This window comes from Kribbella sp. NPDC023855 (genome assembly GCF_040639475.1).
Taxonomy (GTDB): Bacteria; Actinomycetota; Actinomycetes; order Propionibacteriales; family Kribbellaceae; genus Kribbella.
Genome location: NZ_JBFAAA010000008.1, coordinates 114638 through 169836, shown reverse-complemented (window position 1 = coordinate 169836; position 55199 = coordinate 114638). Strand labels below are relative to the sequence as shown.

At 68.1% G+C, this 55199-nt stretch carries 56 protein-coding genes and 1 riboswitch (2 of these 57 running past the window's edge); of the genes, 26 read left to right on the top strand and 30 right to left on the bottom strand.

Annotation, left to right across the window (positions count from 1 at the left end):
* The 5 genes in view from AB0F51_RS26400 to AB0F51_RS26380 are tightly spaced (at most 6 nt apart) and all read right to left on the bottom strand, a layout consistent with a single transcriptional unit that may run on beyond the window.
* A protein-coding gene (locus tag AB0F51_RS26400; RefSeq protein WP_360284265.1) for a hypothetical protein crosses the window boundary here: on the bottom strand, positions 1-288 show its 5' portion. Its footprint begins 45 nt before the window's first position; the window shows 288 of its 333 coding nt (coding positions 1-288); its start codon is at positions 286-288; its stop codon lies off the left edge, out of view.
* Complete coding sequence (locus AB0F51_RS26395; RefSeq protein WP_360284264.1) at positions 285-1718, bottom strand: FGGY family carbohydrate kinase; 1434 nt, start codon at positions 1716-1718, stop codon at positions 285-287. The genes AB0F51_RS26400 and AB0F51_RS26395 overlap by 4 nt, the downstream gene beginning before the upstream one ends.
* Positions 1705-3102 (bottom strand): trehalose-6-phosphate synthase, encoded by a 1398-nt coding sequence (locus AB0F51_RS26390; protein ID WP_360284263.1) that lies wholly within the window; start codon positions 3100-3102, stop codon positions 1705-1707. Before AB0F51_RS26390 ends, AB0F51_RS26395 begins: the two co-directional genes overlap by 14 nt.
* A gap of 6 nt (positions 3103-3108) precedes the next feature.
* A complete protein-coding gene (locus AB0F51_RS26385; RefSeq protein ID WP_360284262.1) occupies positions 3109-4146 on the bottom strand; it encodes a Gfo/Idh/MocA family oxidoreductase in 1038 nt (345 codons plus the stop codon).
* Entirely contained in the window at positions 4137-5573 is a 1437-nt protein-coding gene (locus AB0F51_RS26380) for an amidase (protein WP_360284261.1), read from the bottom strand. The genes AB0F51_RS26385 and AB0F51_RS26380 overlap by 10 nt, the downstream gene beginning before the upstream one ends.
* Before the next feature lie 169 nt (positions 5574-5742).
* On the opposite strand from AB0F51_RS26380, the gene AB0F51_RS26375 reads away from it, so the two are divergent.
* From AB0F51_RS26375 to otsB, 3 genes are read left to right on the top strand one after another with little or no spacing between them, the layout of a single operon-like run.
* A complete protein-coding gene (locus AB0F51_RS26375; protein WP_026162776.1) occupies positions 5743-6051 on the top strand; it encodes a DUF3263 domain-containing protein in 309 nt (102 codons plus the stop codon).
* A 3-nt stretch (positions 6052-6054) separates the two neighbouring features.
* A complete protein-coding gene (locus tag AB0F51_RS26370) occupies positions 6055-6696 on the top strand; it encodes a LytR C-terminal domain-containing protein (protein WP_360284260.1) in 642 nt (213 codons plus the stop codon).
* Positions 6693-7526: a trehalose-phosphatase gene (gene otsB / locus AB0F51_RS26365; protein ID WP_360284259.1), complete on the top strand. Its 834-nt coding sequence runs from the start codon at positions 6693-6695 to the stop codon at positions 7524-7526. Before AB0F51_RS26370 ends, otsB begins: the two co-directional genes overlap by 4 nt.
* On the opposite strand, the gene AB0F51_RS26360 is transcribed toward otsB, so the two are convergent.
* Positions 7492-7962, bottom strand: a complete 471-nt coding sequence (locus AB0F51_RS26360) for a hypothetical protein (protein WP_360284258.1) — start codon at positions 7960-7962, stop codon at positions 7492-7494. The genes otsB and AB0F51_RS26360 overlap by 35 nt on opposite strands.
* Before the next feature lie 92 nt (positions 7963-8054).
* Here AB0F51_RS26360 and AB0F51_RS26355 point away from each other — a divergent pair, with 92 nt between their 5' ends.
* The 6 genes from AB0F51_RS26355 (at position 8055) to AB0F51_RS26330 (ending at position 13829) form a co-directional block, all read left to right on the top strand.
* Positions 8055-9008: a DNA-3-methyladenine glycosylase 2 family protein gene (locus tag AB0F51_RS26355; protein ID WP_360284257.1), complete on the top strand. Its 954-nt coding sequence runs from the start codon at positions 8055-8057 to the stop codon at positions 9006-9008.
* A gap of 76 nt (positions 9009-9084) precedes the next feature.
* Complete coding sequence (locus AB0F51_RS26350; RefSeq protein WP_360284256.1) at positions 9085-9579, top strand: VOC family protein; 495 nt, start codon at positions 9085-9087, stop codon at positions 9577-9579.
* A 55-nt stretch (positions 9580-9634) separates the two neighbouring features.
* Positions 9635-10876, top strand: a complete 1242-nt coding sequence (locus AB0F51_RS26345; RefSeq protein ID WP_360284255.1) for a cation:proton antiporter — start codon at positions 9635-9637, stop codon at positions 10874-10876.
* Between the two features lie 157 nt (positions 10877-11033).
* Entirely contained in the window at positions 11034-12068 is a 1035-nt protein-coding gene (locus tag AB0F51_RS26340) for a helix-turn-helix domain-containing protein (protein WP_360284254.1), read from the top strand.
* Between the two features lie 65 nt (positions 12069-12133).
* Positions 12134-12274, top strand: a riboswitch (SAM riboswitch).
* Between the two features lie 14 nt (positions 12275-12288).
* Positions 12289-13557 (top strand): threonine synthase, encoded by a 1269-nt coding sequence (thrC, locus tag AB0F51_RS26335; RefSeq protein WP_360284253.1) that lies wholly within the window; start codon positions 12289-12291, stop codon positions 13555-13557.
* Positions 13554-13829 (top strand): ubiquitin-like small modifier protein 1, encoded by a 276-nt coding sequence (locus tag AB0F51_RS26330; protein WP_360284252.1) that lies wholly within the window; start codon positions 13554-13556, stop codon positions 13827-13829. Before thrC ends, AB0F51_RS26330 begins: the two co-directional genes overlap by 4 nt.
* Positions 13830-14111: 282 nt before the next feature.
* Here AB0F51_RS26330 and argG read toward each other — a convergent pair whose 3' ends face one another.
* Entirely contained in the window at positions 14112-15548 is a 1437-nt protein-coding gene (gene argG / locus AB0F51_RS26325; RefSeq protein WP_360284251.1) for an argininosuccinate synthase, read from the bottom strand.
* Between the two features lie 58 nt (positions 15549-15606).
* Between argG and AB0F51_RS26320 the strand changes: the two genes are divergently transcribed.
* A complete protein-coding gene (locus tag AB0F51_RS26320; protein ID WP_360284250.1) occupies positions 15607-16629 on the top strand; it encodes a zinc-dependent alcohol dehydrogenase family protein in 1023 nt (340 codons plus the stop codon).
* A gap of 36 nt (positions 16630-16665) precedes the next feature.
* Here AB0F51_RS26320 and AB0F51_RS26315 read toward each other — a convergent pair whose 3' ends face one another.
* Positions 16666-17895, bottom strand: a complete 1230-nt coding sequence (locus AB0F51_RS26315; protein ID WP_360284249.1) for a helix-turn-helix domain-containing protein — start codon at positions 17893-17895, stop codon at positions 16666-16668.
* Positions 17896-18089: 194 nt separating this feature from the next.
* Here AB0F51_RS26315 and AB0F51_RS26310 point away from each other — a divergent pair, with 194 nt between their 5' ends.
* From AB0F51_RS26310 to AB0F51_RS26300, 3 genes are read left to right on the top strand one after another with little or no spacing between them, the layout of a single operon-like run.
* Positions 18090-19256: a DegT/DnrJ/EryC1/StrS family aminotransferase gene (locus tag AB0F51_RS26310; protein WP_360284248.1), complete on the top strand. Its 1167-nt coding sequence runs from the start codon at positions 18090-18092 to the stop codon at positions 19254-19256.
* On the top strand, positions 19249-19989 hold the full coding sequence (locus tag AB0F51_RS26305; protein WP_360284247.1) for a hypothetical protein: 741 nt from the start codon (positions 19249-19251) through the stop codon (positions 19987-19989). The genes AB0F51_RS26310 and AB0F51_RS26305 overlap by 8 nt, the downstream gene beginning before the upstream one ends.
* Positions 19989-20732 carry an amidohydrolase family protein gene (locus tag AB0F51_RS26300; protein ID WP_360284246.1) on the top strand — a complete coding sequence of 248 codons (744 nt, stop codon included), beginning with the start codon at positions 19989-19991 and terminating at the stop codon, positions 20730-20732. The genes AB0F51_RS26305 and AB0F51_RS26300 overlap by 1 nt, the downstream gene beginning before the upstream one ends.
* Here the strand turns inward: AB0F51_RS26300 and AB0F51_RS26295 are convergent.
* Positions 20707-21651 (bottom strand): dihydrodipicolinate synthase family protein, encoded by a 945-nt coding sequence (locus AB0F51_RS26295; protein ID WP_360284245.1) that lies wholly within the window; start codon positions 21649-21651, stop codon positions 20707-20709. The two genes, AB0F51_RS26300 and AB0F51_RS26295, sit on opposite strands and share 26 nt — an antisense overlap.
* Positions 21651-22769 (bottom strand): dipeptide epimerase, encoded by a 1119-nt coding sequence (locus AB0F51_RS26290; RefSeq protein WP_360284244.1) that lies wholly within the window; start codon positions 22767-22769, stop codon positions 21651-21653. Before AB0F51_RS26290 ends, AB0F51_RS26295 begins: the two co-directional genes overlap by 1 nt.
* Before the next feature lie 99 nt (positions 22770-22868).
* On the opposite strand from AB0F51_RS26290, the gene AB0F51_RS26285 reads away from it, so the two are divergent.
* A complete protein-coding gene (locus AB0F51_RS26285) occupies positions 22869-23831 on the top strand; it encodes an LLM class flavin-dependent oxidoreductase (protein WP_360284243.1) in 963 nt (320 codons plus the stop codon).
* On the opposite strand, the gene AB0F51_RS26280 is transcribed toward AB0F51_RS26285, so the two are convergent.
* The 10 genes from AB0F51_RS26280 to AB0F51_RS26235 form a co-directional block, all read right to left on the bottom strand.
* Positions 23828-24697 carry a carbohydrate ABC transporter permease gene (locus AB0F51_RS26280; RefSeq protein WP_360284242.1) on the bottom strand — a complete coding sequence of 290 codons (870 nt, stop codon included), beginning with the start codon at positions 24695-24697 and terminating at the stop codon, positions 23828-23830. The genes AB0F51_RS26285 and AB0F51_RS26280 overlap by 4 nt on opposite strands.
* Positions 24697-25512 carry a sugar ABC transporter permease gene (locus tag AB0F51_RS26275; protein ID WP_360284459.1) on the bottom strand — a complete coding sequence of 272 codons (816 nt, stop codon included), beginning with the start codon at positions 25510-25512 and terminating at the stop codon, positions 24697-24699. Before AB0F51_RS26275 ends, AB0F51_RS26280 begins: the two co-directional genes overlap by 1 nt.
* 203 nt (positions 25513-25715) lie before the next feature.
* Positions 25716-26978 (bottom strand): sugar ABC transporter substrate-binding protein, encoded by a 1263-nt coding sequence (locus AB0F51_RS26270; protein WP_360284241.1) that lies wholly within the window; start codon positions 26976-26978, stop codon positions 25716-25718.
* A gap of 89 nt (positions 26979-27067) precedes the next feature.
* Complete coding sequence (locus AB0F51_RS26265) at positions 27068-29116, bottom strand: hypothetical protein (RefSeq protein WP_360284240.1); 2049 nt, start codon at positions 29114-29116, stop codon at positions 27068-27070.
* Positions 29117-29256: 140 nt separating this feature from the next.
* Positions 29257-29925 (bottom strand): hypothetical protein, encoded by a 669-nt coding sequence (locus AB0F51_RS26260; protein WP_360284239.1) that lies wholly within the window; start codon positions 29923-29925, stop codon positions 29257-29259.
* Complete coding sequence (locus AB0F51_RS26255) at positions 29922-31076, bottom strand: L-histidine N(alpha)-methyltransferase (RefSeq protein ID WP_360284238.1); 1155 nt, start codon at positions 31074-31076, stop codon at positions 29922-29924. Before AB0F51_RS26255 ends, AB0F51_RS26260 begins: the two co-directional genes overlap by 4 nt.
* Positions 31077-31246: 170 nt before the next feature.
* Positions 31247-31447 (bottom strand): cold shock domain-containing protein, encoded by a 201-nt coding sequence (locus AB0F51_RS26250; protein WP_360284237.1) that lies wholly within the window; start codon positions 31445-31447, stop codon positions 31247-31249.
* A 21-nt stretch (positions 31448-31468) separates the two neighbouring features.
* Positions 31469-32644, bottom strand: coding sequence for a Cmx/CmrA family chloramphenicol efflux MFS transporter (locus AB0F51_RS26245; RefSeq protein WP_360284236.1), 1176 nt, complete (start codon positions 32642-32644; stop codon positions 31469-31471).
* A gap of 270 nt (positions 32645-32914) precedes the next feature.
* A complete protein-coding gene (locus AB0F51_RS26240) occupies positions 32915-33094 on the bottom strand; it encodes a hypothetical protein (RefSeq protein WP_360284235.1) in 180 nt (59 codons plus the stop codon).
* On the bottom strand, positions 33091-34383 hold the full coding sequence (locus AB0F51_RS26235; RefSeq protein WP_360284234.1) for a PspC domain-containing protein: 1293 nt from the start codon (positions 34381-34383) through the stop codon (positions 33091-33093). Before AB0F51_RS26235 ends, AB0F51_RS26240 begins: the two co-directional genes overlap by 4 nt.
* Before the next feature lie 193 nt (positions 34384-34576).
* Here AB0F51_RS26235 and AB0F51_RS26230 point away from each other — a divergent pair, with 193 nt between their 5' ends.
* The 3 genes from AB0F51_RS26230 (at position 34577) to AB0F51_RS26220 (ending at position 37223) form a co-directional block, all read left to right on the top strand.
* Positions 34577-36049 (top strand): PspC domain-containing protein, encoded by a 1473-nt coding sequence (locus tag AB0F51_RS26230; RefSeq protein WP_360284233.1) that lies wholly within the window; start codon positions 34577-34579, stop codon positions 36047-36049.
* Positions 36046-36687, top strand: a complete 642-nt coding sequence (locus tag AB0F51_RS26225; RefSeq protein WP_360284232.1) for a response regulator transcription factor — start codon at positions 36046-36048, stop codon at positions 36685-36687. The genes AB0F51_RS26230 and AB0F51_RS26225 overlap by 4 nt, the downstream gene beginning before the upstream one ends.
* A 182-nt stretch (positions 36688-36869) precedes the next feature.
* Complete coding sequence (locus AB0F51_RS26220) at positions 36870-37223, top strand: hypothetical protein (protein WP_360284231.1); 354 nt, start codon at positions 36870-36872, stop codon at positions 37221-37223.
* A 6-nt stretch (positions 37224-37229) separates the two neighbouring features.
* Here the strand turns inward: AB0F51_RS26220 and rpsR are convergent, their stop codons facing one another.
* Positions 37230-37478, bottom strand: coding sequence for a 30S ribosomal protein S18 (gene rpsR, locus AB0F51_RS26215; protein ID WP_360284230.1), 249 nt, complete (start codon positions 37476-37478; stop codon positions 37230-37232).
* Between the two features lie 77 nt (positions 37479-37555).
* Between rpsR and rpmF the strand changes: the two genes are divergently transcribed.
* Together rpmF and AB0F51_RS26205 are read left to right on the top strand one after the other, a co-directional pair.
* A complete protein-coding gene (gene rpmF / locus AB0F51_RS26210; protein ID WP_360284229.1) occupies positions 37556-37717 on the top strand; it encodes a 50S ribosomal protein L32 in 162 nt (53 codons plus the stop codon).
* Between the two features lie 122 nt (positions 37718-37839).
* Positions 37840-39162, top strand: a complete 1323-nt coding sequence (locus AB0F51_RS26205; RefSeq protein WP_360284228.1) for a C1 family peptidase — start codon at positions 37840-37842, stop codon at positions 39160-39162.
* 84 nt (positions 39163-39246) lie between these two features.
* Here AB0F51_RS26205 and AB0F51_RS26200 read toward each other — a convergent pair whose 3' ends face one another.
* The 5 genes from AB0F51_RS26200 to AB0F51_RS26180 form a co-directional block, all read right to left on the bottom strand.
* Positions 39247-39993 carry an alpha/beta hydrolase gene (locus AB0F51_RS26200; protein ID WP_360284227.1) on the bottom strand — a complete coding sequence of 249 codons (747 nt, stop codon included), beginning with the start codon at positions 39991-39993 and terminating at the stop codon, positions 39247-39249.
* 38 nt (positions 39994-40031) lie between these two features.
* Positions 40032-40763, bottom strand: a complete 732-nt coding sequence (locus AB0F51_RS26195; RefSeq protein WP_360284226.1) for a PIG-L deacetylase family protein — start codon at positions 40761-40763, stop codon at positions 40032-40034.
* Between the two features lie 27 nt (positions 40764-40790).
* A complete protein-coding gene (locus tag AB0F51_RS26190) occupies positions 40791-41420 on the bottom strand; it encodes an ATP-dependent Clp protease proteolytic subunit (RefSeq protein WP_360284225.1) in 630 nt (209 codons plus the stop codon).
* On the bottom strand, positions 41417-42025 hold the full coding sequence (locus tag AB0F51_RS26185) for an ATP-dependent Clp protease proteolytic subunit (RefSeq protein WP_360284224.1): 609 nt from the start codon (positions 42023-42025) through the stop codon (positions 41417-41419). Before AB0F51_RS26185 ends, AB0F51_RS26190 begins: the two co-directional genes overlap by 4 nt.
* 89 nt (positions 42026-42114) lie before the next feature.
* Positions 42115-43086 (bottom strand): hypothetical protein, encoded by a 972-nt coding sequence (locus AB0F51_RS26180; protein WP_360284223.1) that lies wholly within the window; start codon positions 43084-43086, stop codon positions 42115-42117.
* 154 nt (positions 43087-43240) lie between these two features.
* On the opposite strand from AB0F51_RS26180, the gene pcrA reads away from it, so the two are divergent.
* Positions 43241-45568: a DNA helicase PcrA gene (gene pcrA, locus AB0F51_RS26175; protein ID WP_360284222.1), complete on the top strand. Its 2328-nt coding sequence runs from the start codon at positions 43241-43243 to the stop codon at positions 45566-45568.
* Between the two features lie 74 nt (positions 45569-45642).
* On the top strand, positions 45643-46206 hold the full coding sequence (locus AB0F51_RS26170) for a hypothetical protein (protein WP_360284221.1): 564 nt from the start codon (positions 45643-45645) through the stop codon (positions 46204-46206).
* Here the strand turns inward: AB0F51_RS26170 and AB0F51_RS26165 are convergent.
* The 3 genes from AB0F51_RS26165 to AB0F51_RS26155 form a co-directional block, all read right to left on the bottom strand.
* A complete protein-coding gene (locus AB0F51_RS26165) occupies positions 46203-46343 on the bottom strand; it encodes a DUF6886 family protein (RefSeq protein WP_360284220.1) in 141 nt (46 codons plus the stop codon). The genes AB0F51_RS26170 and AB0F51_RS26165 overlap by 4 nt on opposite strands.
* A gap of 54 nt (positions 46344-46397) precedes the next feature.
* Positions 46398-47156 carry a M23 family metallopeptidase gene (locus AB0F51_RS26160; protein ID WP_360284219.1) on the bottom strand — a complete coding sequence of 253 codons (759 nt, stop codon included), beginning with the start codon at positions 47154-47156 and terminating at the stop codon, positions 46398-46400.
* A gap of 337 nt (positions 47157-47493) precedes the next feature.
* Positions 47494-48339 carry an alpha/beta fold hydrolase gene (locus tag AB0F51_RS26155; RefSeq protein WP_360284218.1) on the bottom strand — a complete coding sequence of 282 codons (846 nt, stop codon included), beginning with the start codon at positions 48337-48339 and terminating at the stop codon, positions 47494-47496.
* Between the two features lie 130 nt (positions 48340-48469).
* Here AB0F51_RS26155 and AB0F51_RS26150 point away from each other — a divergent pair, with 130 nt between their 5' ends.
* The 4 genes from AB0F51_RS26150 to AB0F51_RS26135 all read left to right on the top strand — a co-directional run bounded on the left by AB0F51_RS26150 (position 48470) and on the right by AB0F51_RS26135 (position 52499).
* Positions 48470-48886, top strand: coding sequence for a cobalamin B12-binding domain-containing protein (locus tag AB0F51_RS26150; RefSeq protein ID WP_360284217.1), 417 nt, complete (start codon positions 48470-48472; stop codon positions 48884-48886).
* A gap of 292 nt (positions 48887-49178) precedes the next feature.
* Complete coding sequence (locus AB0F51_RS26145) at positions 49179-50492, top strand: ABC transporter substrate-binding protein (RefSeq protein ID WP_360284216.1); 1314 nt, start codon at positions 49179-49181, stop codon at positions 50490-50492.
* A 175-nt stretch (positions 50493-50667) separates the two neighbouring features.
* Positions 50668-51636: a sugar ABC transporter permease gene (locus AB0F51_RS26140; RefSeq protein ID WP_360284457.1), complete on the top strand. Its 969-nt coding sequence runs from the start codon at positions 50668-50670 to the stop codon at positions 51634-51636.
* Between the two features lie 116 nt (positions 51637-51752).
* Entirely contained in the window at positions 51753-52499 is a 747-nt protein-coding gene (locus tag AB0F51_RS26135) for a carbohydrate ABC transporter permease (protein WP_360284456.1), read from the top strand.
* 242 nt (positions 52500-52741) lie between these two features.
* Here the strand turns inward: AB0F51_RS26135 and AB0F51_RS26130 are convergent, their stop codons facing one another.
* Complete coding sequence (locus AB0F51_RS26130) at positions 52742-54382, bottom strand: glycoside hydrolase family 13 protein (RefSeq protein WP_360284215.1); 1641 nt, start codon at positions 54380-54382, stop codon at positions 52742-52744.
* Positions 54383-54564: 182 nt separating this feature from the next.
* On the opposite strand from AB0F51_RS26130, the gene sucC reads away from it, so the two are divergent.
* Positions 54565-55199: the 5' portion of an ADP-forming succinate--CoA ligase subunit beta gene (gene sucC, locus AB0F51_RS26125; RefSeq protein WP_360284214.1), read on the top strand. 538 nt of this gene lie beyond the right edge of the window; only the first 635 of its 1173 coding nucleotides appear in the window; it begins with the start codon at positions 54565-54567; the stop codon falls past the right edge of the window.

Below are 55199 nucleotides of genomic sequence, written 5' to 3'. Positions count from 1 at the left end.
CAGCTGGGCTCCGCGCGATAGCAGCACCAGTTGGCCGCTGTTGTTGCGGGAGGCGACGCGGGCCTGTTCGTAGAGCAACTCGACCTCGAGAGCCACCGCCTTCACGGCGTACTCCGCGGGGTTGTTCCAGCGGAAACCGAACTGCTGGCGGATGGACTTGACCACCCGCATCGACTGGGCCTGCCCGCCGAGCCCGGTGCTCTCGAAGGTCGGTCCGAAAGCCTCGGCGGCAATCACGACGATGTCCGCGGCGAGCAGCTTCTCGACGTCCTCGGGCGTGCTTTTCAAGAGTCTGCTCCGGTGGCTTGGACGGCGAGTGCGCGGAGTGCTTCGTAGCGGGGGCGGAGGAGGGTGATGCGCTCGACCTCGGCGGGGACCGGCTCAAGATGTTCTCCGCCGGGCACTGGCGACAGGTTCAGGGCGACCGCGGCGGCACCGCGCGCGCCGACCTCGGCTTCCGAGCAGACGTCGGTCGGGCGGTCGAAGGTCGCGGTCAGGCAGCGGCGCCACCACGCGGACGCGTCGATGCCGCCACCACCCAGGACGACCTGCAGCGGCCGCCCGAAGAGCGCGTCGAGCATCCGCAGGCCGCGGTCGATCTCCAGCGAGGCGCCTTGCAGCGAAGCGGCCAACAGGTCGGCGGCGGTGTCGTCGAACGACAGTCCGAAGTACACACCGGAACCACTCGGTACGACGTGTGGCGGCCGCGTCCCGGCCTGGAACGGGATCGCGATCACGCGCGAAGAGCCGATCTCCACACCGGTGGGCTCGGGGGCGTCGAGCCGCAGTACGCCGGTCAGCCACGCATGCAGGTTTCCCGCCGCCGAGAAGGCCATCCCGGTCACGGCGTGCCGATCGTCGACGCGGTAACGCCACAGCTCCCACGGCAACTCCGGCGCGCCCTCGATCGGGTGGACGACGCGCACGGCGGCCGACGTACCGACTGTGACGGCTGCCGTGGTCTCGTCGTACGCGCCGGTGCCGACGTTGGACGCGGCGCCGTCACCGGTGGGCGGATGAACCGGTACGCCGACCAGCCCCGGCCAGCGTCTCGCGTACTCGGCCGACAGCTTGCCGGTCCAGCCGGTCGGCACGATCGGAGGTAGTTGGGCGGCCGAAACACCTGCCACGGTCAGTGCTTCCTCGTCGTACACGCCTTTGGCGAGGTCGAGTGTGCCGGTGCCCGACGCGATGGACACCGAGGTGACCCGCTCGCCGGTCAGCCGCTCGAGGACGAGATCGGGGAGTCCGGCGTACGACGAAGGTGTGGTGATCGACCGGAGCCAGGGGATGCGCCGGGTCCAGTACAAGCGGTGCAACCAGGATCCGGTCCGGGCGTGGAAGGCGTGCTCGTCGAAGGCCGGGTCGAGCGTCGGGGCGACCGAGCGGGTGTCGACCCACGGGACCACCGGGGTGAGCGGAACGCCTCTGTTGTCCAGGGCAACAATCGAGTGCCACTGCGAGGAGATCACGATCGCGGTGAGGCCGACCAGGTGGCCGTTCTGCTCGAGCTCGTCGAGACAGCCGAGCAGCCCCTCGACGTACCCGTGCAGGTCGAGCGTCGCCTCACCCGCAGCCCCGTAAAGCGGCAACACCTTGTGCCGAGCCAACGCCCCGGCTACCGGCGAAGCATCCGCCGAAAGCACCAGCGCACGAGCAGAAGACGTCCCAAGGTCAAGGGCAAGAATCCGCCCGCCAACGGCATCAATCCTCTGCATGCAACGCCTTCAGGAAAGAGGCTGCCCACACATTCACGTCGTGGGCGGCCAGGTGCTTGCGCATCGCCTTCATCCGGCGGCCGAGCTGGCGGTCGTCGGTGTTCATCGCGTCGACGATGGTGTCCTTCATGCCGTTGATGTCGTGCGGGTTCACCAGGAACGCCTGCCGGAACTCGTCGGCCGCGCCGGCGAACTCGCTCAGCACCAGCGCGCCGGTGTCGTCGTACCGGCAGGCGACGTACTCCTTCGCGACCAGGTTCATCCCGTCCCGCAGCGGCGTCACCACCGCGACGTCGGCGGCCCGGAACAGCGCGGCCATCTCGGTGCGCGAGTACGACGTGTGCAGGTAGTTGATCGCGGGCGTGCCGATCCGGCCGTGCTCACCGTTGATCCGGCCGACCAGCAGCTCGATCTCGTCACGCAGGACCCGGTACTGCTCGACCCGCTCGCGCGACGGCGTGGCCACCTGGATGAAGACGGCGTCGTCCACCGAGACGCGCTTCTCGTCCAGGAGTTCACCGAAGGCGCGCAGCCGCTGCCGGATGCCCTTGGTGTAGTCGAGCCGGTCGACGCCGAGCAGGATGTGCGCGGGGTTGCCGACCTCCTCGCGCATCTCGGCGGCGCGGGCCAGCGTCTCCGGCTGGCGGGCGATCTGCTCCAGCTCGCCGACGTCGATCGAGATCGGGAACGCCTTGGCGCGCACGATCCGGTCGTCGGGCAGGTGGATCCGGTCGCCCCGGGTGCGCAGTCCCATCCGGTTGCGCGCGAGCCGGGCGAAGTTCGAGGCGGCTCCCGGCCGCTGGAAGCCGACCAGGTCGGCGCCCATCAGCCCGTCGAGGATCTGCCGGCGCCACGGCATCTGCGCGAACAGCTCGGTGGGCGGGAACGGGATGTGCAGGAAGAAGCCGATCCGTACGTCGGGACGCAGCCGGCGCAGCATCGCCGGGACCAACTGCAACTGGTAGTCGTGCACCCAGACCACCGCGTTGTCGTCAGCCGCTTCGGCGGCCGCCTCGGCGAACCGCCGGTTCACCGCGACGTAGGACTCCCACCACTCGCGGTGGAACTCCGGCGCCACGATCACGTCGTGGTAGAGCGGCCAGAGCGTCGCGTTGGAGAAGCCCTCGTAGTACAGCTTGATGTCCTCGGTGGACAGCGTCACCGGGACCAGGTGCATGCCGCCCTCGTCGAACGGGTCCAGCTTCTCGTCGGCGCCACCGGTCCAGCCGATCCAGGCGCCCTGGTGCCGCTGCATGACGGGCGCCAGGGCGGTCACCAGACCACCGGGGCTGCGCCGCCAGGCCGTCGTACCGTCGGGCATCTCGATTCGATCGACCGGCAACCGGTTGGCCACCACTACGAAGGAACTGCGTCCGCTCGGCATCAGTTGTTATCCACCCAGGTCTTCGTCGTCGCCGGGGTAGCTGACCCCGATCTGTCTACGCGTCTCGTCGAGCAGTTCGAGGATCTCGATCGTGGCGGCATGCGGGAGGGCGGGGCATTCCACCAGCCCGGCGCGCAGCGCCTGCATCACCTCGGCTGCTTCGTAGTGGTACCCAAGCCCATGCGCCGTGGCCTGACCGGGGTGGTGGGGCGGGGAAGGAATCGGCACTGCGATCCGCTCCTGGCCGGACGCCGTACTGCGCACGTAGTACTCGGGGTGGTGAAAGCGGGACGGGAGCAACAAACTGCCCTCGGGCCCGCTGACGGAAGCGGTGAACGGGTTCTGCGAGCGGAGCCCACAGGTGAGGGCCGCGACGGCGCCGGAGTCGTACCGCCAGGCCATCGCGACGTTGAGATCGACGCCGTCGTCATTGAGCGAGCCGACGGCCTTCACCTCGGCGGGCTTGCCCAGGGCCATGTGCACGAACGTCATCGGGTAGATGCCGCCGTCCATCAGTGAGCCGCCGCCCAGCGCGTGGTCGAGCAGGCGGGCCGGCGGGTTGGGCTTGTAGAAGCCGAAGTCCGCGAGCGCCTCCATCGGCTCCCCGATGACGCCGGTCTCCAGATCGGCGAAGAACGCCTTCACGACGGGGTTCGTGCGCATCCACATCGCTTCGGCGAAGAGCGTGTTGTTCTCGACCGCCACGGCGACCAGGTCGCGCGCCTGTTTCGCGGTCAGCGTGACCGGCTTCTCGCAGAGCACCGCGATCTTGGCCTGCAGAGCGGCTCGCGCGACCGCGTAGTGCTGCGGGTGCGGAGTACCGATGTAGAGGACGTCGACCACGCCGTCGTCGAGCAGCCGGCGATAGTCGTCGTAGCGGTGCTCGATGCCGAACTCGTCGGCGAACTTGTGCGCGTTCTCCAGCGACCGCGAGGCGACAGCCGTCACCACGGCCTCGTCGCCAAGCAGGGCGAGGTCCTTGGTGAAGGAGGTGGAGATGTTGCCAGTAGCAACGATTCCCCAGCGGACGCGATCTATACCCACTGTCTGAACTCCGGGGTCGGGAACGGGCCGTGAGCCTTGATTCTCGCCGTTTCGAACGCGTGCGCCAAGCGAATGAGGGTGGCATCACTGCGACCGGTGCCGCTGAAGGTGATCCCGACCGGCAATCCCTCGACCAGACCCGACGGTACGGCGATCAGCGGGTAGCCGGCCAGCGCGGCATGCGTCGACGAGCTGCCGAGCACGTGATCGCCGTTGACCAGGTCGATCGCCCAGGCCGGTGAGTACGCCGGCGTGACCAGGGCGTCGAGCTGGTGGTCGCGGAGCAGGTTGTCGATACCGTCGCGACCGGCCCGCAACGCGGACAGCCGGGCGGCCACGTAGACCGCCGAGTCGAGTCCGTCGGTCCGCTCGGAGCGCTCGAAGAGCTCCTGGCCGAAGTACCGGAGCTCGACGTCGGCATGGGCCTTGTTGAAGGCAATCACGTCCGCAAGGCTGCGCGGGCCGCCCGGGCGCCGGGTCGCCAGGTATGCGGCGAGATCGACCTTCATCTCGTACTCGAGGACTGCCAACTGGTCCTCTTCACTACCCGGCGACGGCAGCGACAGCGGGTCGACGATGGTCGCCCCCGCCCTGGACAACAACGCCAGCGCCTCTTCGGTCACCTGGTCGAGGGGCTTCGAATACCCCCACAAAGGCCCCCGCGGTACTCCGATGCGAACGCCGGTGAGGTCGTCCCCCTCGCAGCTTGCCTCGTAGTCCGTGCCCCCGCCGGTCATCACGGCGAGCAGCGCGGCGGCCTGCCGAACCGTCTTGGTCATCGGCCCGGCGGTGTCCTGCGAATGACTGAGCGGGACGATGCCCTGCTGGGGAATCAGGCCGACGGTCGGTTTGAGCCCGACGATGCCGTTGAGTGCGGCCGGGCAGACGATCGAGCCGTTGGTTTCCGTCCCGATCGAAAGGTCGGCGAGTCCGGCGGCGACGGCCGCGCCCGACCCGCTGGACGAGCCGCCGGCGGAACGATTGAGGGCGTACGGGTTGCGGGTGAGCCCGCCGTACGCGCTCCAGCCGGACGACGAGGAGGAGCCGCGGAAGTTGGCCCACTCGCTCAGGTTGGTCTTGCCCAGGATGATGCAGCCCGCCTCCCGCAGGCGGCGTACGAGTGGGGCGTCGTGCGGTGGAGGCGGCTGGTCCGCCAGCGCCAGTGAGCCGGCCGTGGTCGGCAGGTCGAAGGTGTCGATGTTGTCCTTCACCAGCACCGGCAGGCCGTGCAGTGGACCGCGCACCCGGCCGTCGTCACGCTCCGTGTCGAGGCGGGCGGCTTCGGTCAGAGCGGCCGGATTCGGGGTGCAGACAGCGTTCACCAGAGGGTTCAGCTCGGCGTACCGGTTCTGCAGCTCCTCGACCGTCGCGACGGCGGTTCGCGGGCCGGGCGACACGTCGCCGGGGCCCTGTCGAGTTGAGCTCACACCGTCGATCCTGCCAGAGTTGAGCCCGCCCGGCCGTCTGCCTGGTGTCTCGTGGGACGCTACCCACGACACACGCTGGGTACCTGCGCGGTGAATGACATTGCTGTGTTTCACCGCGTAGGGTGGAACGCGGACGGACGATCACCGACCGCACGGGAGTCACCAGCAGATGGACAGCGCCAACGCCAGCTCTTCCGGCCCCGCCGAAGCAGCCCAGCCGGCCGTCGCTGGGTTGTCCGACCGGGACGGTGCCATCCTCGGCTTCGAGCGGCACTGGTGGAAGTACGCCGGTGCCAAGGAGCAGGCGATCCGGGACCAGTTCCAGATGTCGGCCACCCGCTACTACCAGGTGCTCAACGCCCTGATCGACCGGCCCGAGGCTCTCGCCCACGACCCTCTCCTGGTGAAGCGGCTGCGCCGGCTGCGCGCCGCCCGCCAGCGAGCCCGATCCGCCCGCCGCCTGGGCATCGAGGTCTGAACCTTGAACCGCTCTCAGGACGAAAAGGGCCAGGTCCTCTCGTCCCTCGTTGCCGTGCTCGCCGTCGTCGCGATCGTCGGCGGCCTGCTGGTGCTGTTCGGCACCCGCGGTAACGACAGCGTGGCCGACCAGACCAAGCCCACCGAGAAGTCGTCACCGAAGGCCACGCCGCCGACCAGTGCGGGGAAGCCGTCGGCGACAGCGCCGACCAACGGGCCGACGCCTGGGCCGAGCAGTGCGCCGACGTCGCCCGCGCCGACGCCTGAGGCACCGACCAGCGCACCGAGCAGTGCGCCGACTGCCGAGCCGTCCGGTGAGCCTTCGGGTAAGCCGACCGCACCGCCGACCGCACCGGCATCGATCCCAGCCTCCGAGCGCCCGGCAGTCGAGGTGTACAACAACACCGCCCGCAAGGGCCTGGCCGAGGAAGTCGCGATCCGGGCCCGGCAGAGCGGCTGGATCGTCACCGGCAAGGACAACTGGCACGGCAAGATCGTCACCAGCACGGTGTACTTCCCGGCCGGTATGCAGGCCGAGGCCAACCAGCTGGCCAGGGACATCGGCGTCGGCCGGACCAAGGAAGCCCTGCCGAACATGAAGAAGGACCGCCTCAGCGTCATCCTGACCACGGACTACGCCGGATGAGCATCCCCGAACTCGCGACTGCCGCCGGGCGGGAGGGCTGGGAAGCGATCGTCGCGGACCCGGCCGGGGCGGTGATCGCCTCGGACTTCGACGGCGTGCTCTCGCCACTGGTCGAAGATCCGTCGATGTCCCGCGCGGTCGACGGCGCTCTGGACGCGCTGGCCCGGCTGGCGCGCTCGGTGAAGCAGGTGGCGATCGTGACCGGCCGGCCCGCACTGGTCGCCACAGAGCTCGCTGGGGTCACGGGCCATCCAGGGCTCGGTGGGCTCGTAGTACTGGGCCACTACGGGCTTGAGCGGTGGGAGGCGTCGACTGGCGCCGTCACCAGCGACCCGGTGCCTGCTGGCGTTGCTGTCGCTCGGGAGAAGCTGCCAGGGCTGCTGCACGAGGTGGGCCTGCCGGACGCGTTCGTAGAGGACAAGGGCAGCTCCCTGGCAGTCCACACCCGCCGGCTGCCCGAACCGGTGCCTGCTCTGGAGACACTGCGCCAGCCGCTGAAAGACCTCGCCGAGTCGGTAGACCTCCGCCTGGAGCCAGGCAACCTGGTGCTCGAGCTCCGCCCACCCGGTATCGACAAGGGCGTCGCCATGCGCCGCCTGATCGCCAGCACTGACGCCCGATCTGTCCTGTACGCCGGTGACGACCTGGGCGACCTGGCCGCCTTCCAAGCGCTCGACGCGTTGCGGGCTGACGGCCTGTACGCAGTACTGGTTGCTGCTCGTTCCTCGGGTGCTACTGCACTCACTGACGCTGCCGACATCGTCGTGGACGACCCAGCAGGCGTAGTCACCGTCCTCACGGCCCTTTCGGACGCGATCGCAGCCCGCTGAACGTCTGGTTCAGCGTCAGGGCGAAGGGCTGCGGCGGTTTCTCGTCGTAGTTGCCGTCCTTGAGGTTGGCGAGCCGTTCGAACGGGTTGCGGGAGGCCGGGCAGCCGGTCCGCAGCCAGGACCAGGCGGCGCCGACGAGGTACAACGGAAGCAGGGGAAGGCCGACCAGGCAGAAGTACTGCCACGAGTGCCGTTCCTCGTGCTGGACCAGCCCCGGCCGCTCGTCGAAGTACGCGCGATCGTGCTTGCTCAGCACCAGATTGCCGATCGTGAATGCCCCCGCTACCGGAAAGCGCAACCTGTACCCGGTCGCATAGACCAGCCCTCGCGGCCCTCGACTGAACCTTGCCCGCCCGATCAGCCCGACGAGGAACCCGAAGAGCGTCGACAGGTTCAGCACGTTCCCCACCAGCTTCACCGCCTGCCACCCCGACATGGCCCACCTCCCACGCCCAGTATCAGCCGCACGACCCCGGCAGTCACCGGCCCGACGGACCGTTGTCGGTGGGGTGGGTCAGACTGACGGGTGTGAGTTCTGTGGTTCGGCGGTGGCGACCTGGTCGGGTGGCGGATCCGCACACGGTGATCGGTGGCTTGCGGAAGGGGCCTGGCGACCCGGCGTACGTGTTCGAGACGGGGCGGCGGACGGTGTGGCGGGCTACTCGTACGCCGGACGGGCCCGTACTGCTGCGTTTGACGCCGTACTCCGCGTTGGGTGAGGTCGAGGCCGAGGCGTGGGGGCCGGGTTCTGGGTGGGCGCTGGATGGCGTGCCTGAGCTGTTGGGGGAGGCCGACAGCTGGGACGGGTTCGAGCCGTTGGCGGAGCATCGGGCGCTGGTCGACGCGGCTCGGCGGTTCTCGTACTTCCGGGTGCCGCGGACGCGAGCGGTTTTCGAGGCGATGGCTGCTGCTGGGATCGAGCAGGTGGTGACCGGCAAGGAGGCGTTCGCGGGGTGGCGGATGCTGTTGCGCGAGTACGGCGAACCGGCGCCCGGGCCAGGGTCGCCGGACGGGCGGAAGATGATGGTGCCGCCCGCACCGGAGGAGTGGCGGCTGATTCCGTCGTGGCAGTGGTTGCGGGCGGGCGTCGAGGGGCGACGGTCGCGGGTGGTGATCACGGCGGCGACCCGGGCTGCCGCGTTGGAGCGGACGCTGGAGCTGAGCGACGGCGCCGAGGTCGAGCGGCGGTTGCGGTCGCTGCCTGGTGTGGGCGTGTGGACGGCTGCGGAGGTCCGGCAGCGCGCTCACGGTGATGCCGATGCGTTCTCCTTCGCGGACTATCACGTCTCGCGCAGCGTCTCCTATGCGCTCACCGGCGAGGAACTGGACGACGATGGTTGCGCCGAGGTCATCGAGCCCTACCGAGGTCACCGCTTCCGGGTCCAGGCCCTCCTGGGCCTCGCCGGCATCAGCCACCCTCGCTATGGCCCCCGCAAGTCCCTCCCGACCCACACTCCCGGCGCCACCCACCGCCTTCGCTAGCCGGTCGCTGACGGTTCTGATCGAAGTGTCGGATAGAGGACACAACCTGTCCTCTATCCGAGTGCAAACTGAGGTCATGACGCAGATTCCCGGTGGTAAGTCGACAGTCACTCCGTACGTCGTGGTGAAGGGTGTGGCCCAGTTCCTCGAGTTCGTCGAACAGACCTTTCAGGTGAAGCCCTCGCTGGTGGTGCCGAATCAGGACGGCAGCATCGGGCATGCCGAGATCACGGTGGGCCAGTCGGTGCTGATGGCCTTCGACGCGCAGCCGGACTGGCCGGACACGCCGGCCTTTCTCAGCGTGTACATCGACGACGTGGACCAGGTGTTCGCGCGGGCGCTCGAGGCCGGCGCGACGGTCGTGACCGAGATGACGGAGTCGAAGGTCACCGGCGATCGTGGCTGCCGGGTGAAGGACCCGGTGGGCAACGTGTGGTGGCTGCAGACGCACTTGTACGACGTCGATCCGAGCATGCTGAGCGAGGCGTTCTCGGACCCGGTGGAGCTGGCGAGGATGCAGATGGCGATCCAGACGTTCGCCACGGAGATGCAGAGCCGCGTCAGCCGCTGAAGTGGAGTTGCCGGCCCAGCGGTGGAAAGAGCGCGATCTGGGCACTGGGCCGGCAATGACAATTGACGGGGACGGCCTGTACCTGGTGGCCGGCATTGCTCTTCTGGTCGGCGCCGTCCTGCCGCGGCTGCTGCGCCGGTACGCGGTGTCGGCGCCGATCGCCTTCCTCAGTGCGGGTTTGCTCCTGGGCGCGTTCGTCGACCGGAGCCGGCTGAGTCCGATCACGGAACCCGAGTTGACCGAGCATCTCGCCGAACTGACGCTCCTGCTCTCGTTGATGGGCGTCGGTCTGGCCATCGACCGGCCGATCGGGTGGAGGCGATGGAGCGCGACCTGGCGCCTTCTCCTCGTCGCGTTGCCGGCCTGTATCGCCGCCGTCGCCGGTGTCGGCTGGCTGCTCGGACTGGCGCCCGCCACGGCTTTGCTGGTCGGCGCGGTGCTGGCGCCCACCGATCCGGTGCTCGCGTCCGACGTACAGGTGCAGGGGCCTTCGACCGGTGCGGGCGCGGAGCCTGAGGAGGACGACGAGATCCGGCTCGCGCTCACCTCGGAGGCGGGCCTGAACGACGGGCTCGCCTTCCCCTTCGTGTACGCCGCGATCTTCGCCGCCACCAAAGGCACGGTCGGGGGCTGGGGACTCGAGTGGATCGCCTGGCACCTGATCGGCAAGATGGTGATCGGTGTGGCCGTCGGAGTCGGGGCCGGCTGGTTGCTCGGGAAGATGGCCTTCGCGGCGCCGTTGCCGACCCTGCGGCTGTCGAACTTTCGCGAACCGGTGATGGCTCTGGCCATGACGCTGGGCGTCTACGGTCTCGCGGAAGTGCTGCACGGCTACGGCTTCGTCGCCGTTTTCGTTGCCGCGTTGACGATCCGGGCAGCCGAGCGCAGCCACGACTTTCACGGCGAACTGCACGGGTTCTTGGAGCAACTCGAGCACATCTTCACGTGGGGGATTCTGCTCCTGCTCGGAGTGGCCATCACCGGAGGACTGCTGACACCGCTGACCTGGGGAGGGGCCGCGATCGGGCTCCTGCTGGTGCTGGTGGTCCGGCCCTTGGTCGCTTGGTTCTCCCTGGCCGGTACTCGGCTGCGGCAGTCGGAGCGATGGGTGACAGCCGCCTTCGGCGTACGGGGTGTGGGCTCGGTTTTCTATCTGGCTTATGCGGGGTCCGAATTCAGTGCGGATCTGCCGTGGTTGTGGGCGACGGTCGGGTTCTGTATCGCGCTGAGTGTGCTTGTTCACGGCGTCGCAGCGACTCCGATGATGCGGATGGTCGAGCGGCGCCGCGAGGGTTGAGCGCCCGGGCCGGAGGTTCGGCGCCGTGCCGGACCGCTCCGGCGGCGGCGATCCCGGCGGCGAAATCCTTCAGTTTCTCGAACATGGCTCCATCCTGCGAGTTCTGCTGCCGTCACAGAAGTGGCGCAGCTGACCACGATCGCTAAGATTTCGACACATGGTCGGGAAGAAGCAGGTGGAGCTGGTCCGGCCGACGGTGTCCGTGCTCGCCTACGACGGGATGACCGGGTTCGAGGCCGGCATTGTGATGGAGGTGTTCGGGTTCGTCTGGCCGGACCTCGACCAGCCCTGGTACGAGCTGAAGGTCTGCACCGAGACGCCGGAGCCGATCCGGGTGATCGGTGGCGCGACGATGAGCAGCCCGCACGGGCTGGCGGAGTTCGCCGCGGCCGACACGGTCGTCATCCCCAGCGTCGCCGATCCGCGCGGGCCGACGTCACCGCAACTCATCGAGGCGCTGCAGCACGCTCATACTCGCGGTGCTCGCATCGTGTCGATCTGCTCAGGCGCCTTCGCACTCGCCGCCGCCGGGCTGCTGGACGGCCGTCGCGCAACCACGCACTGGCGGTACGCCGAACTGCTGCGCGAGCTCCACCCTGCTGTCCTGGTGGACCCGGAGCCGCTCTACACCGACGAGGGTGACGTGCTCACGAGCGCGGGTTGCGCTGCCGGGCTCGACCTCGCGATGCATCTGGTCCGGAAGGATTTCGGCGCAGCCGTCGCCAACGCGGTTGCTCGCCGACTCGTGATTCAGCCGTATCGGGCCGGTGGCCAAGCGCAGTACATCGAGTCGCCGCTGCCGCCGGAGCCGGACGACTCGCCGGTCGCTCGGAGTCTCGGGTGGGCGTTGGAGCACTTGGCCGAGCCCATCGGCGTACCGGATCTGGCGCGGGAAGCCGGGCTGTCACCACGGACCTATCTGCGGCATTTCGTTCGAGCGACCGGTACGACGCCGGCCAAGTGGCTGATCGCGCAACGCTTGCAGGCGGCGCTGACGATGCTGGAAACCGGGGATGCGCCGGTGGAGGAGATCGCGGTGGCGGCCGGGTTCACCACCGCGGTGACGATGCGGCACCACTTCGGCAAGGTGCTGCGGACGTCGCCTTCGGCGTACCGGCGGACCTTCCGCGAAAGCGGGCCGGAGGCGGCCGGCCGAGGGCCGGCGGTCACGCCTGAGCCGCGCGCGAGCTGAGATCGGCTGTCTCGCATGGTGGGAACCGAAGACACAATATGGACCCGATTGGGTAACCTCGGCAGTGCTCATCCAGAGGGACTGAGGGAAACGGCCCGTTGAAGTCCCGGCAACCCTCCCCGTTCGGCGTCTCGATCCGAGGCTTCCGGCGGTGGAACGGTGCCAAATCCGTCCTGTGCCGAGATCCGGCCCGGGGAAGATGAGGAGGGAAAACTCCGCCATGAGCCTGAGCACCGCGCCGACCACCCACACCATCCGTGAAGGTGCCTTCGGCAACGGAACGCACCTGAGCTGTCGCGCTTGTGGCGCGAAGTCCGAACTCGGTCCGTTCTACGCCTGTATGGAGTGCTTCGGTCCGCTGGAGGTCGGGTACGAGTTCCCGACCATCACGCGTGAGCAGATCGAAGCCGGACCCAAGAACATCTGGCGCTACCAGCCGCTGCTGCCCGTCCCCGTCGACGTGGCCAGCTTCCCGAACACCGAGCCCGGCTACACCCGGCTGATCGACGCCGGCAACCTGGCCCGCGAGCTCGGCCTGCGCAAGCTGTGGGTGAAGGACGACTCGGGCAACCCGACCCACTCGTTCAAGGACCGGGTCGTCGCGTCCGCCCTGAGCGCCACCCGCGAGCTCGGCATGAAGGTCTTCGCCTGCCCCTCCACCGGCAACCTGGCGAACGCGGTCGCCGCGGCCGCCGCCCGGGCCGGGATCCGCTCGGTCGTGTTCATCCCGCAGGACCTCGAGCGCCCCAAGATCATCACCACCGCCGTGTACGGCGGAACGCTGGTGGCCGTCGAGGGCAACTACGACGACGTCAACAAGCTCGCCTCCGAGATCGCCGGTGAGGAGGAAGGCTGGGCGTTCGTGAACGTCAACGTCCGGCCGTACTACTCCGAAGGCTCCAAGACGCTCGCCTTCGAGATCGCCGAGCAGCTCGGCTGGCGGATCCCGCAGCAGGTGGTGATCCCGGTCGCGTCCGGCTCGCAGCTGACCAAGATCGACAAGGGCTTCACCGAGCTCGGCAAGCTCGGGCTGGTCGACGCGACCGACTACAAGATCTACGGCGCGCAGGCGACCGGGTGCTCGCCGGTGGCGCAGGCGTTCCGCGACGGCCACGACGTGGTGAAGCCGGTCAAGCCGGACACCATCGCGAAGTCGCTGGCGATCGGGAACCCGGCCGACGGGCCGTACGTGCTGGACGTGGCCCGGCGTACCGGCGGGGTGATCGAGGACGTCAGCGACGAAGAGGTTGTCGAGGGCATCCAGTTGCTGGCCCGGACTGAGGGCATCTTCACCGAGACCGCCGGTGGCGTGACGGTCGCGACGCTGAAGAAGCTGATCGAGACCGGCCAGCTCGACCCCGACGCCGAAACCGTCATCATCAACTCCGGCGACGGGCTCAAGACGCTCGACGCCGTGGCCGACCGGGTCGGCCCGAAGGTCACCATCCCCGCGTCGTACGACGCCTTCGTGAAGGCTGGTTTGCAGTGAGCGTCAGCGTCCGTGTCCCGACCATCCTGCGCCCCTACACCCAGGGCGCATCCGAGGTCTCCGTCGACGGCTCCACCCTGAGCGAGGTCCTGGACTCCCTCGACACGTCGTACCCCGGCATCAAGAGCCGAGTCCTCGACGAATCCGGCGAACTGCGCCGCTTCGTCAACATCTACGTAGACAACGACGACGTCCGCTTCGCCGAAGGCCTCCAAACCACCATCAAAGACGGCGGCCAGGTCTCCATCATCCCCGCCGTAGCCGGCGGCTGACAGCACTCCACAACGGCGAAAATGCGTAGGAGTTCGCGCGGTGCGGTAGGGGCGAGCGTGCTCGCTCGCCTCCGGCTCGCCTCGCGTGGCGAGCAACCGCGAGGCGAGCAACCGTAGGTGCATCAGCCGGCAACTGGCGGGCACCGACAAGCAACAAGGCGGAAGACAAGCCGCGCCACCGCGGTGGTCTTCCGCCTCATCTCTACGACGAGAACCTCAGCCAAACACAAGAATTTTCTTTGTTTTCAAGAGTTTTTGTTCTTGTGGTTGTCTGTTGCTGGGTCAGTCGGTGCCGAATTCCATCGCGGCGTTGTCGAGGAGTTCGTCGTCGGGGTTGACCTGGCCTCGGGAGGCGATGGCGTCGGCTCCGCCCTGGGTCATTTCGCCGATCAGGGTGGTGTCGGCGCCGAGGAGTTCGGCGTGGGCTGTGCCGATCATGCCGAGGCCGGCGTACTGCTCCAGCTTGGCGCGGGAGTCGGCGATGTCCAGGTTGCGCATGGTGAGCTGGCCGATCCGGTCGACCGGGCCGAAGGCGGAGTCCTCGGTGCGCTCCATCGACAGCTTGTCCGGGTGGTAGCTGAACGCCGGTCCGGTGGTGTCGAGGATCGAGTAGTCCTCGCCCCGCCGCAGCCGCAGCGTGACCTCACCGGTGATCGCCGAGCCGACCCACCGCTGCAGCGACTCCCGGATCATCAGCGCCTGCGGGTCCAGCCAGCGACCCTCGTACATCAGCCGCCCGAGCTTGCGTCCCTCGTTGTGGTACGCCGCGATGGTGTCCTCGTTGTGGATCGCGTTCACCAGCCGCTCGTACGCCGCGTGCAGCAGCGCCATCCCCGGCGCCTCGTAGATGCCGCGGCTCTTCGCCTCGATGATCCGGTTCTCGATCTGGTCCGACATGCCCAGCCCGTGCCGGCCACCGATCGCGTTCGCCTCCAGTACCAGGTCGACCGCGGAGCCGAACTCCTTGCCGTTGATCGTCACCGGCCGGCCCTGGACGAAGCCGATCGTGACGTCCTCGGTGGCGATCTCGACCTCGGGGTCCCAGAACTTCACGCCCATGATCGGGGTGACGGTTTCCACCCCGGTGTCGAGGTGCTCCAGCGTCTTCGCCTCGTGCGTCGCGCCCCAGATGTTCGCGTCGGTCGAGTACGCCTTCTCGGTGCTGTCCCGGTACGGCAGGTCGTGGGCGAGCAGCCACTCGCTCATCTCCTTGCGCCCGCCGAGCTCGGTGACGAAGGCGGCGTCGAGCCACGGCTTGTAGATCCGCAGGTTCGGGTTGGTGAGCAGCCCGTACCGGTAGAACCGCTCGATGTCGTTGCCCTTGAAGGTCGAGCCGTCGCCCCAGATCTGGACGTTGTCCTCGAGCATCGCGCGGACCAGCAGCGTGCCGGTCACCGCCCGGCCCAGCGGGGTGGTGTTGAAGTACGCCCGGCCGCCGGTGCGGATGTGGAACGCGCCGCAGGTCAGCGCGGCCAGCCCCTCCTCGACCAGCGCCGCACGGCAGTCGACCAGCCGGGAGATCTCGGCGCCGTACGCCTTGGCGCGACCGGGGACCGAGTCGATGTCGGGTTCGTCGTACTGGCCGATGTCGGCGGTGTAGGTGCAGGGCACGGCGCCCTTGTCGCGCATCCACGCGACCGCGACCGACGTATCGAGACCCCCGGAGAAGGCGATGCCGACCCGTTCACCGACGGGCAGAGACGTGATGACCTTGGACATGAGAATAAGTATGCACTGCTCTGCATGATCATGCAAACCCAATGGATAGGATGACCCGATGCGCGCGATCGTGATCGACCAGTACGGCGTACTGCCGGTGGTGCGGGAGGTGCCCGAGCCTGAGGTCCAGCCCGGCGGGGTGGTCCTGAAGGTGGAGGCGACCGGGTTGTGCCGGAGCGACTGGCACGCCTGGCAGGGGCACGACCCGGACATCGTCCTGCCCCATGTGCCGGGACATGAGCTGGCCGGGACCATCGCGGCGGTGGGCTCAGGGGTCTCCGGTTGGGCGGTGGGGGATCGGGTGACCTCGCCGTTCATCTGCGCCTGCGGGTCTTGCGAGCAGTGCCTGGAGGGCAACCATCAGGTCTGCCCGAACCAGCTGCAGCCAGGCTTCAACTACTGGGGTTCGTTCGCGGAGTACGTCGCGCTGCCGTTCGCCGAGGTGAACCTGATCCGCCTCCCGGACGACCTCGACTTCGGCACTGCGGCCGGACTGGGCTGCCGCTTCGCCACGTCGTACCGCGCTGTGCGGCAGGTCGGGCGGGTGGCGGCAGGCGAGAACGTGGTGATCTTCGGCTGCGGCGGAGTCGGCCTGTCCGCGGTGATGATCGCGGCCGCGCTCGGCGCCCGGGTGATCGCAGTCGACACGAACCCGGCCGCCTTGGAGCTGGCCCGCTCGTACGGTGCCGCTGAGATGGTGCTGTCGTCGGAGAACGTTGTGCCGGAGCTGCTGGAGCTGACCGGTAGTGGGGCACAGGTGACGATCGATGCCCTCGGGTCGGCCGCCATCGTGCAGAACGCGCTGAAGACCTTGCGGCCGCGAGGGCGGCACGTGCAGGTGGGGTTGCTGCCAGGCGCAGTCCAACTCGACGTGGGCCGGTTGATCGGCCAGGAACTGGAATGGCTCGGCAGCCACGGCATGCCGGCTCACGCCTACCCCGAGGTGCTCGGGCTCGTTGCCTCCGGCAACCTCGCCCCTGCTGAGTTGATCACCCGGACGATCACGTTGGACGAGGTACCGGCAGCGCTCGAGGCCATGAGTCACGGCACGCCACCCGGCATGACCATCATCAAGCCCTGACCACCTCGCTAGCGCCGCCGTTGGCGGCGGCCCCGGCTAGAGCCGGATGAGGTAGACCGTGGGTGGGCGGCCGGTGCGGCCGTGTTGTTGGCTGCCTATGGGGTCGGCTAGGCCGGCTCGTTCTAGGCGTTTGAGGACTCGGCGGGCGGTGCGGAGTTGTACTGCTAGGTGCTCGGCGACGTCTTGAGTTGTCAGGCCGTCGGGGAGGGTGGCGACTAGTTCGCGCATGCGGGACAGGGTTTGGGTGTTGAGGCCGACGCGGCGGGCCAGCAGGGGTAGGGATTCCGGGCCGCGGTCGACCGTTCGCTGGTCCTGGTCGCTGGACGGTTCGATGACGATCTCGACGTCGTCCGACATGGAGACCACACCAGCCACCGGCCCCATCGACGCGGCGCGGCTGACCGCGCGGCGGGCCAGTGCCTCGGCCTCGGCCGCAGTACGGCCGACTCCGAAGCCGACACGCGCCGTCGCGTGCCGAGCCGCCAGGGCGTCGAGCAGCGGCATCCGGCTGAACTGCTCGGTGGCTTGCTCGAGCAGGCCGCGAGTGGTGACGACCAGGTTCCGGCCGTCGGGCAGTACTGCGAGGCTGCCGCCGAGCGTGATCAGGTCGCGTGCCAGCGCGTCGTCCGGTTCGGGCAGCTCGATGACGCCGAGCGCGACCTGCGCGTCGCCGACGTGTTGGCCGGTGGTGGTGAGGACGAGAGCCTGCAGGGTCGACTGGATCGAGTACCGCGAAGGTGCGAGCCGCACCGACGGCATCTCGTTCTCCAACAGGTGGAAGGCCGAACCGAGACAGCTGATCGCGACCTTGGTGTCGTGCTGCTCCTGCGCATTGCGGTGGAACGTGACGATGTCGTCCGAGGTGAGACCCGCGCGATATGGCAGGACGTGGATGTCGTCGGTGGGGAGCTTCGCCTCGATCAGCGTCTCGAACACTTCGCTGCGGCGCAGGGTGTCGATCGACAACCGGGTCACGTCGTGGCCGAGGCGGAGCAGCTCGACGAGTGCGCGCAGCAGCGTGGCACCGTCGTACGAGACGTACATCGCCGGGCGGTCGATCACGCCGGCTTCGGTGGCGATCGTGAACGGCACGACGCCGGTGAAGAGGATCGCGTCCACCTGCTCGCGGACCTGCTCGACCAGCTCGACGGCCTCCGTCTCGTGCCGGTAGGGCAGCGGGACCAGCGTCGCCGGGTGGTTCGCAGTACCGACGGCGAGGACGCGCTGGACCAGGTCCTCCGGACCGATGATCCCGACGCTGATCACTGCGGTGCACTCCTCATTGGGTCCCCGAGATGGTCGTTTTCGCCCCAGGCCGGCGCCGGACGTCTTGTGGTCCGGCCCTCAAATCGCACTTTAGCGCACGGCTTGCGCGATCCGAGGCAACCCTTGACGCCATCTGACGCCGTCTCCTAGGTTTCGGTCAAGACCTAAATTGCTGCAGATCTCGGGGGCCGCTCATGTCCGGAGCTCCAGTACGCCGTACGCCGCTGCCCGGGGTGCTCGAACCGGACGGGCGAACCATCGGATCCGAGGAGCGCGCGGCCGTGTTGCGGGTGCTCGACTCGGCCGTGCTCTGCAGCACCTTCGGCGGCGAAACGCGAGCGCTGGAAGCCGAGATGGCCTCGCTCTACGGGCGATCGGCGGTCGCGTGCAGCTCGGGTACTGCGGCGCTGCACCTGGCGGTCGCGGCGGGGCGGTTCGAGCCGGGCGACGAGGTGATCACCACGCCGATCTCCGATTTCGGGACGGTCGGGCCGATCCTCGCGCAGAACGGCGTACCGGTGTTTGCTGATGTGGATCCGGCGACGGGGAACCTGGATCCGGTGGCGGTGGAGGCGGCCATCACGCCGCGGACTCGGGCGATCATCGTGGTGCATCTGTTTGGCGCCGCTGCCGATGTGGTCGGGTTGCGGGCGGTTGCCGATCGGCATGGGTTGGTGCTGATCGAGGACTGCGCTCAGGCGTGGCTCGGTACTACGGCCGAGGGTGCCTTGCTGGGGACGGTTGGGGACATTGCCTGTTTCAGCTTGCAGCAGTACAAGCACATCACCACCGGGGATGGTGGGCTGGCGATCACGGCTGATCCTGAGTTTGCGGCGCGGATGCGGCTCTTCATGGACAAGGGGTGGGATCGCTCGGGTGGGCGGGTACATCTGGTGCTCGGGCTGAACTACCGGATGACGGAACTGGTCGCGGCGGTCGCGCGAGCGCAACTCGGCAAGGTCGCCGAGGTGGTGAAGCGTCGCCGGGAGGCAGCGGAGCAGTTGGTCGCGGCTCTTGAGGGGGTCGAGGTTGGGCTGCCGTCGCTGGCTGGGCATGCGTTCTGGTTGTTTCCAATGATTGTTGATGACAACCGACGGTGGGCTGACGGGCTGACCGCCGAGGGGGTGCCGGCGACGGCTGGGTATCTGGAGCGGCCGTTATATGCGAACCCGGTCTTCAGTGGCCCGGTGTATGGAACTTCGCGCTATCCGCTGGATCGCGACTACCCGGCGGGCCTGTGCCCGAACGCGGAGCGACTGATCGACCGAACCCTCGTGGTGCTGCCGTGGAACGAGGGGTACACGGAGACCGACGTCGACGACATCGCCCGCGCAATCCGGAAGGTCCACTCTGATGCCTGACTGGCTGACCCGGACACCCGAAGAACACATCCAGTACGACGTAGACGTCCTCTTCGGCGCCTGGCCGTCCCATCCCACCGACACCGATGCCGCGGGACTCCGTGCGCACTTGTCGCGCTCGCACATCCGTCACGCGCTGGCCATCTCCACGCGCGGCGCGCTCTTCGACGCGGCCAGTGGCAACGCGGAGACCATCGCCGCGGCCGGTGACGGGCTTGTCCCGGTCGGGACGGTCGACCTGCGCGATGCGGTGGGCGCAGGCGAGCAGCTGGACGCGCTGGTGGAGCAGGGGGTTCGGTGCCTGCGACTGTTCACTGTGCAGCAAGGGGCGCACGGCGACACGCCGTCGTACCGGGCGGTGGTGGCGGCTGCGATCGAGCGCGGGATGGTGTTGTTGCAGGACGGGGATCCTCGGGTGTTTGGGGGGCTCCTGGCGGGGCGGGGGGCCGAGGTGGTTTTTCTTGACCTGCATGGGTATTTGCTGGGGGACTTCCTTCTGATGGCGAAAGGGGAGCCGGGGTTCAGGGCTACTACGCGGATGTTGTCGAGCCCCGACGGAATCGAGCGGGTGGTGGGCAGCGTCGGTGCGGAGCATCTGGTGTTCGGGTCGCGGACTCCGTTGATGGATGTGTCGCCGCAGACGTTGCGGTTGCGGTATGCGCGGATCACTCCCGAAGAGAGAGCGTTGATTGCTGGGGGCAACGTTCAGAAGATGCTGGAGAAGTTGCGGTGATGCGGATCATCGATGTGCACGGGCACTGGGGGCCGTGGCCGTTTCACATGGATGTGGGGGACGTCGCGCTCAACCTCGAGCTGATGGATCGGTACGGGATCGACGTGCAGATCGTGTCCGCGGCCGAGGCCGTCGTGTACGACGCGGTGGCGGGGAACGCGAAGCTGGCTGAAGTCCTTCAAGAGCAACCGAGGCTGTTCGGGTACGCCGTAGTGAACGCCAATCGGCTGGAGCGCAGCGCTGAGGATCTGAAGGATTGCCTCAGCACAGGAAGATTCGTGGGGGCGAAGATCCACACGACCTATCCAGGAGTGCCGATCGGGTCGCCGTTGATGGCGGAGACGTTCGACATGCTGGACGAAGTGGGTGTGCCGTTGCTGCTGCACACCTGGGGGAGCGACGTCGCCAACCTTCCAGAGATGCTGGAGAACCGGCCCCATCTCAAAGTGATCGCCGGTCATGCGGGTGGCGACGCATGGAGGGAGGCGGCGAGGGCGGCCGCGCAGTGTGATCGCCTCTTCCTCGAGCACTGCCGCACGGTCACGGACGCCGGCCGGATCAGCTACGCCCGCGCCCACGGCGTACCGATGGAGCAGTTCCTGTTCGGCACCGACTCGACGCTGATCGACCCCTGCATCTCCCTCGGCGTCATCCGCGACGCGGGCTTCACCGAGCCAGAGCTACGTCAGGTGTTGTCAGAGAACGCCGAGAACCTCTTCACAAGCCTTCGAGGCAGCGAATGACCAGGTCGCGCTCGGACGACGGCAGCGCGGGACCGTAGGGGTCATATGACGCTTCCTCCGGCAACAGGCCTTCCCACGCCGCGGCCCAGAGCATGCGTTGCACGTAGCCCTCGATCGGAGCGTAGAAAGTCGCCGCAGCGAACCGATCCAACCGCTCCGAAGCAGCCAAGAAGCCGGCGTGATCCCCGCCGGTCCAAGCACGCAGTACTGCGGCCGACAACTCCACCTGCGCCGCCGCGATCCCGACCAGCGCGGTGTCGGCCCCCCACATCATCGACGGCCCGTACATCCGGTCCTCGCCCGTGATCAACAACTTCCCCGTACTACGTCCCGCCCAGATCGCGTCCTGGCAGTCGATGGCCCGGTCGAGCGTCGCCGTCTTCACCCCGAGCATCTCTGGAAGTGACAACAGCTCCTTGATCAACGCGGGCGGATAGGGGTACCCACCAGCCTCGCCATGCAGGTAGAAGCCAACCAGCGGCAGCCCACTCTCCGCCGCCACCCGCTGATGCAGCCGCACAGCCGCAGCGTCTCCGTCTGGCAACGAGCCATAGACAGCCAGCGGATAGACCATGACCGCATCAGCCCCAAGGTCCGCTGCGCTGACAGCCATGGCCACAGTGGCGTCCTCAGCTTCCTGCAAGCTCCCAGCCCCAGTACTACGAGGCACCCCAACCCCCGCCACCAAAGGAGCCCTAGTCGCAGCACGCCAAGTCGCCAGCACCTTCCCGCGATCCGCCTCGCTCAGGTAGAGCCCCCGGCCGGTATGAGCCCACACAGCCACCCCACCGATCGGCCCGGCTGCAATAGCGGAGGCGTAGGACTCCAGAGCCTCGTAAGCCACCACACCCGAGCTGTCCATCGGCGTGACGACAGCAGGAAGCAATGTGCCGCGCAGCTTCTCGACAAATGGATGCATCAGAGGTCGTGTCCCAGCCCCGGCCGCGTAGGCACTTCGACCCACCCGTTGACGTCACTGAAGGTCTTGGGAGCCAGCGGCTCCTCACGGACGAGCAGCGGCCCTACGAGATCAGCCGGGACAGTAGCCCCCGGTACTGCGGCCGCCAGGTGCACCGCCGCGAGTGTCGCCACGCCCAGCTCCGGCATGGACCCCACCTTGACCGCCAGCCCAGCTGCCTCGGCCACATGGGCTATCTGCAGAGCACGATGCAGACCACCCACCTTGAGGATCTTGATGTTCAGTACGTCGGCCGCACCCCGCCGTACGATCTCTAAGGCGTCCTGCAGCGACTGCATGCTCTCGTCGACCATCAGACGCAGGTCGAGCCGCTCCCGGAGCCGCACGAGTCCTGCCAGGTCCCAGCGCGGCAGCGGCTGCTCTACAAGCGCCAGACCGGCGTCGGCCATCTTGGAGAGCACTGGCAGCGCAGTAGCGGCGTCATAGCCCTCGTTAGCGTCCAGGCACAGCTCAGCCCCCGGCGGGAGCGCAGCAAGAACAGCACGGACCAGCTCGATGTCCCTGGCCGGGTCCTCGCCGCCCTTGACCTTCAGGTGCCGGAACCCGCGCTCCGCGTACTCCGCGGCTTCCGCAGCCATCTCGTCCAGCGTGCCGAGCCCGACAACCCATGCCGTCTCCACTCGTGAGCGGATGCTGCCGCCCAGCAGGACGTGGACCGGCCAGCCACTGAGCTGCCCAGCCAGGTCGTACAGGGCGATGTCGAGCCCGGACTTGGCCACATGCTGCCCGCGCAGCGCCGTGTCCATCACCAGGTGCGCACCGGCCCGGTCGAGCGGGTCATGGCCGATCAGGGCCGGCGCGAGGTGCTCCTCGATCGCCGTGGTGACGCCGGCCAGCGTCTCACCCGTGTACGCCGTCATCGGCGACGTCTCTCCGATGCCGATCACCCCGTCGGTCGTCTCGACCTCCACCACCAGGCTGACCAGCTCGTTGCTCACCCCACTGCTGATCCGGAACGGTCGCCGGTACGCCGCGCGCACCACCCGGGTCCGGATCCGGGCGATCGAGCCGGCGGCCGCGGCGGCCGGCAGTCCGACAGGCTGCGATGCGACACTCACAAATCTGCTCCTTGGGGTCGCGCGCCACGAGGAAAGCATTTACGGTCAAGACCGTAAGTAGCGAGGTCGGTCGATGTCAATGGACGGAAGGCGGCACCCATGCGGCTGGGGCTCTATCTGAACCTGTACGGCGACCCGGCGGACCGCCCGTCGCTGGAGGACGGGGTCGAGCAGGCCCGGCTGGCCGAGCAGGCCGGGTTCGACTGGGTGGTGCTCGGCGAGCGGCATCTGCACCGCCCGGGCTACCACGAAATCCTCACCTCGCTGACCTGGCTGGCCGCCAAGACCGAGCGGATCGGCATCGCCACCGCCGGCATCGTGGCGCCGCTCTACCAGCCGGTCGTGCTGGCCGAGACGCTCGCGCATCTCGACGTACTGTCGGGCGGCCGGCTGACCGCCGGCTTCGTGCTCGGCTACCGGCCCGAGGAGTTCGCCCTGTACGGCGTCACACAGGCCGAGCGGGTCGCGCGGTTCGAGGAGTGCCTCACCATCCTGACCAGGCTCTGGACCGAGGACAAGGTCAGTTACGACGGCCGGTTCACCAAGCTCGACGAGGCGTTCCTGTCGCCGAAGCCGGTCCAGCAGCCGAGACCGCGGATCTGGAACGGCGGCCGCGTCTCGGCGATGCTCGAACGCACCGCGCGGATGTGCGACGGCTGGACCACCTCGTTCAACGAACTGGACGCCGACCTGCCGGCGAAGATCGCGGAGTACCGGTCGTACCAGCGCGGCGAGCACACCTTGGGTGCCGAGGTCATCGTCTGCCGGGAGGCCTTCTGCGCACCGACCTCGCAGGCGGCCAGGCAGGCACTGGAGGAACCGCTGCGCGACCTCTACGACGCCTACACCGGCTGGAAGCGCACTTCCGCCGACGCGTCGCGCTACACCCAGGGCTGGGACGACATCGTTGCCCGCAGCATCATCGGCTCACCGGCCGAGTGCACCGAGAGAATCCAGTACTACGAAGAGCTCGGCGCCGACGGACTCGTCCTGCGCATCCAGCCCCCCGGCATGCCGCAAGCCGACGCCCTCCGCGCGATCGAGGCCTTCGGCAATCTCTAGGCTTTGAGACCTGTCATCGCAATGCTGTCGGTCAGATAGCGCTGCAGCAACCCGAACACGAGCAGACTCGGGATCACGGTGATGGTCGCCCCGGCCATGAGTTGGTTGATCGGGACGGCCTCGCTCTGCATGCTGGCCAGCCCGACGGTCAGCGTTTGCATGTGCGCCGACTGGCCGATCACCAGCGGCCAGAGGAAGTCGTTCCAGTGCCACAGGAACACGAAGATGCCGAGCGTCGCGAGCGCCGGGCGGACCAGCGGCAGCACGATCGTGGTGAAGGTGCGCCACTCCGAAGCGCCGTCGATCTCGGCGGCCTCGAACAGTTCGTCCGGCAACTGGCTGATGAACTGCCGCATCAGGAAGACCGCCTGCGAGTTCGCCAGCGTCGGCACCACCAGCCCCCAGTAGCCGTCCACCCAGCCCAGCTTCGAGACCAGGATGTACGACGGGATCAGGGTCGCCTGGAAAGGCACCATCAGCGTCGCCAGGAACGCCCAGAAGATCACCTCCCGGCCGGGGAAGCGTTTCTTCGCGAAGGCGTAGCCGGCCATCGCGGCGAACAGCAGGACGAAGACCACTGAGCCGACCGAGTAGATCAGCGAGTTCAGCGTCCAGCGCGGGACGTCCGAGCTGGACAGCACAGTGGAGAAGTTCTGCCAGGTCCAGCGGGACAAGTCGAACGCGGCGGGGAAGGTCTCGCCACTCGGCGGGGCGAAGGCGACCAGCACCATCGCCACGAACGGGACGATCGTCACGATCGCGGTCAGCGTGAGCAGCGTCGGCAACGTCAGCCGGGCCGGTGAGACGGCAGAGCGGCCACCTCGACCAGGCGATCGCCGAGCGGAAGCCGAGAGTGCAGCGCTCATCAGTCGTCCCTCCCGACCAGCCGGCGCTGGACCAGCGAGACGACCAGCACGATCAGGAACAGCACCAGCCCGATCGCGCTCGCGTAGCCGAAGTCGAAGAACCTGAAGCCGGAGTCGTAGAGCAGGTAGACCAGCGAGTAGCTGGCCCGGATCGGGCCGCCCCCGGTCATCACGTACATCGCGTCGAAGACCTGGAACGCGCCGATCGTCTCGATCACCAGCACGAAGAACAGCACCGGCCGCAACTGCGGAAGCGTGACGTACCGGAACCGTTGCCACCGGCCCGCGCCGTCGATCATCGCCGCCTCCAGGTAGGACTGCGGGACGGCCTGCAGCCCCGCCAGCAGGATCAGCATCGAATAGCCGAAACCCTTCCAGGCCGAGGTCAGCGCGATCGAGGGCAGCACCAGCCCGGCCTCGCCGAGATAGTCGAACGGGCCGAGGGAGAGCAGTCCGAGGACGCCGTTGAGCAGGCCGTCCTCGGCGTCGTAGATCCACTTCCAGACCACCGCCGCGAGCACGATGCTGGTGACGTAGGGCAGGAAGAACACCCCGCGGAAGAAGCCGCGGCTCCAGACCACCTGGTGCAGCAGCAGCGCCGTACCGAGGGACAGCAGGACGGTCAGCGGCACGAAGATCACCGTGTAGGTGAGGGTGACCAGCAGGCTCTCGTGGAACAGCTTGTCCCCGAGCAGCCGGGAATAGTTGTCCAGGGCAATGAACGACCACTGGCCGCTGAGCCGGTAGTCGGTCAGCGAGAGCAGGAACGCACCCACCACCGGGACGAACCGGAAGACCACGAACAGCACCAGCATCGGTGCCACGAACAACAACCCCGCGAGCGAACGGCGGGACAGGCGCCGGCGGGGCCGGTACAGGCGAGCCCCGCGCCGACGAGGGAACCGCGGCGACAGACCCGGACGCGCCGCCCGCGCGGCCGAGTCTGTCGCCTGGTTCTCATCTCCCGGGGTTGCCGCGCGGCCTCCCTCCGTCATTGCCGCGCGACCTCCCCGTGAGCTCAACGCTGTCTCGACAGCAGGTCGTCAGCCTGCTTGGCAGCGTCGTCCAGGGCCTGTTGAGGCGTTTTCTTGCCGCTCAGTGCGGCCTGCAGTTCCACGGCGAGCAGCGACATCACCTGACGGGCGGCCGGGTTCGGCTCGCCCGGGTAGGCGTACTCGAGGGCGGCGGCGAACTTCTCCGCCTGCGCGTCCTTGGCGGGGATCTTCGCGTCGGTCCGCGGCGACAGGAAGCCGGACGCGGTCCCGAGGCTGATCAGCTGCTTCGGGTCCGTCATGAAGGCGAGGAACTTCTCCGCCCCGGCCGCGTTCTTCGATGCCGCGTTGATGGCCAGCCCGCCTGGCGTGCCGAAGGTGATCTGCTTCTTGCCCTTCAGCGGAAGCCCGATGATGACGTTGCCCGCACCCCAGCTGGTCGCCGCCACCGCGGCGTCGGCCGGCGAGTTGTTGAAGCCCATCGCCACCTCCTGCTTGCCCAGCGCCGCGTCAGCGACCACGTTGCCCTTGGACAGCGCGCTCTTGGGGATCGCGCCCTGGTTGAACAGGGTGGTCAGGAAGGTGAGCGCCTCGACACCGGGCGCCTGGTTGAAGGCGGCCTTCTTGCCGTCCTCGGAGAAGACCGAGCCACCGGCCTGCCAGAGCAGCGGGTAGAAGTTGAGGTTCAGCGTCGCGGCGGGCAAGGCCGAGTAGTCGAGGGTCGCGACCCCGGCGGCCTTGAGTTTCGGCGCGGCCGCCTTGATCTCGTCCCAGGTCTGCGGCGGCGTGGTGATGCCGGCCTTGTCGAGCAGCTTCTTGTTGTACATGGTCGTCGTGACCGTGTGGTAGATCGGCGCGGCGTAGACCTTGCCGTCGACGGTCAGCGCCTTGACGGCGGCCGGCAGGAAGTTGCTCTTGGCCGGCTCGAGCACCTTGTCGACGGGCGCCAGCGATCCGTTCTTCACGTACTGCGGGACCTGGTCGGGGTTCAGCAGGACGATGTCCGGACCCTTGCCGCCGGAGAACGCGGTGGCGAGCTTCTGGTCCCGGTTCTCCCACGGCACCAGCTCGATCTTCACGTCGGTCCCGGCGTTGGCCGCCTCGAAGTCCTTCTCGATCTGCGCCCAGTACGCCGTACTGGCCTGCTGGTCGGCGATCACCGGGTGCATCCAGACGGTGATCGGGTCGGACGATGACGACGGCTCGTCGGAGCCACCGCACGCCGTGAGCGAGGCGGCCACCGCGAACGCGGCGAGCGGCGCCAGGAAGCGGCTGACACTGGTTTTCATCGGACCCCTCTGTCCAGAGATGAACCGGCGGATGGACTGTCCGAGTAATAACGGCCCAGGCCGAAAGTACTGGGACGACTTTCGGCCTGTCAACGATTTAGACGGACCGTGAACAGATGTGGCCCGGTTGTGATCAGCAACTGACTGTTGCCCCGGACCGCCAATCGGGTGTTCGGGTGGGTGACGAAGACGGGCGGGGTGGTGCGCTGCCAGGGAGCCAGCTTGTAGATCCGGTTGCCGTCGATCCCGGCGTACAGGGCGTCGCGGGTGGCAACGATGTCGCCGCCGGCGTTGGTGGTGCCCAGATCGAACCGTCGCTTGAGCCGGCCTCGCAGCGTGTCGACCGCGAAGATGGTCTTGCCGGCCACGCCCCACAGCAGTCCGTCGGGACCGAGAGCGACCGAGTTGACCGTCCCGGCGCCCGCGATGGGCGTCTCCCACAGCTTGCGGGAGTGCCGCACGTCCCAGGCGAAGACGGTGCCCTCGGTGCGGGTCGGCGGAGTCGTGGCCAGACCGCCGGTGATCGACGTGCCGCCGTACACGATGTTCCGGTCGGCGGCGAGGCCGAAGACGCTCTGGTCCTGGACGACGTTGCGGAAGGTCTGCGTCGTACCGGTCGCGGGGTCGTGGATCACCAGTGCGCCGCCGAGCCGGTCGCCTTCGGGCACGGTGCCGACGGCGATCTTGCCGTCGACCTCGACCAGGGCCCGGGCGCGCATCTGCAGTTCGGTCTTGAGGTTGGCCCGGAGCTTGGGGTTGTCCGGCGTACCGGGTGGTCCGGGTGAGTACTCCGGGCTGCTCCACGGCTGGCTCGGGTCCCAGGAGTACAGCCGCGCCTCGGGGTAGGTACCGAGCCAGACCCGGCCGTCGGACGCCTCCAGGATCGCCTCGGTCTGGGAGAACCGGTTGAAGGTCGCCGCGCCGGTGACCGGATCCACCGCCGACACCCCGCCGTTGAGGTAGCCGCCGACGTACGCCGATTGCTTGCCTCCGGCAATCGAGATGATGTCGATCGGTTCGCGCCGGACCTGCGCCTGGATGATGCTGGACTTGCCGGTCTGCGGGTTGTAGCGGAACAGCTCACCGCGCCACAGCGTCCCGACGATGCTCTTGCCCGGATAGTCCGGCAGGCCGAGCTCGGCCCAGCCGATCGACCGGGTGTTCTGGATCCGCCCGGTGAAGGTCAGACCGGTGCCGGTCGAGGTCTTCGTGACGGGGTCGTAGCGCTTGAGTTCGCTCTGCTGGATCAGGTAGATCTCGCCCTGGTCGCCGGCCGGTGAGACGTCCAGGCCGTGGGCCCCGGGGAGTTCGTCGACCCAGGTGCGGGTGGCGAGGTCGTAGACGAAGAGCCGGCCCGGGTACGCCGAACCGTAGCGCGCGTAGAGCCGGCCGTCCCGGACGTTGAGGTCGTGGACGGTGAGGTTCTTGATGTCCGGAATCCCTGGTGGGGTGGGGATCTCGGTCACCACTCCGCTGACCGGATCCAGCTCGGCGAGGTGCGCGTCGGGATGCGTACCGGCGTACACCTTGCCGTTCGCGTACTCGATGCTCCGGACGTAGGGCTGGCCCGGAATGATCTGGCCGTAGTCGCGGACAGTGCCGGTGGCGGCCTCGTACCGGAAGACCTTGCCGTTCGGGTACGTGCCGCCGTAGACGTTGCCCTGCTCGTCAGAGGCTATCCGCCAGATATAGCTCTCGCCGGGGATCGCGGGGCCGAGGTCCTCGACCGTGTTGCCGCTGCCGGGACGCCAGCGGTAGAGATGCCCGTTGATGTAGGTGCCGGCGTAGATGCTCCCGTCCGGTGTCGCAGTGACGGCGTACCCCGAGTCAGCGCCCGGCAGCGGAGCCGAGATCAAGGTGGCTCCGGTAGCCGGATCGATGGCGTTCAGGTAGCCCGGCTTGCCGGTGGAGACGTTCCAGATCGCTGCCTTCCCGGCGTCGGGACCGGGCGCGACCGTACCGCCGATCAGCAGCAGGTCGGACAGCGGAATCCCCAGCGGTACAACAGTCGGTGGAGCCGACTCGACCGGTACGACGGTTGGCGGGGCCTGCTTTCTCGGGCCGGCTTCGGCCGCCGCCAGGGGAACCGTCAGCAGCGCGGCGAGGGCGATGGTCAGGAGCGCACGCGGTGGTCGCATCGGCGACGCCTCCCACAGAGGAGCGAATAACGGCCTTGTCCGAAAGTAGAGCCGTCGGTCGTTGTCGCGTCAAGATCTCGGCTGCTGCCGCTTGCTGCAGAAGCTGGCGGTCGTTTATCGGCCCCGCCCGATAAACGACCTCAGGGATTCGGAAGGCGCTTCAGCAGCGTTTCGAGCATCTCGCGGGTGGCGGCGAAGTAACTGTTCTCCCGGGTCAGCGCGCGGTGGAAGGCGGCCAGTTCCTCGGCGGAGATCGTGCTGGAGAAGGTGCTGATCTCGGTCAGGTCGAGGCGCCGGTTGAACAGGTGCACGGTGTCCCGCCAGCGATGCAGCAAGGTAACCAGCTCGGCGTCGCGATGCCGGACGAGGGCGCCCGACACGAGCGCGAGATCAACGGCCGAGACGACCAGGCGCGGATAGACCTGCCGCTGCGTCGGTGTCCGCGGCGAGAACCGCTCGTCGGCCAGCAACCGGGTGTTCTCCTGCAACTCGTCAGCCACAGCCCGCAGTACGCCGGTACGCCGCTCCGCCTCCGCGCTGAGCCGCTCGACGAAGATGCCGGTCAACCCGGCCACCAGAGTCAGCGAGTTGACCGCCGGCTCCCAGCGACTGTTGTCCGGCCAGAAGAACCACACCACACCGAGCACGAACGCGACCGCCAGCAACCCGTAGCTGACCGCCGTCACCACAGTCCGCCGGTACGCCGCCCACCGGGCATCGCCCCGCGTTGCGCGCAGTACGCCGGTCAGGACCCGCAGCCGCGCGAGCACCCGCCACCGGTCGCGCCGGACGGCAGGCGGACCGGTCATCGGGCCCAGATGTCGTCGGCGAGGGTGTTGACCGTATCGCCGGCGGTGCCCTTGGCCAGCAGCAGCAGGTCCAGGCCGAACGGGCTGGGCCGTCGCGCGTAGCGGAACCCGGAGTGGGCGTGCTCGATCGCGACCAGGCCGCACGCGGCGGTCAGCTTCTTCAGCCGCTCGGTGGAGAACTTGCGGGTCGTGTAGAGCAGGATCGTGTCGTCGGGCTCGAGCACCACCTGGGTGTGGTCGGGCAGGCCCATCGTGATCGGGGCGTCGGTGGTGTTCTGCCAGACGATCTTGACCAGCAACGCGTCGTCGTCCTCGACCTCGCCGCGGAAGTCGATCAGTTCGCTGTCGATCCGCAGGTCCGTGTTGTACCGCAGGGCGCTGGTGACGAACTCCGCGAACGCACGGGTCTGGTGGTACTCGTCGGCGGCCGCCTTCGCCGCCTCCTGGTCGAGACTGCTGGTGCTGGCCACCTCGAGCAGCAGGCGGTCCTGCGGGCGTAGTACGCGAGTGATGGTGGCGAGCAGGTCCAGGTCGCTCTCGAAGTTGGCCAGCGTGTTGCCGGTCAGCGTGTAGAGGATCGGCTCGTCGCCGACCAGCCGGGCCAGCAACTGGCCGACCTCTTTCACGTTGTGGTCGATGGAGAAGTCGATCTGCAGCGGCAGCACCTGGGCCATCGGGAAGCCGACCCCGCGGACCGGCTCCTGGCTGCCCATCCGGAGCATCTCCGAGCTCATGTCGATCGGGATGTAGAACATGTCCGGGTTCTGCTGGTACAGGTCGGCCAGGATCGTGCGGTCCTTCACGCCGGTCCCGACGCCGAGGCTGACGAAGTGGAAACCGCCCTGGTCGACGTGCGGGCGGATCCGGCGCCAGTGCCGCAGGAACGACTCCGCGCCCGCCTTCATCACCAGGTAGAACGGGTCGTTGGTCGCGTTCGCCCAGGCGATCGTCGGGCCGATCCCCCAGTAGGAGAAGCCGGAGGTGATCTGCTTGCCGTCGCCGGTCCGCGAGTACGGACCACGCAGGTCGCCGGTCAGCGTGGCCAGCTTGTCCGTCTGGTCCTCGCCGACCAGCACCATCGTCCAGGCGAAGTCGTCGTCGGCCAGCGCCTGCTCGAGCTTGCGGATCACCTGCACCGGCTCGTCCGTCACGTTGGTACCCCTCCCACGGTGAGAGGTCAGGTTACCGGTTGGCCACGCTCCGCGCAGGTGTGGAAAAGCCCTGCCCGGCCGATACTCCGGTCCGGCCGGGCCAGGGCTCGCCGCGCTGGGTCAGAGCTCTGGGTCAGAGCGCTGGGCCGAGCGTTGGGCACAGCGCTGGGTCAGAGGGTTTTCACCGCGTCGGCCTCTCGGCCCTTGGGTCCGTCAACTACCTCGAACTCGACCTGCTGGCCGTCCTCGAGCGTCTTGTAGCCGTCGGAGACGATCTTGCTCCAGTGGACGAACACGTCGTCCTGGCCGTCGACGGCCAGAAAGCCGTAGCCCTTGTCGGCGTTGAACCACTTCACGGTGCCGCGCACCATCTCTTCAACTCCCGTAGACCTTCAACGGGACCCGCTCACCGGATCCCTCGGGTGCCCGTCACCGGCAGTGAAACCGGTTGATCGGGCGGTCAACAAGACTAGCCCAGCAGCCGCCGCCACGAGTGCGGCGCTGACCCACAACGGCGCCCGAAAGCCGAAACCGGCGATCGCGAGCCCACCCAGCACCGGCCCGACGGCCGCCCCGACGTTGAGCGCGGCAGTGGCAAGACCCGCTCCCAGTACTCCGAGATCGGCAGCCGCGTAGAGCGCCAACGCGATCAGCGTCGACCCGACCGCGAACGACAGGGCGCCTTGCACCAGGACCAGCACCACAACAGCAGCCGGTACTGCGGCCAGCAACCCGAAGGCGCACCACCCGACCAGCAAGGCGGTGCCGCCAACCGCTAGCACCCGCAGGGGACATTTGTCGGCCAGCCGCCCGGCGACGGTGACTCCGGCGAAGGACCCGATCCCGAAGAGGGCAAGCATCACCGGTACCCAGCCCGCGCCGAAGTCCGCTGTCTCGGTGATGACCGGGGCGAGGTAGACGAAGCTGCAGAAGGTCGCGCCGTTGACGAGGGCACCCAATGACAACCGGAGGACCAGGTCGTTGCTGATCAGGCCTCTGCGACGAGGTGGTGAGGGAGTGGGGGGAGTGCTGGGGAGTTGGTAGGCCGCGGCGATGAGGGCAGGGAGGCAGATGGCGGCTACTGCCCAGAAGGCGCTGCGCCAGCCGTAGTACTGGCCTAGTAGGGCGCCACCGGGGACGCCGGCGATGCAGGCGAGTGTGGTGCCGCTCAGGAGGATGGCCGTTGCTCGCCCTTTGGCGTCCGGCCGGACCAGGGTGGTGGCAGTGGTCAGAGCCAAGGCCAGGAAGGCAGCGTTGGCCATGGCGGCCACGATCCGGGTGATCAGCAGGATCGTGAAGCTGCTGGTGAGGGCGCCGATCACGTGCACCACCAGGAACAGGCTCAGGGTGAGCAGCAGCGCGGGACGGCGGGGCCAGCGGCTGCCGAGGACGGCGATCGCCGGGGCGCCGACGACCATGCCGATCGCGAAGGCGGACGTCAGCCAGCCGGTCGCCGGCAGGGAGACGCCGAGGTCGTGGGAGATGTCGGGGCCCAGCCCCGAGAGCATGAATTCGGAGGTCGCCTGGGCGAAAACGGCCAGGCCGAGCAGGTAGAGCAGGAAAGGCATCGCGAGAAGACTCCGCAACCATCGAAGTAACCGACGGGGCGGTCCGCGCCCGCCGGATCAGCGGTGGTTGCTTCTGTCTGCCTCAGGACCCGACACGTCCCGCACTCTAGGAGAGCGAATCCGCCGAGGGCCAGCCAATTAGCCGCGCTGGGAAGCGACCCGGCGGCGAATCAGCCGGGCTGGGAACCGGCCAGGGCCGGCGAATTAGCTGCGCTGGGAACCGTAGGGCCGGCGAATTAGCTGCGCTGGGAACAGGCCAGAGTCGGCGAGTTAGCCGCGTTGGGAGGCGGCTAGGCCGATGATGCCGGCGGCGACCAGGAGCAGGGCCGCGGTGAGGCCGAGGTCGTCGGTCTGGACCACGCCGTTGTCGTTGAGGATCAGGATCGTGGCGCCGCCGGACAGGACGGTGCCGGCGATGATGCCGGGGACGTCCGGTTTTGTCTTCCTCATCCGCGCTCCACCCTGATGCTGCCGAGCTTGAGGTGCAGGTCCAGGACGACCGACGCCGGTCCGATCTTGCCGTCGGCACCGAGGTCGTTCAGCGTCATCTTCGCATCCTGGCCACCCTTCTTCACGGTGAAGGCGTCCACCTCGCCGGTGTCGGTCAGCACGGTGCCGACCGCGTCGACGTTCGCGGGCAGCTTCACGACGACGTCACCGACGCCGCCGTCGACGACCACCTTGGCGCCCGGTTGGAAGACCGCCTTGGTCAGGTCCAGGTGAACCGTGCCGGCGTCGAACTGGTGCGTCATGTTCGTGGGGCCGACCGTGCTCTGCGGGGTGGCGACGAAGTTCGTGTCGGCGAACTTGCGCGGTACGGAGGGGAAGACTGTGCTTGCCGCGATGCAGGCCGCCAGCAGGATGCCCAGCGGGAGCAGCCCGAGGGTCTTGCCCACGAACCCGCCGAGGAGCATGCCCAGGCCGAGCGTGATCAGCCCGATGGTCAGGGTCGTCGTGGTCGACGCCTCCGACAGATAGGCGACTGACAGCGCCACCCCCGTCGCCAGCACGATGGCAGGCTTCAGGCCCTTGACCCCCTTCACCGGCGGGGCCGCGGCTGTGCGAGTGGCCGTGGCGGTTCTGGCCGGCGGCTCGTCGACGTACAGGCCCAGGGGGTCGTCCTCGGTCCACACAGGCTGGACCGGCTCGGTCACCCGGTCCTGGGGGCGCTGCGTGGCCGGGGACGCCTGGTCCGCCGGGGGACTAGGCGGGCCGCTCTGGGTGGGCGCGCTGTACTGCGGCCCGCTGGGCGGGGGAGTCTGAGCAGGAGCGCTGCCGTTCGAGCCGTTACTGCGGTGACCCCAGCTGCTCCAGTTGTGGCCCTTGCGGCGGAAGACGAACAGCCAGAGCAGTGCGAGCACCACCAGCGGGCCGGGGACCATCTTGCCGAAGTTGAACGACGACATCATCGCGATGGCGAAGAACACGCAGGTGCCGATCACGATCGGCCACAGCCACGGGTGGTCGATCCGGACCTTGTCGCCGAGCAGGCCCTGGGCGGCGGAGCGGTCGGTGCCCTCGCCCGGCATCAGCATCCAGGCGGCGAGGTAGAAGATGATGCCGGGGCCGCTGAGGATCAGTACTGCCATCACGACCCGGATCAGCACGGGGTCGACGTTCAGCGCCCGGCCCATGCCGCCGCAGACCCCGGCGAGCATCCGGTCGGACCGGCTGCGACGCCAACTCTGCACGTCTTTCAGCTGCTCGCGGTCGAATCCCCCGCTCGAGTTCTGCTCCATGCCATCGATACTGTCCCCTCCCGGCCGCGCAGAACATCGGGGATACCCCTGCGTGGACCCCGGCTCGCCGTCCGGGCCCGCTCGGCTAGGGGTTGTCCCCGGCCCGACCCTGAGCGCGGGGAGCGGCTGTTGAGGAGTCAGCCGGGGAGAAGCCTGCTGGTCTGCGGGCTGCCGGCATGTGACGATCGTGGGGATGACACAGCCAGCTGCTGCCGCGCCCACGGGCGGGCCCCCGACTCCTGGGGGACCGGTCGGCAGTTCGTATGCCCAGGGACCGCAATACGGCGCCGGTCCGCAGTACGGCCCCGCAGGCGCGCAGTACGGCCCGCCAGGTCCGCAGTACGGGCCACAAGGTCCGCAGTACGGCGCCCCCGGCCAGCAGCAGCCGCCCGGTAACGAGCCGCCGCCGGTACGCCGGGCCTACAGGCGGGCTGACGGCCGCGTCCTGAGTGGTGTGGCCGGTGGTATCGCAGACCACCTGAACGTGTCCGACACCGTCGTCCGGCTGGTCTTCATCGCCGCGACAGTGTTCGGCGGGTTCGGCGTACTGATCTATGCGGCGCTGTGGTTTCTGATGCCGCTGGAGATCCCGACCGGTCCGAACGCGCCCGGCCTGGCCGCGGCGACCCGGAAGGGCATGCGGCCCGAGACTCCGGCGCCACCGATCACCTCGGCCTCCAAGGAGCGCCGCAAGGAGAAGAACCGCGGCCAGCTGACCGCGCTCGCTGTTGTCGCCGTCGGCGTCCTCCTGCTGCTCAACGTGGCCGGGATCGGTATCGCCGGCAAGATGTTCTGGCCGCTCGTCTTCGCAGGCACCGGTCTGGCACTGATCTGGCGGCAGGCCGACGAGGGTCAGAAGCTCGCCTGGACGACGAAGGCGCCGACCCTCGGAGCGCTGTTCGGCAAGGGCGGCCTGAAGTCGGTCATCCGGGTAGCTGTCGGGCTCATCCTCATCGGGACCGCCATCACGGTGTTCCTGGTGCAGAACGGCCGGCTGTCGATGGTTGGCGACGTACTGGTCGCTCTGCTGCTGGCAGTGGTCGGTATCGGCGTCATCGCCGGCCCCTGGGTCCACCGGCTCACCCGTGACCTCAACGCCGAGCGCGGGGAGCGCATCCGCTCGCAGGAGCGCGCGGACATGGCCGCTCACCTGCACGACTCGGTGCTGCAGACACTGGCTCTGATCCAGAAGCAGGCGAGCGACCCGCGGGCCGTAGTACGGCTGGCCCGGGCGCAGGAGCGCGACCTGCGGTCCTGGCTGTACGACGAGGATGACAAGACCGACCAGACCCTGTCCGGCGCGGCCAAGCGGGCTGCTGCCGAGGTGGAGGACTCGCACGGCGTACCGGTCGAGGTGGTGACCGTCGGCGACTGCGACCTGACCGAGGGACTGTCGGCGATGGTCCGGGCGGCGCGGGAATCGATGGTGAACGCCGCGAAGCACTCCGGAGCTGACAAGATCGACGTGTTCGTCGAGGTGGACGGGGACCGGGCCGAGATGTTCGTCCGGGATCGCGGCAAGGGCTTCGACACCGACGGGGTGCCGGAGGACCGGTTGGGGCTGCGGCACAGCGTGATGGGCAGGATGGAACGGCACGGCGGCCGCGCAACAGTGCGGTCGAGCCCGGAGACAGGCACCGAAGTGCGACTGGAGATGGACAGATGACGCAGAGGCGAGTGGTGGTCATCGACGACCACGACATGTTCCGGGCAGGCGTGCGCAGCGAGATCGGCGCCTCGGTCGAGATCGTCGGCGAGGGCGCCGACGTGGAGTCCGCGGTGAAGGCGATCGCCGGGACCGAGCCGGACGTGGTGCTGCTCGACGTGCACCTGCCCGGTGGCGGTGGCATCGAGGTGATGAAGCAGGTGCACCAGCGGCACCCGGACATCAAGTTCCTCGCGCTGTCGGTGTCCGACGCGGCCGAGGACGTGATCGGCGTGATCCGGGCCGGCGCCCGCGGCTACGTCACCAAGAACATCAGCGGTACCGAGCTGGTCGACGCGATCGGCCGGGTCGCCGACGGCGACGCGGTCTTCTCGCCCCGGCTGGCCGGCTTCGTCCTGGACGCGTTCTCCGGCGCGATCGACATCGCCTCGGTCGACGAGGACCTGGACCGGCTGTCCCAGCGCGAGCGCGAGGTCCTGCGCCTGATCGCCCGCGGCTACGCGTACAAGGAAGTAGCCCGCGAGCTGTTCATCTCGGTGAAAACCGTCGAAACCCACGTCTCCTCGGTCCTCCGCAAACTCCAACTCTCCAACCGCCACGAACTAACCCGCTGGGCAACCGACCGCCGCCTGGTCTGACAAAAGCAAAAAACAAAAGCAAAAAACAAAAGCAAAGGATAGAGCGCGTCGGCCTGTGGCCAGGGCTCGGTGCCGCGCGTTCAGGTCGCCTGCTTGTGTCTGCGCCGGATCGAAGGACTGCTCAGGTGTCGCAGTGGCCTACCCGCCGCCGAACCTCCCGGAGCACTGCCTAGAGTGACGGCATGGATTTTGTGCGCGATGTGCTGACGTTGCTTCATCTGGTTGGGTTTGCTGCGTTGTTCGGGGGGTTCTTCGTTCAGTTGAAGGCGGCTCGGCCGGTGGTTAACAACGCTATGTTGCATGGGGCGCTGACCCAACTGGTGACGGGTGTTCTGCTGGTGGGTATCGCGTCCGGGGTCAAGGACGACGACTTCACCGTCGACAACACCAAAATCGGCGTGAAGCTGCTCGTCGTCCTGGGCATCACGGTGCTGGTTTTTCTGCACCGCAAGCGCCCGTCGATCAGCCGGGGCATGCTGTTCACCATCGGCGGCCTGACCCTGCTCAACGCGATCATCGCCGTCTTCTGGCACTGATCCCGATCAGCGGGTGGTGGAGCTGTAGGGCAGCAGGGCCATCTCCCGGGCATTCTTGATCGCCCGGGAGATCTGCTTCTGCTGCTGCACCGTCAGGCCGGTGACCCGGCGGGAGCGGATCTTGCCGCGGTCGGAGATGAACTTCCGCAGCAGCGCCGTGTCCTTGTAGTCGACGAACTCGATGCCGTCGCGTTTGAACGGGTTCTGCTTCGGCTTGCGTCCGCGTCCGTCGGCCGCCTTGTCACGTCGTGCCATCGCCAGAGCCTTCCTTGCTGTTGATAATCATTTTCAACTAGCATAGCCGCTGTTCAGCCGAGCAGAGGAGATGGGTCATGGCGGTACCGAAGCGCAAGATGTCCAGGTCGAACACCCGCAGCCGGCGGGCGCAGTGGAAGGCCACGCCGGCCGACCTGGTGCCGATCACGGTCAACGGCCGGCAACTGCGGGTGCCGCGGCGGCTCGTCCGGGCCTACCAACTGGGTTTGATCGAGTGACGCCGGGGTGAGGCCGCGGGTGAGGTCTCGGGTGAGGCGGATGGCGGGTTCCGGCCAGGGCACACATTCGCCACCCCGGCAGAGCAGCAGGGGGCTTTGCCGCTGTTATACCGTCGACTCTCATGGAGCGGAATCTCACCACCGAACAGCTCGCGCTCTTCGAGAAGGAGTTCGCGTCGAACCCGCAGTACCGGGTGATGCAGAACGCCGTCACGGAGACGCCGATCGCCAAGATCGCCCTGGATCGCCAGATCGTCACCTCGATCGACCATTCCGTGTCGAACCTGCTGGACGACTGGAAGGTGACGAACCAGAAGAAGAGCGGCCGGTGCTGGCTGTTCGCCGGGCTGAACCTGCTCCGTCCCGGTGCCGCCGCGAAGCTCGGCGTCAAGGACTTCGAGTTCTCCCAGAACTACCTGCTGTTCTGGGACAAGTTCGAGCGGGCCAACTTCTTCCTCGAGGCGATGATCGACACCGCCGACCGCGACGTCGACGACCGGACCGTGGCGCACCTGCTGTCCGACCCGATCGGTGACGGTGGCCAGTGGAACATGTTCGTCGCGCTGGTCCGCAAGCACGGCCTGGTGCCGAAGTCCGCGATGCCGGAGACCGAGAGTTCGTCGGCCACCGCGCAGATGAACGACACCCTGCGCAAGCTGCTCCGCCAGGGCGCCCGCGACCTGCGTGGGCTGTCCGGCGTCGAGGCGCAGCGGGCGCACAAGCGCGAACTGCTGACCACGATCCACCGGGTGCTGAGCATCCACCTCGGCACGCCACCGCAGAAGTTCCTGTGGCAGTGGAAGGACAGCGAGAAGGAGTTCCACCGCGACGGCTGGACCACCCCGGCCGAGTTCGCCGCGGCGTACGTGACGCTGCCGGTCGACGAGTACGTCTGCATCGTGCACGACCCGCGCGAGTCCAGCCCGACCGGCCGGACGTTCACCGTCGATTACTTGGGCAACGTCATCGACGCCCCGCCGGTGGTCTACCTGAACGTCGAGATGGACCTGATGAAGCAGCTCACCCAGGACGCCATCGTCGGCGGTGAGCCGGTCTGGTTCGGCTGCGACGTCGGCAAGCAGATGTCGGCCGACCTCGGCTACTGGGACGCGAACCTGTACGACCTGGGCGCCGTCTACGACACCGAGTTCAGCCTGGACAAGGCCGAGCGGCTGCTGCACCACGAGACGCTGATGACGCACGCGATGCTGTTCACCGGGGTCGACCTGGTCGACGGCAAGCCGCGCCGCTGGCGGGTGGAGAACAGCTGGGGCGACGAGAAGGCCGACAACGGCTTCTGGACGATGAACGACTCGTGGTTCGGCGAGCACGTCTTCGAGATCGCCGTCCGCAAGAGCGCCCTCCCGGCCGACCTGCAGGCCCGCCTCGACGAGGACCCGATCGTCCTCCCCGCCTGGGACCCGATGGGCGCCCTCGCCGACTGAGCCCCCGTACTACGAACAGCGTGCCCCTCGAGGCACGCTGTTCGCATTTGGTCAGCCGTCCTTGGCCTGTCGGCCCGGTCGGGGTCAGTCGGTTGGGGTGAGGGCTGCGCGGATCAGTGTGGTCATCTCGTCCGGGCGTTCGAGGGACGGGAGGTGGCCGGCCCAGGGGAGTTCGGTGTGGTCGACGTTCGGGAGGATCTCGGTCAGGTGCTTCGCGCAGTCGGCGAAGAACTTGAACTCGTGGGCGCCGGTGAACAGCGTGATCGGCGCGGTGAGGCCGCCGACCTCCCACTCCTCGTTCTCCACGTCGCCCGCGGCCAGCTGAACCTCGAAGGCGCGCTTCTGCATCACCCGGACCAGCTCACGGGCGTCATCATCCGCCTCCGGCCCGACCCACGCCTGCACGTTGAGATCGGTGGCGCCGTCGACGTCGCCGGCTTCCAGCAGCCGGTCCTCCTCGGCGCCGAACGCGCGGAGGTCGTCGGTCGGCATCACGTTGTCGGCCGGCGGCGACATCAGCACGAGCCGGCTGAACCGCTCCGGCTGCTTGCTGGCCGCCTGCAGCGCCACATAGGCGCCGAACGACGCGGCAACCACCTTCGTCGTCTCCACCCCGAGCTCGTCGAGCACCTCGAGCACATCCGCCGCATCGGCGTACTTCGCCCCCGCCTCCAGCGGGGTCTTGCCGTACCCACGCCGGTCGAGCGTGATCACCCGGTGGTCGGTCCGCAGGTCCTCGACCTGGCGCGCCCACATCCGCGAGTCACAGACTCCGGCATGCACCAGTACTACGGCCGGCCCGTCGCCGGTCACTTCGTAAAAGATCGTCATGCCGGGACCTTAGCTGCCGATGGCAACAGTATTTTTCCTCAGGTGTCCAGGCGGATGACGGTGAAGGGTTCGGCGTAGTGGCCGGCGGGGAAGCCCGCGTTGGTGGCGTTCTCCTGGAACCAGGTGTGGAGCATCTTCGGCAGGCCCTCGGGGTCGGGGTGCTGGCTTGTGTGCGACATCACTGCCGCGATCTTCGCGTCGTACGTGTCGGTGATGTCGACGTAGTGGTTGAGCTCGGGGTGTTCCATCATCCACAGTTCGCCGACCTGCCACGCCTCCTCCTCGATCTCCGGAAAGGCGTACGGGTTGCCCGCGGCCGGGAAGAACGCGCGGACGGTCGCCTCGGCCGCGGCCAGGTGGTCCGGATGCGACGTGCGCAGCCGCCGCCAGTTGCGCTCCGGCGACTGCCCGACCAACCGCTGCGGCCGCACCTTCCGGATCACCCGCGCGATGTCCGCGACCAGCTCCCGCGTCGGCTCGAGGTACCCGTCCTCGTACCCGAGGAAATGCAGCTCCTGTACGCCGACGAGCGCGGCCGCCGCGGTCTGTTCGGCGCGGCGTACCGCGGCCATGTCGGCCCGGTCGCGATCGGGTTCGAACCCGCCGGCCTGGCCGTCGGTCACGATGCAGTAGCTGACCTCGATCCCCGCCCTGGTCCACAGCGCGACCGTGCCCGCGCCGCCGAAGTCGACGTCGTCCGGGTGGGCGACGACGACCAGCACGCGCTCGATCTCGCTGTCAGGACGGGGATTCGCGGCAGGTACGGTCACGCAGGCGACCCTAGTGCCCCGTCGAGTTCAGGCGCTCAACGCCGGTGCCTCCCGGAACGGGCTGACCACCGTGCGGTGGTCGATCATGGCGTCGGCGATCCCGTAGTCGACCGCCGCCTGCGCGGTGAGGACATGGTCGCGATCCGTGTCGTGCCGCAGGCGCTCGATCGTCTGGCCGGTGTGGGCGGCCAGGATCGCCTCCTGCTGGCTGCGGACGCGGACCAGTTCGTCGGCCTGCAGGATCAGGTCGGGGATGGTGCCCTGACCGCGCGCGGCCGGCTGGTGCAGGACGACGCGGGAGTGCGGAAGGACCGCCCGCGCACCGGGTGCTCCGGCGGCGAGCAGGACCGCGCCCCCGGCGATCGCCTGGCCGACGCAGAGCGTGGCGATCGGCGAGCGGACGTACTGCATCGTGTCGTAGATCGCCAGCATCGCGGTCGGATCGCCACCCTCACAGTTGATGTAGAGGCTGATCTCCTGGTCGGGCGCGCTCGCCTCCAGGTGCAGCAGCTGGGCGATCATGGCGTTCGCCACACCTGCATCGATCGCAGTACCGAGGTAGATGATGCGCTCGGTCAGGAGGTGCGAGTAGACGTCCATGATCCGCTCGCCCCGAGGGTGCGGGCTGATCACGTTGGGAATCATGTAGCTGCTCATGCTGTCGCTCCTGCCTGCGCGGGTTGCCGGGGCATCACCTGGTCGAAGGTCTCGACGATGTGGTCGACGAAGCCGTAGGTGCGGGCCTCCTCGGCCGTGTACCAGCGGTCGTGCAACGAGTCGTCGAAGACCGTCGCGACCGGCTGGCCGGTGTCCTCGGCGATCAGGCCGAGCACGGTGTCCCGGATGTGCCGCAGGTCGTTCGCCTGGATCTCGATCTCCACCGCCGACCCGCCGATCCCGGCCGACCCCTGGTGCATCAGGACCCGCGCGTGCCGGAGCGCGAAGCGCTTGCCCGGCGTACCGGCCGACAGCAGGAACTGGCCGGCGCTGCAGGCCAGCCCGAGCGCCAGCGTCGAGACGTCACACGGCACCAGCCGCATGACGTCCCGGATCGCCAGCATCGAGGGCACCGAGCCGCCGATCGAGTGGATCCACAGCGCGATGTCGGTGGTCGGGTCCTCGGCCGCCAGGGTGAGGAGCTGGGTGGTGAGCAAGGTGCCGTTGTCGTCGGTCAGTTGCCCGTCCAGCACCAGGATCCGCTGCCGGAACAAGGCCTGCCGGGTCTGCTCGTTGAACATGGGAGGTTTCATCTCGTCCGCCATGAACCCACCATGACCACCCGGACCCCGCCCACCCCAGCTTTTCTGCCGACAGCAGGTCTGCTCTCAGCCGACTAGCTGCCGCCCGAGGCTCAGAGCAGCTTGTAGTACAGGTTGGCGTAGCGGTTGGCGCCGCCACCGCTGGGACGGGACGCGAAGCCGTAGAACAGTCCCATCCTGCCGGAGTCCATCCGATGCACGGCGATGCCCTCGGGCTCGCGGTACACCAGGGACGACCCGGCCCGGGTCACCGCCGGCGACCCGACGAACTTGCCGGTGTTCAGGTCCAGGCACCGGATGGTCGAGTTGATGTTGTCGGGGTTGGTCTGGCCGGTGCCGTAGTACAGGTAGGCGTACTTGCCGTAGAAGGTGTAGCCCTGGAAAGTCTCGGCGACGCTCGGCTGCCGCACGTGGACCAGGCGATCCGACGCCCGGCCGTACCGCGCGGTCGCGAGCGGCCAGACGCTGAGGTAGAAGCTGCCGTTCTCCTTGCGCCGCACCATCAGCCGTTTGTTGACCGGGTCGACGGCGGCCGTGATCGTGTTGCTGCCCCGGAAGAACTTCGCGGTGCTCGCGATCGACTTCCGCACCAGGCCGTGCTTGAACTGCACCCTGGCCAGCGCGGTGCCGCGGCCGTCGTTGGTGTTCTCGTCGGCATCGCACTCCACCCAGATGTAGGTGGTCGAACCGACCGCTTCGGCGGCGATGGACACGCCGTGCCCGGCACCCCGGATCGCCATCCAGCCGAGCACCGAACCACTGGCCGAGACCCGGTTGATCACCAGGTCGGCGCCAGTCCCGCCGTTCTCGCCCTGCACGATGAACAGCCGCCGGTTCACGTCGTCGAAGGTGAAGCCCTGCATGCTGTGGTGCGACTCGTTCAGCAGCTTGGGCCCGAACAGATGTTTCGGCGTCGCGCCGAGATCGAACCGCGGCGACGCAGGCAAGGCCGCACTCGCCGTCCCAGCAGCCAGTACTCCGCTCCCGAGGGCTCCCACCCCCACCGCGGCCCCGGCCCGGAACACACCGCGGCGACTCAACCGAACCTGATTCGACCAATCCATGGCAACACTCCTCTATCGGGCGGACACTCCAGGTGACTCCCACCTCAGACCCCCGGTCGAGGGAAACGGTTCCCCCGCGCCGGCACTTGGGCGGATCGGGGCCGGACTTGCCGCATACGGTGTTTGTCGGTGCGGGTGTCTAAGGTGGTGAGCGATGACCACGCTCTTTTCTCCAGACGAACTGCCGGTGCCGCTCGAGGAGCCCAAGAGGCATCGGGCCGACCCGGAGGCACTGCTCGAGGGGCTGAACCCTCAGCAGCGGGCTGCTGTCGTGCACGCCGGCAAGCCGCTGCTGGTGGTGGCCGGTGCCGGGTCGGGCAAGACCCGGGTGCTGACCCGCCGGATCGCCTACCTGCTGGCCGCCCGGGACGCGCATCCCGGGTCGATCCTGGCGATCACCTTCACCAACAAGGCGGCCGCCGAGATGCGCGAGCGGGTGGTCGAGCTGGTCGGCCCGCGGGCGAAGCTGATGTGGGTCTCGACCTTCCACTCCTCCTGCGTGCGGATCCTGCGCCGCGACATCAAGCGGTTCGGGATCAGCTCGACGTTCTCGATCTACGACGACACCGACTCGCGCCGGCTGATGACGCTGGTCTGCCGCGAGCTCGACCTGGACGTCAAGCGGTACAACCCGCGCGCGGTGCTGAACTGGATCAGCACCCAGAAGAACGAGCTGATCGACCACGAGACAGCCGCGTCGAAGACCTCCAACCACCTGGAGGAGACGTACGCCGAGTGCTACCGGATCTACCAGGAGCGGCTGGCCCAGGCCAACGCGCTGGACTTCGACGACCTGCTGATGACCACGGTCAACCTGTTGCAGGCGTTCCCGGAGGTCCGCGAGTACTACCGGCGCCGGTTCCGGCACGTACTGGTCGACGAGTACCAGGACACCAACCACGCGCAGTACACGTTGATCCGTGAGCTCTGCGCGGAGCTCGAGCCGGGGCCCAACGACGGCCCGGTCAGCCCGCCCGGCGAGCTGATGGTGGTCGGCGACTCCGACCAGTCGATCTACGCCTTCCGGGGCGCGACGATCCGCAACATCCTCGCCTTCGAGGAGGACTTCGCCGGCGCCGAGACGATCCTGCTGGAGCAGAACTACCGCTCCACCCAGACGATCCTGACCGCGGCCAACGCGGTGATCAGCCGCAACGAAGGCCGGATGGCGAAGAACCTGTGGTCCGACCAGGGCGCGGGAGAGCAGATCGCGGTCTACGTCGCGGACAACGAGCACGACGAGGCGCAGTTCGTCGCGGACGAGATCGACCGGCTGACCGACGCCGACGGGGTCAAGCCGTCCGACGTCGCGGTGTTCTACCGGACCAACGCGCAGTCGCGGGTGTTCGAGGAGGTCTTCATCCGCACCGGCCATCCGTACAAGGTGGTCGGCGGCGTCCGGTTCTACGAGCGCAAGGAGGTCCGCGACGCGCTCGCGTACCTGCGGGTGCTGACCAACCCGGAGGACACCGTCTCGCTGCGGCGGATCCTCAACGTGCCCAAGCGCGGGATCGGCGAGCGGGCCGAGGCCGCCATCGAGGCGCTCGCGTTGCGCGACCGGATCACCTTCTCCGCGGCGCTCCGGCGCGCTCACGACGCCCCGGCGATGGCCAGCCGCAGCGTCAACGCGGTCCAGGGCTTCGTCGACATCCTCGACGAGCTGACCGCGATGGTCGACTCCGGCGCCCCGCCGGACGACATCCTGGACGTCGCCCTGCACCGCTCCGGGTACTACGAGGAGCTGCAGAAGTCGCCCGACCCGCAGGACGAGACCCGCCTGGAGAACCTGGACGAGTTCATCTCGGTGGCCCGCGAGTTCGTCGAGGAGCGCACCGCGGCTGCCGAGCCGTCCGACCTGCAGGCCTTCCTCGAGCGAGTGGCCCTGGTGGCTGACGCCGACCAGATCCCGGACGCCGCCGACGACGGTGGGGTGGTCACGCTGATGACCCTGCACACCGCCAAGGGCCTGGAGTTCCCGGTGGTGTTCCTGACCGGCATGGAGGACGGCGTCTTCCCGCACTCCCGGTCGCTGACCGACCTCAAGGAGCTGGAGGAAGAGCGCCGGCTGGCCTACGTCGGCATCACTCGCGCCCGGCAACGGCTGGCGATCTCGCGTGCCGCAGTACGCAGCGCGTACGGCGCCCCGCAGCACAACCCGCCGTCCAGGTTCCTCGAGGAGATCCCGGCCGAGCTGCTGGACTGGCGCCGCGACGAGTCCGCGATCACCCGCTGGTCGGGGACCGGTACGTCGTCCCGCGGGGCGAGCGGAGTCCAGTCGCGGTGGGAGCCGGCCCGGCGTACGGCGTCCGACAAGCCCGTCATCAGCCTCAACCCGGGCGACCGGGTGGTGCACGACAGCTTCGGGATGGGCACCGTCGTGGTGGTCCGCGGCGAGGGCCAGCAGGCCCAGGCGGACATCGACTTCGGCTCCGAGGGCGTCAAGCGCCTGCTCCTGCGCTACGCACCGGTGGAGAAGATTTAGCCCCACGACGTGCTGATCGGCCGTCTGCCTGCCACAATCGGTGTTTCGGCCCTCCTCGGACGAAGGTCCAGCCCATGCCCAAGCCAGCAGACAGCAGTCACCGCCGGATCATCCTGGCGGGAGCCAACCCTGGGCTGCGGTTGTTCGACAAGGACGGCAAGGTCACCGCGTTCGCGTCGATCTGGATGGTCGACTGGTCGATCTGCGGCGCCGGGACGGCGGTCGTGCTCTGGTTCGACGGGATCGTCCGGGTGGTCTCGGAAGACGTCGATCTCGCGTCCTGGCTGGAGCGGTACTTCGTCCGCTCGTTCCTGGAGGTCCAGGGACTGCCCTGGCATGAGCCTGCCGTCGAGCGCGATCTGGTCCAGGTCTCGATGAACCTCGCCGACGGGCTGAGCGCCAAGGCCGCCGACATCCAGATCGAGATGGGCGGCGTACTCGACCGGCGGCTGTTCGCCACCGACAACTTCCAGCTCGCCGAGGGTACCCACAGCCTCAGCCTGGTGATCGCCCCGGTCCGCTCGGCCACCGTCTCGATCGGCGGCGCCTCCGTCCCCGGCTTCGTCCAGGTCGACGGCTCGGCCGACCGCCCCGGCTCCTCGGCCTTCCTCACCACCGCCGAGGTCTGGCGCCGCTAACTAGCCGACCGCGTTACGCAGCCGTCGCCGATGATGTGGGCGCGGTCGTCGTCGGAGGTTTTGGGGCTCAACCAGGCCATCGCCCGAGGGCGTTGGCGGGGGAACCAGTAGTCGGGCGCACGAGGGCCCGGGCGCATGGCCGCAGACTAGTACTGCGGTACTTCGGTGGGCCAAGCCTTGTCGGAGTGGATTCAGGGGTTGAGGCCGCAGTGGTTGCGGAGCCACGGGATCGGGTTGATCGGCTCGCCGCCGCCGGGGCGGACCTCGAAGTGCAGGTGGGGGCCGGTGGTGTTGCCGGTCATGCCGACCGCGCCGACCTGGTCGCCGGCGTACACGGTCTCGCCGACCGAGACGCTGAACTTCGACATGTGGTTGTACCAGGTCTCGGTGCCGTTCTCGTGCCGGATCCGGACCTGCCGGCCGTAGGGGCCGGCGAACTCGGCGCTGACCACTTCGCCCTTCATCACGCTGCGGATCGGGGTGCCGATCGGGGCGGCGAAGTCGGTGCCGGTGTGGTTGCGGGCCCAGCGGCCGCCGCCCTGACCGAAGGTGGCGGTGATCCGGTAGTTCGAGATCACCATCTCGCAGCGGGTGGCCGACTCCCGGGCGTTCTTCTGGGCCTGGTCGATCTGGGCCTTGGCCTTGGCCAGCGCGGCGGCCCGCTTGGCGGTCAGTGCGAGGGTGGCCTCGAGCTTGGCGGCCCGGGCCTTGCCGGTCCGGTCGGCCGAGGCCTGCTTCTTGGTCTTCTCGACGCTGGTGAGCGCGACCCGGGAGGAGTCCCGGGTGGCCAGGTTGCGGCGCTCGATCCGCAGCGTCGTCAGTTCGGACAGTTGGCCGTCGCCCATGCTGAGGGCAGCGAGGTTGACCGCGGAGTTCGCCTGGGTCGGAGAGGCCAGGGAGCTGTGGCTGAAGCCCACTGCTCCTGCTGCTGCCGCGAGGGCTGCTGTCAATCCGACTACCTGGGTACTGCTCGGGGTATTACGCCTGGCAACACGATGCTTGGCACTGTGACGTCCTGCGCCGGTCTTGCGCGCAGCGTTGCCTGGCGTGACGCGGCTGGCCGCGGCACGGTGCTGGGACACAACGTGGCCTTTCGGTCACAGGGGAGGGGCACTGTCCACTCGCCGGGTTTATTCCCCCGGCGGGCTCATGCACCATAACGGAACCGCAACGAGCCCACAAACCCCGCCACCCCTTTTTTGGCCCCGGCTTCACGAAACCTTTGCATGCGCGGCTGCACGTGCATCGGCCCGAGCGCTCAGATGGCTTCCATGTCAGGAAGAACTTTCACGCAACTGTGTCCTGCTCATCGAGGTGCGACAGCATGCCGGTGATCTGGTGGACGACGTCTCCATGGAACGGCAGCGACAGGTGTCCCACCCCGTCGATCCGGATGTTGTGGGTGATCAGGTCGGGGTGCCGGATCCGGGCCCGGCGCTGCGGCACGATCAGCTGGTCGACGTCGCTGTAGAACGCGACGAACCGGGTCGGGCAGTCCGGAGCCGGCTCGGCCAGCTCCTCCATCAGGTCACTGTCCGGCCGGAGCTGCTTCACCAGCGGCCACGGCAGGAGCCGCGCGGCGACCGTGCCCTGGTGCGGGGTCCCGAGCGTCACGCAGGTGTGCACGCGTTCGGCTCCGCCGAGCCGCTGGACGTAGTACCGGGCGATCAGGCCGCCCAGGCTGTGGCCGACGATGTGGATCTGCTCCGAGCCCGACTCCTCGCAGAGCCGCTCGACCTCGGCGGCCATCCGCTCGGCCGTACTCCGGACGTCGAGCGTCAAGGGTGAGTACGAGAAGGTCTGGATCCGGGTGAAGCCCCGGCGCAGCAGCTGGCGGCGCATCAGGGCGAAGATCGTGTGGTTGTCGATGATCCCGTGCGCGAGCAGGATCGGCGTACCGGCCGCCTGGACGTTGCTGACCACGAGACTGCGCTGGGCCGGGGTCAGGCCGCTCAGGTTGAGCCGCTCGGCGCGGGCCGCGGAGCCGCCGACCAGGCCCAGCGGGTACATCGCCAGGTGGGTGGTGATCCAGCCGAGCTCGACGGCGGCACCTTGCAGTACCCGCGGCGACAGTGCCGAGCGGGCGCCGTACTTGAGTCCCTCGAGAGCTCCCCAGATGCCGTCGGCGCTCATCGCGTCTCCTCACACTCTCGACCGGACCGCACGCGGCAGTGGTCTGATCTCTTCTCACGGTAACCGGTTCCCACTTGGCGTGGCCGGGAACACACACCGCCGTGTCTGATCCGTGAGGTAGCTTCTGCTTATGTCTGCCACGAGCCCACTTCGAGTAGTAGTCGCCAAGCCTGGACTGGACGGCCACGACCGTGGCGCGAAGGTGGTCGCCCGGGCCCTGCGGGACGCCGGGATGGAGGTCATCTACACCGGCCTGCACCAGACTCCGGAGCAGATCGTCGAGACGGCGATCGCCGAGGACGCGGACGCGATCGGCCTGTCGGTGCTGTCCGGCGCGCACATGACGCTGTTCAAGAAGGTCCGCGAGCTGCTCACCGAGCGGGACGCCGACGACATCGTGGTGTTCGGCGGCGGGATCATCCCCGAGGCCGACCTGGAGCCGCTGGCCGAGCTCGGCGTGCACAAGATCTTCACCCCCGGCGCGACCACCACCGAGATCGTCGAGTGGGTCCGCGGGCACGTCGGCGACGCCTCCGCCACGGCCTGATCCACCCGGTTTGTTGCCTCCCGCAACCCCGGACTGCCGCGCGATTGCCGGTTACTGGCCGGTAATACCGAATCGTTAAGAAACACCTGGTTGTGCCCGCTGGCTAATCGCGGTCGCATACAGCCATGCGTTTGTCTGTGCACGACGCTGAGATCGGCCAAATGTGTGGCTCAGGACACATCGGCCCGAATCTCGGTTACTGTCCGGATAGGGCGGCTCGCAGCAAGGTGGGGGTCTGCGGACCAGCCGACGCAGGACCAAGACATCCCATCGGGAGAGGGCAGGTAACACGATGAGGTTTGAACGATCACACACGCGCAAGACGGCCTTCGTGGCCGTGGCCGGCAGCCTGGCGCTGCTCGCCTCCGCGTGTGGCGGGGACGACGGCAGCGGCGGCGACGCCAAGGGGGGCGACGCCGGGGCGCTCGAGGGTCGCGGCCCGATTACGTTTGCCACCGGCAAGGACACCTCCGGCAACCTGGCGAACCAGGTCGCAGCCTGGAACTCGCAGCACCCGGAGGAGAAGGTCGAGGTTCGGGAGCTTCCCGAGTCTGCGGATCAGCAGCGCGAGTCGATGATCCAGAACGCGCAGAACAAGTCCGACGCCTTCAGCGTTCTCAACCTGGATGTGGTCTGGACCGCGGAGTTCGCGGCGAACCGCTGGGTCGCCGAGTTGCCGCAGGACAAGTTCCCGGACCTGTCGAAGATGATTCCGGCGACCATCGAGACCGCCAAGTACCGCGACAAGCTGTACGGCGTACCGATCACGTCCGACGGCGGACTTCTCTACTACCGCAGTGATCTCCTGCAGAAGGCCGGCGTCCAGGCGCCGAAGACCTGGACCGAGATGACGGCCGCGTGCCAGAAGGTCCAGGCGCTGCCGGAGGCCAAGGGCATGGGCTGCTACGCCGGTCAGTTCGAGAAGTACGAAGGCCTCACGGTGAACTTCTCCGAGGCCATCGACTCCGCCGGCGGCAAGGTGATCGACGAGTCCGGCAAGCCGGCCGTCGACTCGCCGGAGGCGGTGAAGGGACTCGAGTTCCTGGTGAACGGCTTCAAGCAGGGCGTGATCCCCGCGGCCGCCATCACCTACAAGGAAGAGGAGGGTCGCCGTGCCTTCCAGGAGAGCAAGCTGATCTTCCACCGGAACTGGCCCTACGTGTACGCCAAGGCCGCCGAGCCGGGCTCGAAGATCATCGGCAAGTACGCCGTCGCGCCGCTGCCGGGCATGAGCGGTCCAGGCGTCTCGACGCTGGGCGGTCACAACTACGCGATCAGCAACTTCGCCAAGAACAAGGCGACCGCGGTCGACTTCATCAACTTCATGGCCAGCGAGGAACGCCAGCGGGCGAATGTCGAGAAGACCTCGCAGGCACCGAGCAACGCGGCGTTGTACGACGACCCCGCGCTGCAGAAGAAGTTCCCCTACCTGGCCCCGTTGAAGGCCTCGATCGAGGGTGCCCGCTCCCGGCCGCAGGTGGTCAAGTACGGCGATGTCACCACCGCGATCCAGGAAGCGGCGTACGCCGCCCTGACCGGGAAGAAGCCACCGCAGCAGGCCATCACCGACCTGCAGACCAAGCTGAGTTCGCTCATCACTCAGTGACCAGCTCGGGTACGGGGCCGGCGAGCAGCTTTCGCCGGCCCCGGCCTGTCGTTGCCGGGGTCGCCCCGGCAGGCAGAAGGAGGCAGAGGTGACTGCAACTACGCCGGTCCTGGACGGGCCGGTCAAAGAACCCGAGTCAGGCAAGAAAACCCGCTTCAACGAGGGTACTGGCAGGCTGGCGGCGGTGCTGCTGTCGCCGACCCTGATCGTGCTGGCACTGGTGGTCGTCTACCCGATCATCAGCGCGCTGCGTGAGTCGCTCTTCACCGAAGGCGGCGTGGACCCGGAGACCGGGTTCGTCGAGGAGGGCAACAAGTTCGTCGGCCTGGAGAACTACACCGCCATCTTCTCCGGCGAGACCGCCGACCGGTTCTGGAACGCCTTCTACAACACGACGTTCTTCACCATCACGTGTGTGATCATCGAGACCGTTCTCGGCGTCGTGATGGCCCTCATCATGCACAAGGCGTTCTTCGGCCGGGCCGTGGTCCGGGCCAGCATCCTGGTTCCCTGGGCGATCCCGACCGTGGTGTCGGCGCTGCTGTGGCGCTGGATCTTCTCGTCCGACGGTGTCGCCAACGCCGTGCTGGGCACCCAGATCCTCTGGTCCACCGAAGGCTGGCAGGCAGTGTTGTCGGTGATCATCGCCGATACCTGGAAGACCGCTCCGTTCATCGGACTGCTGGTACTGGCGGGCCTGCAGACGATTCCGGCCGACGTCTACGAGGCGGCCAAGGTCGACGGCGCCAGTCCTTGGCAGCAGTTCATCAGGATCACGCTGCCGTTGGTGAAGCCGGCCTTGCTGGTCGCCATCTTGTTCCGGCTGCTCGACACGCTGCGGATGTTCGACCTGCCGTTCGTTCTCGTCGGGCCGACCAAGGGCTCGGTGCAGACGTTGTCGATCCTGGCCTATCTCGAAGCACGCGAGACGAGGTACGGCGCAGCCGCGGCGTACGCCACGATTCTGTTCATCTACGTCGCGGTGGTGGCTTTCATGTTCGTGAAGCTGCTCGGGGCGGACGTGATCGGTGACGCCCGGGCGAAGGTCCCGAGCGCCCGGAAGAAGAGAAGGACCGAAGCCGCTGCCGCCCGGGTCGCGGCGTCGCCCGCCGGCGGCACGAGCGGACCGGGGAGTGGAGTCTGATGGCAACCGCAAATCCTGCCAAGATCAAGGCCGCGGAGGCCAGCCCGCTGCGCAGGTACGCACCACTGATCGGCGTCGCGCTGATCGTGCTCTACTGCCTCGCACCGTTCTACTGGATGGTGGTCTCGGCGCTGCGCCGGCCGGCCGACCAGTTCGAGAACAACATCATCCCGAGCACCTGGTCGATCCAGAACATCAAGGACGCGTTCTCGCCGGTGAACGGGTTCGGTCGCAGCCTGCTGAACAGCCTGATCGTGGCCGGTTCGGTGACGATCCTGACCCTGGTCATCGGCCTGATCGCCGCCTACACCCTGGCCAGGCTGGAGTTCCGGGGCAAGAACATCGTGCTGGGCATCATCATCACCACGTCGATGTTCCCCGGCATCTCGCTGGTGATCCCGCTGCTCAAGCTGTTCATCGACATCAAGTGGATCAACACCTACCAGGCGATGATCGTGCCCAGCCTGTCGTTCGCGCTGCCACTGGCGATCTGGACCCTGACCGCGTTCTTCCGGCAGATGCCGCGAGAACTCGAGCAGGCCGCCATGGTGGACGGGTGCACACCGGCCCAGGCCTTCCGGAAGGTCATCCTTCCGCTGGCCGCGCCCGGCGTGTTCACCACGGCGATCATCACCTTCATCGCGGCCTGGAACGAGTTCCTGATCGCGCTGGCGATGATCAACAAGAAGGAGATCCAGACCGCGAACGTGGTCATCTCACAGTTCACCGGCACCACCGGACGGGACCAACCGTTCGGCAGCATCATGGCCGCCGGCGTGATCGTCACCATCCCGCTGGTGATCGCAGTACTGATCTTCCAGCGGCGGATCGTCGCCGGTCTGACCGCGGGCGGCGTGAAGTAAGGGCCCGAAACCGGCGTATGGTCGAAGACCTAGCCGCTGGAGGTGTGAAGTGAGCTATGGAGATAATCGGAACAGGCGCGATCAGGAAGACCGTGACCGCCGCGAGGAGCAGGACCGACGGATCCGTGAGGAGCAGGATCGTCGGGACCGTGAGGAGCAGGACCGGCGGGATCGCGACAAGCGCTGACGGTAACTGAGACCGAGGGGCCGGACCCGCAAGGGCCCGGCCCCTCGGCGTTGCCTCAGACCTGCAGCCAGACGGTGGTGTCCACTGGGAGCTTGTTATCGGGGAGTGGCTCGCTGGAGAGCAGTACTGCGGTGTACTCCGGTAGGTCGATGGGCTCGTCGCCCAGGTTGACCACGCAGCGGAAGCCCGGGTCCCGGCTGAAGGAGAGGACCCCCTCCGGAGCATCCTGGTCCCAAACGAGGCGGCCTTCGCCGAGGGCCTCGTGCTCGCGGCGGATGCGCAGGGCCGCCTTGTAGAGCGCCAGGTGGCTCTTGGGCTCAGTGGCCTGCGCCTCTGCCGTCAGTGGCGCCCAGTCGGCCGGCTGCGGCAACCATGGCTGGCTGTCACCACTGTTGAACCCGTACGGCGGCTCGAAGCCACTCCACGGAATCGGTACCCGGCAACCGTCGCGCCCGCGCACCGTGTGGCCCGACCGCTCCCACGTCGGGTCGTCCAGGACCTCGTCCGGCAGGTCCTCAACCTCCGGCAGCCCCAGCTCGTCACCCTGGTAGATGTACGCGCCACCAGGCAACGCCAGCTCCAGCAGAGCAGCCGCCCTGGCCCGGCGAAGCCCCAACGCCAGATCAACCGGTACTACGCCCGCACCCTGCAGCGCGTCCCGCTGATCCCGGCCGTACCGAGTGCGGTGCCTGATGGTGTCGTGGTTGCTCAGCACCCAGGTCGCGGGCGCACCGACGGCCCACAGGCTCTCGGTGGTGTAGTCGATGACCTGCCGCAACTCCTTCGCGCTCCACGGCGCCCGCAGTACGTCGAAGTTGAACGCGGAGTGCAGCTCGTTCGGCCGGACGTACTGCGCCAGCCGCTCGGCCGGGGAGAGCCAGGCCTCGGCCACGAAGACTCGCGGGCCCTGCGGGGTGTCGGCGTACTCGTCGGCGACCGCCCGCCAGCGCTGGTGGATGTCGTGCACACCGGGCTGGTCGTAGAACGGGTTGCCGACGTACTTGTCCCTGGTCGGCTCACCCTCGTGCAGCGGTACGTCGGGGAGCGACGCGTCCTTCGCCATCGAGTCGGCCACGTCGATCCGGAAGCCGTCGATGCCCCGGTCGAACCAGAACCGCAGGATCGAGTCGAACTCCTCGATCACCTTCGGGTGGTCCCAGTTCCAGTCGGGCTGGGAGATGTCGAACATGTGCAGGTACCACTGGCCGTCCTCGATCTGCTGCCAGGCGCCACCACCGAAGGCGGCCGGCCAGTTCGTCGGCGGCAGCCCACCGTCCTTGCCGTCGCGGAACCAGAACAGGTCCCGCTCGGGAGAGCCCTTGCCGGCCTCGAGTGCCGCCTTGAACCACGGGTGCTCCCAGGAGCAGTGGTTCGGCACCAGGTCGATCAGGATCCGCAGGCCGAGCGCGTGCGCCTCGGCGATCAGCGCGTCGGCGTCGGCCAGGGTGCCGAACTCCGGATTGATGTCGCGATAGTCGGACACGTCGTACCCGCCGTCGAGCAGCGGTGACGGGTACCACGGGCTGATCCAGAGGGCGTCGATGCCGAGCTCGGCCAGGTAGGGCAGCCGGGCCCGGATACCGTTCACGTCGCCGGTACCGTCACCGTCCGCGTCCGCGAACGACCGCGGATAGACCTGGTACACGACGGCGCTACGCCACCACTCGTCAGCTGGTCTGGTTGATCCTTCAGTCATGCGTTCCAGCCTTTCACGGGGGAGCCAAGATCCTGTGACGGTCGTCTCAGCGCGTACCCCGACTGTCGCAGCAGGTACGGAGGTGGCTAGTCTCAGCCCGACGGAACGCGCCGGCGACCGTGCCTCTCCGCACCGCAGCCTGCCGCGGCCTAACTCGAACAGGCGAGAGAGGGACCACAGTCGTGGATCTGATGGAGTACCAGGCGAAGACTGTCTTCGCCAAGCACGGTGTACGGACGACGGTGGGTGAAGTCGTCCACACGCCCGAGGAAGCTCGCGCGGCCGCCGAGAAGATCGGTGGCACCGTGGTCGTCAAGGCCCAGGTGCTGACCGGCGGTCGCGGCAAGGCCGGCGGCGTCAAGCTGGCCACCAGCCCCGACGAGGCCGAGGAACGGGCTCGCGAGATCCTGGGCCTGGACATCAAGGGCCACATCGTCAAGACCCTCAACATCGTCCCGGCCGCGGCGATCGCGGAGGAGTACTACTTCTCCTTCCTGATCGACCGGGCCAACCGCAACTACCTCTGCATCGCCTCCGCCGCCGGCGGGATGGAGATCGAGGAGGTCGCGCACACGAACCCGGACGCGGTCGCCAAGATCTCGATCGACCCGGCCACCGGTGTCGACGAGGCCAAGGCCCGCGAGATCGCCACCCAGGCCGGCTACCCGGCCGACGTGATCGACGCCGTCGCCCCGGAGATCGTCAAGCTCTACCAGGTCTTCCTGTCCGAGGACGCGACCCTGGTCGAGGTGAACCCGCTGGTCAAGCTCAAGGACGGCAACGTCGAGGCGCTGGACGGCAAGGTCAGCCTGGACGA

Bases quoted from the DNA above. Each gene is read 5' to 3' on its own strand.
- AB0F51_RS26280 (WP_360284242.1), bottom strand. From the start codon at position 24,697: ATGAGCGCTGCACTCTCGGCTTCCGCTCGGCGATCGCCTGGTCGAGGT.
- AB0F51_RS26375 (WP_026162776.1), top strand. From the start codon at position 5,743: ATGGACAGCGCCAACGCCAGCTCTTCCGGCCCCGCCGAAGCAGCCCAG.
- AB0F51_RS26305 (WP_360284247.1), top strand. From the start codon at position 19,249: ATGCCTGACTGGCTGACCCGGACACCCGAAGAACACATCCAGTACGAC.
- AB0F51_RS26340 (WP_360284254.1), top strand. From the start codon at position 11,034: ATGGTCGGGAAGAAGCAGGTGGAGCTGGTCCGGCCGACGGTGTCCGTG.
- AB0F51_RS26390 (WP_360284263.1), bottom strand. From the start codon at position 3,102: ATGCCGAGCGGACGCAGTTCCTTCGTAGTGGTGGCCAACCGGTTGCCG.
- AB0F51_RS26145 (WP_360284216.1), top strand. From the start codon at position 49,179: ATGAGGTTTGAACGATCACACACGCGCAAGACGGCCTTCGTGGCCGTG.
- AB0F51_RS26185 (WP_360284224.1), bottom strand. From the start codon at position 42,025: ATGGCGGACGAGATGAAACCTCCCATGTTCAACGAGCAGACCCGGCAG.
- AB0F51_RS26360 (WP_360284258.1), bottom strand. From the start codon at position 7,962: ATGTCGGGGTGGCAGGCGGTGAAGCTGGTGGGGAACGTGCTGAACCTG.
- AB0F51_RS26345 (WP_360284255.1), top strand. From the start codon at position 9,635: ATGACAATTGACGGGGACGGCCTGTACCTGGTGGCCGGCATTGCTCTT.
- AB0F51_RS26240 (WP_360284235.1), bottom strand. From the start codon at position 33,094: ATGAGGAAGACAAAACCGGACGTCCCCGGCATCATCGCCGGCACCGTC.
- AB0F51_RS26320 (WP_360284250.1), top strand. From the start codon at position 15,607: ATGCGCGCGATCGTGATCGACCAGTACGGCGTACTGCCGGTGGTGCGG.
- AB0F51_RS26250 (WP_360284237.1), bottom strand. From the start codon at position 31,447: ATGGTGCGCGGCACCGTGAAGTGGTTCAACGCCGACAAGGGCTACGGC.
- AB0F51_RS26180 (WP_360284223.1), bottom strand. From the start codon at position 43,086: ATGGATTGGTCGAATCAGGTTCGGTTGAGTCGCCGCGGTGTGTTCCGG.
- AB0F51_RS26135 (WP_360284456.1), top strand. From the start codon at position 51,753: ATGGTGGTCTCGGCGCTGCGCCGGCCGGCCGACCAGTTCGAGAACAAC.
- AB0F51_RS26245 (WP_360284236.1), bottom strand. From the start codon at position 32,644: ATGCCTTTCCTGCTCTACCTGCTCGGCCTGGCCGTTTTCGCCCAGGCG.
- argG (WP_360284251.1), bottom strand. From the start codon at position 15,548: ATGTCCAAGGTCATCACGTCTCTGCCCGTCGGTGAACGGGTCGGCATC.
- AB0F51_RS26165 (WP_360284220.1), bottom strand. From the start codon at position 46,343: ATGCGCCCGGGCCCTCGTGCGCCCGACTACTGGTTCCCCCGCCAACGC.
- AB0F51_RS26130 (WP_360284215.1), bottom strand. From the start codon at position 54,382: ATGACTGAAGGATCAACCAGACCAGCTGACGAGTGGTGGCGTAGCGCC.
- rpsR (WP_360284230.1), bottom strand. From the start codon at position 37,478: ATGGCACGACGTGACAAGGCGGCCGACGGACGCGGACGCAAGCCGAAG.
- AB0F51_RS26295 (WP_360284245.1), bottom strand. From the start codon at position 21,651: ATGCATCCATTTGTCGAGAAGCTGCGCGGCACATTGCTTCCTGCTGTC.
- otsB (WP_360284259.1), top strand. From the start codon at position 6,693: ATGAGCATCCCCGAACTCGCGACTGCCGCCGGGCGGGAGGGCTGGGAA.
- AB0F51_RS26200 (WP_360284227.1), bottom strand. From the start codon at position 39,993: ATGACGATCTTTTACGAAGTGACCGGCGACGGGCCGGCCGTAGTACTG.
- AB0F51_RS26230 (WP_360284233.1), top strand. From the start codon at position 34,577: ATGACACAGCCAGCTGCTGCCGCGCCCACGGGCGGGCCCCCGACTCCT.
- AB0F51_RS26395 (WP_360284264.1), bottom strand. From the start codon at position 1,718: ATGCAGAGGATTGATGCCGTTGGCGGGCGGATTCTTGCCCTTGACCTT.
- AB0F51_RS26225 (WP_360284232.1), top strand. From the start codon at position 36,046: ATGACGCAGAGGCGAGTGGTGGTCATCGACGACCACGACATGTTCCGG.
- AB0F51_RS26310 (WP_360284248.1), top strand. From the start codon at position 18,090: ATGTCCGGAGCTCCAGTACGCCGTACGCCGCTGCCCGGGGTGCTCGAA.
- thrC (WP_360284253.1), top strand. From the start codon at position 12,289: ATGAGCCTGAGCACCGCGCCGACCACCCACACCATCCGTGAAGGTGCC.
- AB0F51_RS26155 (WP_360284218.1), bottom strand. From the start codon at position 48,339: ATGAGCGCCGACGGCATCTGGGGAGCTCTCGAGGGACTCAAGTACGGC.
- AB0F51_RS26170 (WP_360284221.1), top strand. From the start codon at position 45,643: ATGCCCAAGCCAGCAGACAGCAGTCACCGCCGGATCATCCTGGCGGGA.
- AB0F51_RS26220 (WP_360284231.1), top strand. From the start codon at position 36,870: ATGGATTTTGTGCGCGATGTGCTGACGTTGCTTCATCTGGTTGGGTTT.
- rpmF (WP_360284229.1), top strand. From the start codon at position 37,556: ATGGCGGTACCGAAGCGCAAGATGTCCAGGTCGAACACCCGCAGCCGG.
- AB0F51_RS26235 (WP_360284234.1), bottom strand. From the start codon at position 34,383: ATGGAGCAGAACTCGAGCGGGGGATTCGACCGCGAGCAGCTGAAAGAC.
- AB0F51_RS26300 (WP_360284246.1), top strand. From the start codon at position 19,989: ATGCGGATCATCGATGTGCACGGGCACTGGGGGCCGTGGCCGTTTCAC.
- AB0F51_RS26190 (WP_360284225.1), bottom strand. From the start codon at position 41,420: ATGAGCAGCTACATGATTCCCAACGTGATCAGCCCGCACCCTCGGGGC.
- AB0F51_RS26205 (WP_360284228.1), top strand. From the start codon at position 37,840: ATGGAGCGGAATCTCACCACCGAACAGCTCGCGCTCTTCGAGAAGGAG.
- AB0F51_RS26265 (WP_360284240.1), bottom strand. From the start codon at position 29,116: ATGCGACCACCGCGTGCGCTCCTGACCATCGCCCTCGCCGCGCTGCTG.
- AB0F51_RS26350 (WP_360284256.1), top strand. From the start codon at position 9,085: ATGACGCAGATTCCCGGTGGTAAGTCGACAGTCACTCCGTACGTCGTG.
- pcrA (WP_360284222.1), top strand. From the start codon at position 43,241: ATGACCACGCTCTTTTCTCCAGACGAACTGCCGGTGCCGCTCGAGGAG.
- AB0F51_RS26285 (WP_360284243.1), top strand. From the start codon at position 22,869: ATGCGGCTGGGGCTCTATCTGAACCTGTACGGCGACCCGGCGGACCGC.
- AB0F51_RS26150 (WP_360284217.1), top strand. From the start codon at position 48,470: ATGTCTGCCACGAGCCCACTTCGAGTAGTAGTCGCCAAGCCTGGACTG.
- AB0F51_RS26270 (WP_360284241.1), bottom strand. From the start codon at position 26,978: ATGAAAACCAGTGTCAGCCGCTTCCTGGCGCCGCTCGCCGCGTTCGCG.
- AB0F51_RS26260 (WP_360284239.1), bottom strand. From the start codon at position 29,925: ATGACCGGTCCGCCTGCCGTCCGGCGCGACCGGTGGCGGGTGCTCGCG.
- AB0F51_RS26275 (WP_360284459.1), bottom strand. From the start codon at position 25,512: ATGCTGGTGCTGTTCGTGGTCTTCCGGTTCGTCCCGGTGGTGGGTGCG.